Annotated in this window: 49 protein-coding genes, 1 tRNA gene and 1 pseudogene; 25 read left to right on the top strand and 26 right to left on the bottom strand. The window is 69.8% G+C overall.

What is annotated here, in order from left to right; translation table 11 throughout:
- From ACWICD_RS13660 to hutH, 3 genes are all read right to left on the bottom strand, one after another.
- Nucleotides 1–215, bottom strand: a 215-nt coding sequence (locus tag ACWICD_RS13660) for an imidazolonepropionase-like domain-containing protein (protein WP_454140482.1), incomplete at its 3' end; no start/stop codon positions are given.
- 31 nt (nt 216–246) lie between these two features.
- The gene (gene hutU, locus ACWICD_RS13655) at nt 247–1,902 is read right to left on the bottom strand and encodes a urocanate hydratase (RefSeq protein WP_454140481.1); all 1,656 of its coding nucleotides are present in this window, start codon (nt 1,900–1,902) and stop codon (nt 247–249) included.
- Between the two features lie 43 nt (nt 1,903–1,945).
- Nucleotides 1,946–3,514 (bottom strand): histidine ammonia-lyase, encoded by a 1,569-nt coding sequence (hutH, locus tag ACWICD_RS13650; RefSeq protein WP_454140480.1) that lies wholly within the window; start codon nt 3,512–3,514, stop codon nt 1,946–1,948.
- Here hutH and ACWICD_RS13645 point away from each other — a divergent pair.
- Nucleotides 3,513–4,382, top strand: a complete 870-nt coding sequence (locus ACWICD_RS13645) for an IclR family transcriptional regulator (RefSeq protein ID WP_454140479.1) — start codon at nt 3,513–3,515, stop codon at nt 4,380–4,382. The genes hutH and ACWICD_RS13645 overlap by 2 nt on opposite strands.
- A gap of 62 nt (nt 4,383–4,444) precedes the next feature.
- On the top strand, nt 4,445–5,557 hold the full coding sequence (locus ACWICD_RS13640; RefSeq protein WP_454140478.1) for a baeRF11 domain-containing protein: 1,113 nt from the start codon (nt 4,445–4,447) through the stop codon (nt 5,555–5,557).
- 84 nt (nt 5,558–5,641) lie between these two features.
- Here the strand turns inward: ACWICD_RS13640 and ACWICD_RS13635 are convergent, their stop codons facing one another.
- Nucleotides 5,642–6,118 carry a YbaK/EbsC family protein gene (locus ACWICD_RS13635; RefSeq protein ID WP_454140477.1) on the bottom strand — a complete coding sequence of 159 codons (477 nt, stop codon included), beginning with the start codon at nt 6,116–6,118 and terminating at the stop codon, nt 5,642–5,644.
- 196 nt (nt 6,119–6,314) lie between these two features.
- Between ACWICD_RS13635 and ACWICD_RS13630 the strand changes: the two genes are divergently transcribed.
- The 10 genes from ACWICD_RS13630 (at nt 6,315) to ACWICD_RS13585 (ending at nt 17,182) form a co-directional block, all read left to right on the top strand.
- The gene (locus ACWICD_RS13630; RefSeq protein WP_376129388.1) at nt 6,315–7,388 is read left to right on the top strand and encodes a Glu/Leu/Phe/Val dehydrogenase family protein; all 1,074 of its coding nucleotides are present in this window, start codon (nt 6,315–6,317) and stop codon (nt 7,386–7,388) included.
- A 353-nt stretch (nt 7,389–7,741) separates the two neighbouring features.
- Nucleotides 7,742–8,656, top strand: coding sequence for a metal ABC transporter substrate-binding protein (locus ACWICD_RS13625; protein WP_454140476.1), 915 nt, complete (start codon nt 7,742–7,744; stop codon nt 8,654–8,656).
- Complete coding sequence (locus tag ACWICD_RS13620) at nt 8,653–9,384, top strand: metal ABC transporter ATP-binding protein (RefSeq protein ID WP_454140475.1); 732 nt, start codon at nt 8,653–8,655, stop codon at nt 9,382–9,384. Before ACWICD_RS13625 ends, ACWICD_RS13620 begins: the two co-directional genes overlap by 4 nt.
- A gap of 35 nt (nt 9,385–9,419) precedes the next feature.
- A complete protein-coding gene (locus tag ACWICD_RS13615; protein WP_376129446.1) occupies nt 9,420–10,214 on the top strand; it encodes a metal ABC transporter permease in 795 nt (264 codons plus the stop codon).
- Nucleotides 10,215–10,344: 130 nt separating this feature from the next.
- Nucleotides 10,345–11,907, top strand: a complete 1,563-nt coding sequence (locus ACWICD_RS13610) for a hydantoinase/oxoprolinase N-terminal domain-containing protein (RefSeq protein WP_376129444.1) — start codon at nt 10,345–10,347, stop codon at nt 11,905–11,907.
- Nucleotides 11,900–12,964, top strand: a complete 1,065-nt coding sequence (locus ACWICD_RS13605) for a DUF917 domain-containing protein (protein ID WP_376129384.1) — start codon at nt 11,900–11,902, stop codon at nt 12,962–12,964. Before ACWICD_RS13610 ends, ACWICD_RS13605 begins: the two co-directional genes overlap by 8 nt.
- Before the next feature lie 31 nt (nt 12,965–12,995).
- Nucleotides 12,996–14,066, top strand: a complete 1,071-nt coding sequence (locus ACWICD_RS13600; protein WP_454140474.1) for a DUF917 domain-containing protein — start codon at nt 12,996–12,998, stop codon at nt 14,064–14,066.
- Entirely contained in the window at nt 14,063–15,616 is a 1,554-nt protein-coding gene (locus ACWICD_RS13595; RefSeq protein ID WP_454140473.1) for a PucR family transcriptional regulator, read from the top strand. Before ACWICD_RS13600 ends, ACWICD_RS13595 begins: the two co-directional genes overlap by 4 nt.
- Nucleotides 15,617–15,737: 121 nt before the next feature.
- Nucleotides 15,738–16,460, top strand: a complete 723-nt coding sequence (locus ACWICD_RS13590) for an aspartate/glutamate racemase family protein (RefSeq protein WP_454140472.1) — start codon at nt 15,738–15,740, stop codon at nt 16,458–16,460.
- 14 nt (nt 16,461–16,474) lie between these two features.
- Complete coding sequence (locus ACWICD_RS13585; RefSeq protein ID WP_376129376.1) at nt 16,475–17,182, top strand: HpcH/HpaI aldolase family protein; 708 nt, start codon at nt 16,475–16,477, stop codon at nt 17,180–17,182.
- Nucleotides 17,183–17,205: 23 nt separating this feature from the next.
- Here ACWICD_RS13585 and ACWICD_RS13580 read toward each other — a convergent pair whose 3' ends face one another.
- The 10 genes from ACWICD_RS13580 to ACWICD_RS13535 all read right to left on the bottom strand — a co-directional run bounded on the left by ACWICD_RS13580 (nt 17,206) and on the right by ACWICD_RS13535 (nt 27,504).
- The gene (locus ACWICD_RS13580; protein ID WP_376129375.1) at nt 17,206–18,204 is read right to left on the bottom strand and encodes an ABC transporter permease; all 999 of its coding nucleotides are present in this window, start codon (nt 18,202–18,204) and stop codon (nt 17,206–17,208) included.
- A gap of 14 nt (nt 18,205–18,218) precedes the next feature.
- Nucleotides 18,219–19,745 carry a sugar ABC transporter ATP-binding protein gene (locus ACWICD_RS13575; protein ID WP_376129374.1) on the bottom strand — a complete coding sequence of 509 codons (1,527 nt, stop codon included), beginning with the start codon at nt 19,743–19,745 and terminating at the stop codon, nt 18,219–18,221.
- Between the two features lie 66 nt (nt 19,746–19,811).
- A complete protein-coding gene (locus ACWICD_RS13570; RefSeq protein WP_376129372.1) occupies nt 19,812–20,843 on the bottom strand; it encodes a sugar ABC transporter substrate-binding protein in 1,032 nt (343 codons plus the stop codon).
- 294 nt (nt 20,844–21,137) lie between these two features.
- Nucleotides 21,138–21,210, bottom strand: a tRNA-Ala gene (locus ACWICD_RS13565).
- Nucleotides 21,211–21,257: 47 nt separating this feature from the next.
- Nucleotides 21,258–22,139: a large exoprotein gene (locus tag ACWICD_RS13560; RefSeq protein ID WP_376129370.1), complete on the bottom strand. Its 882-nt coding sequence runs from the start codon at nt 22,137–22,139 to the stop codon at nt 21,258–21,260.
- Nucleotides 22,140–22,368: 229 nt separating this feature from the next.
- Entirely contained in the window at nt 22,369–22,998 is a 630-nt protein-coding gene (locus ACWICD_RS13555; RefSeq protein WP_376131390.1) for a GNAT family N-acetyltransferase, read from the bottom strand.
- Nucleotides 22,999–23,022: 24 nt separating this feature from the next.
- Nucleotides 23,023–23,910, bottom strand: coding sequence for a UTP--glucose-1-phosphate uridylyltransferase GalU (galU, locus tag ACWICD_RS13550; RefSeq protein WP_376131393.1), 888 nt, complete (start codon nt 23,908–23,910; stop codon nt 23,023–23,025).
- A 40-nt stretch (nt 23,911–23,950) separates the two neighbouring features.
- Nucleotides 23,951–25,186 carry a helix-turn-helix domain-containing protein gene (locus ACWICD_RS13545; protein ID WP_454140471.1) on the bottom strand — a complete coding sequence of 412 codons (1,236 nt, stop codon included), beginning with the start codon at nt 25,184–25,186 and terminating at the stop codon, nt 23,951–23,953.
- A gap of 76 nt (nt 25,187–25,262) precedes the next feature.
- Nucleotides 25,263–26,417: a YkvI family membrane protein gene (locus tag ACWICD_RS13540; RefSeq protein WP_454140470.1), complete on the bottom strand. Its 1,155-nt coding sequence runs from the start codon at nt 26,415–26,417 to the stop codon at nt 25,263–25,265.
- Between the two features lie 4 nt (nt 26,418–26,421).
- Nucleotides 26,422–27,504, bottom strand: coding sequence for an NAD/NADP octopine/nopaline dehydrogenase family protein (locus ACWICD_RS13535; protein ID WP_454140469.1), 1,083 nt, complete (start codon nt 27,502–27,504; stop codon nt 26,422–26,424).
- A 238-nt stretch (nt 27,505–27,742) separates the two neighbouring features.
- Between ACWICD_RS13535 and ACWICD_RS13530 the strand changes: the two genes are divergently transcribed.
- The 3 genes from ACWICD_RS13530 to mscL are packed head-to-tail and all read left to right on the top strand — an operon-like array spanning nt 27,743 to nt 29,140.
- Nucleotides 27,743–28,339, top strand: coding sequence for a 5-formyltetrahydrofolate cyclo-ligase (locus ACWICD_RS13530; RefSeq protein WP_454140468.1), 597 nt, complete (start codon nt 27,743–27,745; stop codon nt 28,337–28,339).
- Between the two features lie 21 nt (nt 28,340–28,360).
- On the top strand, nt 28,361–28,657 hold the full coding sequence (locus ACWICD_RS13525) for an FmdB family zinc ribbon protein (protein WP_454140467.1): 297 nt from the start codon (nt 28,361–28,363) through the stop codon (nt 28,655–28,657).
- A 33-nt stretch (nt 28,658–28,690) separates the two neighbouring features.
- Entirely contained in the window at nt 28,691–29,140 is a 450-nt protein-coding gene (gene mscL / locus ACWICD_RS13520) for a large conductance mechanosensitive channel protein MscL (protein ID WP_376131409.1), read from the top strand.
- A gap of 454 nt (nt 29,141–29,594) precedes the next feature.
- On the opposite strand, the gene ACWICD_RS13515 is transcribed toward mscL, so the two are convergent.
- Together ACWICD_RS13515 and ACWICD_RS13510 are read right to left on the bottom strand one after the other, a co-directional pair.
- Nucleotides 29,595–29,780, bottom strand: coding sequence for a hypothetical protein (locus tag ACWICD_RS13515; protein WP_454136348.1), 186 nt, complete (start codon nt 29,778–29,780; stop codon nt 29,595–29,597).
- Complete coding sequence (locus ACWICD_RS13510) at nt 29,770–33,492, bottom strand: AAA family ATPase (RefSeq protein ID WP_376127969.1); 3,723 nt, start codon at nt 33,490–33,492, stop codon at nt 29,770–29,772. Before ACWICD_RS13510 ends, ACWICD_RS13515 begins: the two co-directional genes overlap by 11 nt.
- Before the next feature lie 161 nt (nt 33,493–33,653).
- Between ACWICD_RS13510 and ACWICD_RS13505 the strand changes: the two genes are divergently transcribed.
- From ACWICD_RS13505 to ACWICD_RS13495, 3 genes are all read left to right on the top strand, one after another.
- Entirely contained in the window at nt 33,654–34,202 is a 549-nt protein-coding gene (locus ACWICD_RS13505) for a methylated-DNA--[protein]-cysteine S-methyltransferase (RefSeq protein ID WP_376127971.1), read from the top strand.
- Nucleotides 34,203–34,370: 168 nt separating this feature from the next.
- On the top strand, nt 34,371–35,231 hold the full coding sequence (locus ACWICD_RS13500; protein ID WP_454140466.1) for a LuxR C-terminal-related transcriptional regulator: 861 nt from the start codon (nt 34,371–34,373) through the stop codon (nt 35,229–35,231).
- A gap of 125 nt (nt 35,232–35,356) precedes the next feature.
- The gene (locus ACWICD_RS13495; RefSeq protein WP_376127974.1) at nt 35,357–35,713 is read left to right on the top strand and encodes a histone-like nucleoid-structuring protein Lsr2; all 357 of its coding nucleotides are present in this window, start codon (nt 35,357–35,359) and stop codon (nt 35,711–35,713) included.
- Nucleotides 35,714–35,803: 90 nt separating this feature from the next.
- Here ACWICD_RS13495 and pntB read toward each other — a convergent pair whose 3' ends face one another.
- A complete protein-coding gene (pntB, locus tag ACWICD_RS13490; protein ID WP_454140465.1) occupies nt 35,804–37,198 on the bottom strand; it encodes a Re/Si-specific NAD(P)(+) transhydrogenase subunit beta in 1,395 nt (464 codons plus the stop codon).
- Nucleotides 37,195–38,730: a Re/Si-specific NAD(P)(+) transhydrogenase subunit alpha gene (locus ACWICD_RS13485; protein ID WP_454140464.1), complete on the bottom strand. Its 1,536-nt coding sequence runs from the start codon at nt 38,728–38,730 to the stop codon at nt 37,195–37,197. Before ACWICD_RS13485 ends, pntB begins: the two co-directional genes overlap by 4 nt.
- Before the next feature lie 330 nt (nt 38,731–39,060).
- Here ACWICD_RS13485 and ACWICD_RS13480 point away from each other — a divergent pair, with 330 nt between their 5' ends.
- Nucleotides 39,061–40,218 carry an AI-2E family transporter gene (locus tag ACWICD_RS13480; protein WP_454140463.1) on the top strand — a complete coding sequence of 386 codons (1,158 nt, stop codon included), beginning with the start codon at nt 39,061–39,063 and terminating at the stop codon, nt 40,216–40,218.
- Between the two features lie 218 nt (nt 40,219–40,436).
- Here ACWICD_RS13480 and ACWICD_RS13475 read toward each other — a convergent pair whose 3' ends face one another.
- On the bottom strand, nt 40,437–40,919 hold the full coding sequence (locus tag ACWICD_RS13475; RefSeq protein WP_454140462.1) for an SRPBCC family protein: 483 nt from the start codon (nt 40,917–40,919) through the stop codon (nt 40,437–40,439).
- A 62-nt stretch (nt 40,920–40,981) separates the two neighbouring features.
- Nucleotides 40,982–41,380, bottom strand: a complete 399-nt coding sequence (locus ACWICD_RS13470; protein WP_454140461.1) for a glucose-6-phosphate dehydrogenase — start codon at nt 41,378–41,380, stop codon at nt 40,982–40,984.
- Nucleotides 41,381–41,482: 102 nt separating this feature from the next.
- On the opposite strand from ACWICD_RS13470, the pseudogene ACWICD_RS13465 reads away from it, so the two are divergent.
- A pseudogene (locus ACWICD_RS13465) lies at nt 41,483–42,343 on the top strand (LLM class flavin-dependent oxidoreductase); the annotation flags it as partial.
- Nucleotides 42,344–42,444: 101 nt separating this feature from the next.
- Here ACWICD_RS13465 and ACWICD_RS13460 read toward each other — a convergent pair.
- Both ACWICD_RS13460 and ACWICD_RS13455 read right to left on the bottom strand, forming a co-directional pair.
- Nucleotides 42,445–42,831 carry an MmcQ/YjbR family DNA-binding protein gene (locus ACWICD_RS13460; RefSeq protein WP_454140460.1) on the bottom strand — a complete coding sequence of 129 codons (387 nt, stop codon included), beginning with the start codon at nt 42,829–42,831 and terminating at the stop codon, nt 42,445–42,447.
- Nucleotides 42,832–43,031: 200 nt separating this feature from the next.
- Nucleotides 43,032–44,141 (bottom strand): cystathionine gamma-lyase, encoded by a 1,110-nt coding sequence (locus ACWICD_RS13455; protein WP_454140459.1) that lies wholly within the window; start codon nt 44,139–44,141, stop codon nt 43,032–43,034.
- Nucleotides 44,142–44,378: 237 nt separating this feature from the next.
- Here ACWICD_RS13455 and ACWICD_RS13450 point away from each other — a divergent pair, with 237 nt between their 5' ends.
- Nucleotides 44,379–44,720 carry a DUF6804 family protein gene (locus tag ACWICD_RS13450; protein WP_454140458.1) on the top strand — a complete coding sequence of 114 codons (342 nt, stop codon included), beginning with the start codon at nt 44,379–44,381 and terminating at the stop codon, nt 44,718–44,720.
- Between the two features lie 42 nt (nt 44,721–44,762).
- On the opposite strand, the gene ACWICD_RS13445 is transcribed toward ACWICD_RS13450, so the two are convergent.
- Entirely contained in the window at nt 44,763–45,209 is a 447-nt protein-coding gene (locus ACWICD_RS13445; RefSeq protein WP_454140457.1) for an SRPBCC family protein, read from the bottom strand.
- Nucleotides 45,210–45,378: 169 nt separating this feature from the next.
- On the opposite strand from ACWICD_RS13445, the gene ACWICD_RS13440 reads away from it, so the two are divergent.
- A complete protein-coding gene (locus tag ACWICD_RS13440) occupies nt 45,379–46,065 on the top strand; it encodes a hypothetical protein (protein ID WP_376127995.1) in 687 nt (228 codons plus the stop codon).
- 4 nt (nt 46,066–46,069) lie between these two features.
- Here ACWICD_RS13440 and ACWICD_RS13435 read toward each other — a convergent pair whose 3' ends face one another.
- On the bottom strand, nt 46,070–46,465 hold the full coding sequence (locus tag ACWICD_RS13435) for a hypothetical protein (protein ID WP_454140456.1): 396 nt from the start codon (nt 46,463–46,465) through the stop codon (nt 46,070–46,072).
- Between the two features lie 208 nt (nt 46,466–46,673).
- On the opposite strand from ACWICD_RS13435, the gene ACWICD_RS13430 reads away from it, so the two are divergent.
- The 3 genes from ACWICD_RS13430 (at nt 46,674) to ACWICD_RS13420 (ending at nt 54,757) form a co-directional block, all read left to right on the top strand.
- On the top strand, nt 46,674–50,855 hold the full coding sequence (locus ACWICD_RS13430; RefSeq protein ID WP_454140455.1) for a DUF5979 domain-containing protein: 4,182 nt from the start codon (nt 46,674–46,676) through the stop codon (nt 50,853–50,855).
- 214 nt (nt 50,856–51,069) lie between these two features.
- Nucleotides 51,070–53,727: an OmpL47-type beta-barrel domain-containing protein gene (locus ACWICD_RS13425; protein WP_454140454.1), complete on the top strand. Its 2,658-nt coding sequence runs from the start codon at nt 51,070–51,072 to the stop codon at nt 53,725–53,727.
- 43 nt (nt 53,728–53,770) lie between these two features.
- Nucleotides 53,771–54,757, top strand: a complete 987-nt coding sequence (locus tag ACWICD_RS13420; RefSeq protein ID WP_454140453.1) for a hypothetical protein — start codon at nt 53,771–53,773, stop codon at nt 54,755–54,757.
- A 94-nt stretch (nt 54,758–54,851) separates the two neighbouring features.
- Here ACWICD_RS13420 and ACWICD_RS13415 read toward each other — a convergent pair whose 3' ends face one another.
- The gene (locus tag ACWICD_RS13415) at nt 54,852–55,196 is read right to left on the bottom strand and encodes a type II toxin-antitoxin system PemK/MazF family toxin (RefSeq protein ID WP_454140452.1); all 345 of its coding nucleotides are present in this window, start codon (nt 55,194–55,196) and stop codon (nt 54,852–54,854) included.
- Nucleotides 55,193–55,426 carry a hypothetical protein gene (locus ACWICD_RS13410; RefSeq protein ID WP_454140451.1) on the bottom strand — a complete coding sequence of 78 codons (234 nt, stop codon included), beginning with the start codon at nt 55,424–55,426 and terminating at the stop codon, nt 55,193–55,195. Before ACWICD_RS13410 ends, ACWICD_RS13415 begins: the two co-directional genes overlap by 4 nt.
- Nucleotides 55,427–55,556 lie beyond the last annotated feature (130 nt).

Raw genomic sequence — 55,556 nt, 5'->3', positions numbered from 1 at the left:
GCGGCGGGGCCGGGGCCGCGCCCGGCCGCGGAGCCGGAGCCGGCGCCGCCCCGGGCACCGTCGTCCAAGCGCGGAGCGTCGGCGGCGGAGCCGACCCAGGCGATGCGGCCGTCCTCGATCAGGACGGCGGCGTCGTGCATCGTGCCGTACGGGTCGCCGTCGGAGACGACGTTGGTCGTGAGCTCGCCGATGTTCGTGATGAGGGTCGTGGTCACGGCATCCGCTTTCCTTCAGAGTCCGCCGGCATCACAGCATCGGCACGTTCAGGCCGCGCTCCCGGGCGACCTCGGCGGCCCGATCGTACCCCGCGTCGACGTGGCGCATGACGCCCGTGCCGGGGTCGTTCACGAGCACGCGGGCGAGCTTCTCGGCGGCGAGCGGCGTGCCGTCGGCGACCGTGACCTGTCCCGCGTGGATCGAGCGGCCGATGCCGACGCCACCGCCGTGGTGGATCGAGACCCACGATGCGCCCGACGCCGTGTTGAGCAGGGCGTTGAGCAGCGGCCAGTCGGCGATCGCGTCCGACCCGTCGGCCATCGCTTCGGTCTCGCGGTAGGGCGAGGCGACCGAGCCCGAGTCGAGGTGGTCGCGTCCGATCACGATGGGCGCGGACAGCTCACCCGAGGCGACCATCTCGTTGAACTTCAGGCCCGCGAGGTGACGCTCCTGGTAGCCGAGCCAGCAGATGCGTGCCGGAAGCCCCTCGAAGTGCACGGCGTTGCCGGCCTTGTCGAGCCAGCGCACGAGCCCCGCATCGTCGGGGAAGAGCACCTTGACGGCCTCGTCGGTCTTGCGGATGTCTTCGGGATCGCCCGAGAGCGCGACCCAGCGGAAGGGTCCACGCCCCTCGGCGAACTGCGGACGGATGTACGCCGGCACGAACCCGGGGAACGCGAAGGCGTTCTCGAACCCGCCGAGTTTCGCCTCGGCCCGGATCGAGTTGCCGTAGTCGAACACCTCGGCGCCGGCATCCTGGAAGCCCACCATCGCGGCGACCTGCGCCGCCATCGACTCGCGGGCGCGCTCGGTGAAGCCCTCGGGGTCACGCTCGGCCTCGGCGCGCCACCGGTCGAACGCGACCCCGACCGGCAGGTACGCCAGCGGGTCGTGCGCGCTCGTCTGATCGGTGACGATGTCGATCGGGATGCCGCGGGCCAGAAGCTCGGGGAACACCTCGGCGGCGTTGCCCACGACACCGACAGAAAGTGCCTCGCCGGCGTCTTTGGCAGCGAGGACGCGTGCGACCGCCGCGTCGAGGTCGGTCGAGTACTCGTCGAGGTAGCCGTGCTCGACCCGGCGCGCGAGGCGCGACTCGTCGACGTCGACGATCAGCACGGCGCCGCCGTTGAGCGTGACGGCGAGCGGCTGCGCGCCGCCCATTCCGCCGCATCCGCCCGTCAGAGTGAGGGTGCCGTTGAGGTCGTCGCGGCCCAGAGACCGGGCGACGGCGGCGAACGTCTCATACGTGCCCTGCAGGATGCCCTGCGTGCCGATGTAGATCCACGACCCCGCCGTCATCTGGCCGTACATCGTCAGGCCGAGCTCTTCGAGCTTGCGGAACTCGGGCCACGTCGCCCAGTCCCCCACGAGGTTCGAGTTGGCGATGAGCACGCGCGGCGCCCACTCGTGCGTGCGGAAGACGCCGACGGGCTTGCCGGACTGCACGAGCAGCGTCTCGTCGGGCTCGAGCTCGTCGAGGGTGCGCACGATCGCGTCGTACGCCTCCCACGAGCGCGCGGCCTTGCCCGTGCCGCCGTAGACGACGAGGTCTTCCGGGTGCTCGGCGACCTCGGGATCGAGGTTGTTCATGAGCATGCGCTTGGCGGCTTCGGCGCCCCAGCTCTTGGCGGTGCGCTCGGCGCCGCGCGCGGCGCGGACGGTGCGTGCTTCAGGGGTGGTCATGGCGTGCTCCTCGGTCGGTTCGGTCGAGAACGGGTGTTCTGGCTCAGGACGCCGAGGCATCCTGTTCTGGGTGCGGGGATCCGGATGCCGCCGCGGCGACGGCGCCGGAGATGACGAGGGCGGCCGCGGTCTCGATGTCCGGCGAGAGGAAGCGGTCGGGTCCAGGGCCGTCGATGCCCGCCTCGCGGAGGAGACGGCGGACCGCGCCGGTCGCGGGACCGGGCTGCAGCGGTGCCCGCAGGTCCAGCGCCCGCGTCGCGGTGATGACCTCGATCGCCAGCACCCGCGCGAGCCCGTCGACGGCCCGGCGCAGCTTGCGCGCGGCAGCCCACCCCATCGAGACGTGGTCCTCCTGCATCGCCGACGAGGGGATCGAGTCGACGGATGCCGGCACGGCGAGGCGCTTCAGCTCGGAGACGATCCCCGCCGCGGCGTACTGCGCGATCATGAGCCCCGAATCGACGCCGACCTCGTCGGCGAGGAACGGCGGGAGCCCCTGGCTGCGGGCCGGATCGAGGGCGCGGTCGGTGCGGCGCTCCGAGATCGAGGCGACGTCGGCGACGGCGATCGCGAGGAAATCGAGCACGTACCCGACCGGCGCGCCGTGGAAGTTGCCGTTCGATTCGAGCCGACCGTCGAGGGTCACGACGGGGTTGTCCACGGCAGAGGCGAGCTCCCGCGACGCGACGAGTGCCGCGTGATCGGCCGTATCGCGCGCGGCGCCGTGCACCTGCGGCGAGCAGCGCAGCGAGTAGGCGTCCTGCACGCGCGTGCACTGCGCGGGGTCCTTGTGCGATGCGACGATCGGGGAATCGCGCAGGAAGCGGCGCAGCCGAGCGGCGGATTCCGCCTGCCCGTGCTGCGGACGCAGCGCCATCAGGTCGGCGGCGAAGACGGCGTCGGTGCCCAGCTGCGACTCGATCGAGGCGGCAGCGGCGACGTCGGCCGTGTCCAGCAGCATCCGGATGTCGTGCAGCGCGAGCAGCAGCATCCCGAGCATGCCGTCGGTGCCGTTGATGAGGGCCAGTCCCTCTTTCTCCTGCAGCTCGAGCGGCGCGATGCCCGCCGCGGCGAGCGCGGCGCCGGCGGGAGCGATCTCGCCGTCGACGCGCACCTCGCCCTCGCCGATCGCCGCGAGGGCGACGTGCGAGAGGGGCGCGAGGTCTCCCGAGCAGCCGAGCGAACCGTACTCCCGCACGACGGGCGTGATCCCGGCGTTCAGCATGGCGGCGTAGGTCTCGACGACGACGGGCCGCACACCCGTGCGTCCACTCGCGAGGGTCTGCAGACGCAGCAGCTGCAGGGCGCGCACGACCTCGGTCTCGACCTCGTCGCCGGTTCCCGCGGCGTGCGAGCGGATGAGGCTCAGCTGCAGCTGACGGCGCCGCTCGGGCGCGATGAAGGTCGTCGCGAGCGCGCCGAATCCTGTCGACACGCCGTAGTGCGGCTCGGGGTCGTCGGCGAGTCCCTCGACGAGAGCACGAGATGCCGCGACCCGCCGCATCGCTTCGGGATCGAGTTCGACGGGCGCACCGTGCCGTGCGACGGCGACGACGTCCTCGGGCTGCAGGGGCGCGGCACCGACGACGACGGCGAGGGCAGGAGTGGTCATGGCTCGATTCCACACGCTCGGCATGGTGCGCCGCGCCCGGCTCTGGCATCCTGTGTCTGAGATGCCAGACAACCCCTCCCCGCGCGCAGTACCGGCGCCTCGCCCGGAGCCTCAGCGCGCGCGGCCCCAAGTCCCGGCCGCCGACCAGACGCTGCGGATCCTCGCGCACCTCACGAAGCAGCGCGGTCCGGTTCCCGCCGCGACGATCGCGACGGCGCTCGATCTGCCGCGATCGACCGTCTACCACCTGCTCGCGACGCTGCAGGAGCACGCGTTCGTCGTGCACCTGCCCGAAGAGCGGCGCTGGGGTCTCGGGATCGCGGCGTTCGAGCTCGCCGGCGGCTATGCGCGCCAGGAGCCGCTCGCCCGCGTGGGGCGCCCCGTCCTGGCCGACCTCGTGGATCGCGCGCACGAGAGCGCGCACCTCGCCGTCATGCACGGGCGCGACGTGCTCTACATCGTCGAGGAGCGCGCGCCGCGCCGCCCGGCGCTCGTGACCGACGTCGGCGTGCGCCTTCCCGCCCACCTCACCGCGACAGGGCGCGCGATGCTCGCGGCGCTCCCGCGCGAACAGGTGCGAGCGCTGTATCCGGATGCCGCGGCCTTCGCCGACCGCACGGGTCGGGGTCCGCGACGGCCGGGCGAACTGCGCGACGTGCTGCGCGAAGCCCGCGAGCGCGGCTGGGCGACCGAGGACGGCGAGGTCACACTCGGCCTGCGGTCGATCGGGGTCGTCGTGCGCGACCACGGCGGATGGCCGGCCGCCGCGATCGCCGTCACCTGGCCGGCCGATGCCGCCGCGCCTGACCCGGCCCTCGCGGCCAACGCGGCGCGAGAGCTCGAGCGCCGCATCGGCCGCGTCGGTTAGCGCGCGCCTGCACGGCATGCAAGCCCCTGGGCGGGACCGGCGGCCGTGTCTACCGTCGGAGTATGACGCCCGAAGAGACCCCAGACCAGACCGGACTCCTCGCTCTCATGGACCACCGCGACGAGGTGTGCGTCACGATCGCACTCGCGTCGTCGCCGAGTCCGCGCGATCATGAGCGGATCCGGATCGCCCTGCGCGACGCGATCGATGAGGCGGAACGGCGGATGCACGAGCGCGAGGTCGCGGCCGGTACGCGCAACGCCGTGCTCGAGACGCTGCGCGCACTGCTCACCGACGACGAGTTCTGGGGCGCGCAGTCCGACGGCCTCGTCGTGCTCGCCTCGCCCGGACGCACCGCCGCCTATCGCCTGCCCTCGCACGTGCGCGACATCGTCGCGGTGGCCGACCGGTTCCAGGCGGCGCCGCTGCTGCGTGCGGCGACCGACGATGACGACGTGTACGTGCTGCAGCTCGCGGAGGGCCTGGCCCGCCTGACGCGCATCGGCGCCGACCGCCGCGTGGTCGAACAGCCCCTGTCCCTGCCCGACGACCACGAGTCGGTGCTCGAGCAGGCCGAGAACGACGGTCGGTTCGACATGCGGCGCGCACAGGGAGCGAAGGGCGACCGCATCGAGCATGAGCGGTACTGCCGCGTCGTGCAGGACGAAGTGGCGCGCATCGTGCCCGACGGCGCGTGCTTCGTACTCGCGGCGTCGTCGGATCTCGCCCCGGCGTACCGCGCCGTCAGCACGCAGGCCGGCCTCACCGATGACGGTATCGACGCTCACCCCGGGTCGCTCGACGACCGGGCGCTCGCCGATGCCGCGCGGAGCATCGTCGAGGACGCTCAGGCCCGCGCGACGAGCGCGTGGAAGGAGCGGTTCGGCACGCTGCGCGCGCAGGGCCTCGCCACGAGCCGCCTCGTCGAGGTCGCCGCGGCGGCGGCCGAGGCCGCGATCGATGAACTGCGCTTCGACCGAGAGGCCGACGCGACCGGCACGATCGACGAGTTCGGCCAGGTCGAGCGGGAAGCAGACGCCACGCCGCTCGTCGACGAGATCGCCGCCCGCGTGCTGCACAGCGGAGGGCGCGTTCGCGCCGTCCGGCGACGCGACCTCGTCGACGGCTCCCCCGTCGCCGCGACGCTGCGCTTTCCGGTGACCGTTCCGCGGTGAGGTGTCGCGTACTCAGGACGAATGGGCGTCACCGGCCTGACACCGGCAAAAAAGCCCATTCCATCCTGAGAAGTGGACGCCTTCTCAGTCGACCTTCGCGACGCGCCCGCCCGTGAGCGCGACAAGCTCGTCGTACGTCAGCGGGAAGACGGTGTGCGGCGTGCCGCCCGCGGCCCAGATCTCGGGGAACGCGGCGAGGTCCTCGTCGACGATCGTCGTGAGGGGCGCCGGATGCCCCGTCGGCGCGACGCCGCCGATCGCCTGACCGGTGGCATCCCTCACCTGCTGAGCCGTCGCCCGCACGATGCTCTCGCGGCCGAGCCGCTCGGCGAGCGCGGCCGTGTCGACGCGGTGGGCGCCGCTCGTCATGACGAGCAGGGGCTCTTCGTCCGACCAGAACACGAGGCTGTTGGCGATCGCGCCCACCTCGACGCCCAGGGCGGCGGCGGCCAGCGGAGCGGTCGAGGCGGCGTCGGGCAGAACGACGATCTCGCCGTCGATGCCGGCCGCGCGCAGGGCCTCGTGGACGAGTCGACTTCGGGGATGCAGGTGCTCGGTCACCACCCCAGCCTAGGCCCCGCCGCTCGCACACTGCCCACTCCGCGCGGGCGCGCCGCGCGCCGCGCTTGTCGATGTGCTGAACTCGGCGCGGCTCGGTTGAACGATCCGCACATCGGTGGTGCAATGGTCGCGGATGCCGCAAAGCTGCGGCGATCACCAGCGCACTGCCCACAAGGCCCGCCGAAAGAAGAACGCGATGACGCACACCCTGCCCCTGCCCGATTTCACGCACGAGCGCGTGGAGGTGACCACGGGGCGACGCAGCGGTCTTTTCATCGCCGTCGCGCTGCACTCGTCCGTGCTCGGCTCGGCGCTGGGCGGCGCGCGCCTGTGGACCTACCCGCACTGGAGCGACGCGCTCGGCGACGCGCTGCGCCTCTCCGCTGCGATGACGCTCAAGAACGCCGCGGCCGGTCTGGACTCGGGCGGCGGCAAGTCGGTCATCGCGCTTCCCGAAGGCGTCGTGCTCGACGCGGAGCGTCGCCGTGCGGCCTTCCTCGACCTCGGCGACGCCGTCGAGACGATGCAGGGCCTCTATCGCACGGCCGAGGACGTCGGGTCGACGACCGAGGACATGCTCGTCGTCAGCGAGCGCACGGCCCACGTCGTCGGTCTGCCCGAGGCGGGCGGCGGCTCGGGTGAGCCGGCCGGCCCCACGAGCCTCGGTGTGTACGAGTCGCTGCGGGCGACGCTCGAGCGCGTCACGGGCAGTGCGGATGTCTCGGGCCGCAGGATCACGATCTCGGGCCTCGGCCAGGTCGGCAGCCGTCTGGCGGTGCGTCTGGCCGCCGAGGGCGCGGTGCTCACCGTCACCGACGTGAACCCCGCCAAGCAGAACCTCGCGGGCGAGCTCGGTGCGCAGTGGATGGCCCCGGGCGAAGAGCACCACGTCGCATCGGACGTCTTCGTGCCGGCCGGCATCGGCGGCCTCCTCACCGACGAGGTCATCGACGCGCTCGACACGAAGGCCGTGTGCGGCCCCGCCAACAACCCGCTCGCGCGCCGCGAAGGCGCCGACCGGCTCGCCGCGCGCGGCATCCTCTATGCCCCCGACTTCGTCGTGAACGCCGGCGGTGTCATCTACCTCGACCTCGAGGCCAAGCAGGTGGGCACGCGCGCCGAGATCATGGACCGCGTCTCCGCGATCGGCGACAGCGTCCGCCGCATCTTCGACGAGGCCGAGAGCCGCGGCATCACGCCCCTCGCCGCCGCCGAGGCCCTCGCCGCCGAACGGCTCGCCGCCGGCCGCGTGGCCGCCGACGTGCACTGACCCTCCCCCGCCGCAGCCGACTTTCGCCCTGTGTCGGCGACACGCCGTCGCGCGCCGACATAAGGCGCAAGTCGGCGCCGGGGGGCGGCGGCAGGTCGACGGAATCGACCGCTCACCGCGCGAGGCCTCAAGTGCGCGCTGCCCCCGCGCCCGCTCCCCCGTACTTCGCTTGCGCCTTGTGTCGGCGACACGCCGTCGCGCCCCGACACAAGGCGCAAGTCGACGTGAGCGGCGCGAGCGGCGCGGGCGCGCGCACCGAGTCGGCGCGGAGGCCCGGCCCGGGGCGGCACGGGCCCGCACCCCGCCCCCGCCCCAGAGTTGTTTTCGGTGCGCCGAAGTTCTAGGTTTTCGGTATGCCGAAAACTCGCCGCGCGTCGTGGATCGCGACGATCGCCGCGCTCGGGGTCCTCACCGGCTGCACCTCCACGGTCGACCTGACCGATGACCGGCCCGTCGCCCTCACGACGTTCACCGTGCTCGCCGACATCGCGCAGAACGTCGCCGGCGACCACATCCGCGTCGAGTCGATCACGAAGCCGGGCGCCGAGGTGCACGGCTACGAGCCGACCCCGCGCGATGTCGCGAAGGCATCCGAGGCCGACCTCATCCTCGACAACGGCTTGAACCTCGAGGCCTGGTTCGCTCGGTTCGTGGAATCCGCCGAGGTCCCCCACGTCGTCGTGAGCGAGTTCGTCGACGTCATCGACATCACCGACGACGCCTATACCGGCACGCCGAACCCGCACGCGTGGATGAGTCCGCTCAACGCGCAGATCTACGTCGACGCGATCGTTCCGGCGTTCGCCGAGCTCGACCCCGAGCACGCCGACGAGTTCGCGGCGAACGCCGAGGCGTACAAGGCCGAGCTGCAGGCGGTGCACGACGAGCTCGTCGACACGCTGGGCGGCCTTCCCGAAGAGCACCGCGCGCTCGTCACGTGCGAGGGCGCGTTCTCGTACCTCGCGCGCGACGCGGGACTCACCGAGCAGTACATCTGGCCCGTCAACGCCGAGCAGCAGGCGACGCCGCAGCAGATCGCCGCGACGATCGAGTTCGTCCGCGACAACGACGTGCCCGCCGTCTTCTGCGAGTCGACCGTGTCGGATGCGCCGATGCAGCGCGTCGTCGAGGCGACCGACGCCGCGTTCGGCGGAACCCTCTATGTCGACTCGCTGTCCGAACCCGACGGCCCCGTGCCCACCTACCTCGACCTGCTGCGCCACGACACCCGCACGATCATCGACGGACTCACGGGCCGGCGGTCATGACGATCGACGTGCAGGGTGTCTCGGTGCGCTACGGCGACGTCCTCGCCCTCGACGATGTCTCGCTCGAGATCGAGCCGGGGCACGTGACGGGCCTCATCGGAACCAACGGATCGGGCAAGTCCACCCTCTTCAAGACGATCATGGGGATGCTGCACCCCGACCGGGGGCGCGTGCTCCTGGACGATGCCGATCCGGCCATCGCTCGGCGCCGCGGTGCTCTCGGGTACGTGCCGCAGACCGAGGACATCGACCCGGCCTTCCCGATCTCGGTGCGCGAGGTGGTCGTGATGGGCCGGTATCGGAACATGGGCCTCGCCCGCCGACCGCGCCGGGCGGATCGCGCCGCCGTCGAGGCGGCTCTCGCGCGGGTCGAGCTCACCGACCTCGCGGATCGGCAGATCGGGCGCCTGTCGGGCGGGCAGCGCAAGCGCGCGTTCGTCGCACGCGGAATCGCTCAGGATGCCGGCATCCTGCTGCTCGATGAGCCGTTCGCCGGCGTGGACCGACGCTCCGAGGCGCTCATCGTGCGACTGCTCACCGATCTCGCGCGCGAGGGGCGCACCGTGCTGGTGTCGACGCACGACCTCGCGGGGCTGGCGCGGCTGGCCGATGACGCGGTCCTGCTGCAGCGACGTGTGCTCGCGCACGGACCCGTCGCCGACGTGCTGACCCCGGAGAATCTCGCCTTGGCGTTCGGCGCGGATGTCCGAGACGAGGAGCAGCCGTGATCGACATCCTGCTCGAGCCGTTGCAGTACGACTTCATGGTGCGCGCGCTCGTCACGACGGTCATCGCCGCCGTCGTGTGCGGGCTGTTGTCGTGCTGGCTCGTGCTCGTCGGCTGGTCGCTCATGGGCGACGCCGTGTCGCACGCGGTGCTGCCGGGCGTCGTGATCGCCTATGTCGTCGGCGCGCCGTTCGCGATCGGGGCGCTCGTCTTCGGTTTTCTGGCGGTGGGACTCATCGGTGCGATCCGCGGCACGACTCGGGTGAAAGAGGATGCTGCGATCGGCATCGTCTTCACGACGCTCTTCGCGCTGGGGCTCGTGCTCATCTCGGTCACCCCCAGCCAGACCGATCTCAACCACATCATCTTCGGCAACATCCTCGGCGTGAGCGCCGCCGATCTGGCCCAGATCGGCATCCTCGCCGCCGTCGCACTGGCGATCCTGCTCGTCAAGCGCCGCGACCTGACGCTCTACGCCTTCGACGCGACGCACGCCTTCGCGATCGGGCTGAACCCCCGATTGCTCGGCGCACTGCTGCTCGGCCTGATCGCGCTCACCTCGGTCGTCGCTCTCCAGGTCGTCGGGGTGATCCTCGTCGTCGCGATGCTCATCATCCCCGGCGCGACGGCCTACCTGCTCACCGACCGCTTCAGCCGGATGCTGCTGCTCGCGCCCCTGCTGTCGGCGGCAAGCGCCGTCATCGGCATCTACCTGAGCTACTGGATGGATGCCGCATCGGGCGGCCTCGTCGTGCTCGTACAGGGCGCCGTCTTCGGCCTCGTCTGGATCTTCAGCCCGCGGCACGGCCTGGTGTCGCAACTGCGGCGTTGAGCACGGCCGGGCATGACGCCCGCACGGGACAAGGCTGTTGGGCAGATCGCCCACTTCCTCTCGCGGCACCGCGATCTACTCTCTCACTGTCGCTGCACCTCCCGTGCGGCGCTGGGAAGGAGACCCCGTGCTGAGGCTAGGAATCGATGTCGGCGGGACGAACACCGACGCCGTGCTCATCGACGGCACCCGTGTGCTCGGCGCCGCGAAGGCGTCCACGAGCGCCGACGTCACAACCGGCATCGTGCAGGCGTTCGCGGGCATCGAACGCGAGACCAAGGTCGACCCCGGCGCCATCGCGGGCGTCATGATCGGCACAACGCACTTCATCAACGCCCTCATCGAGGCGGATCGCCTCGCACCGACCGCCGCAATCCGGTTCGCGCTGCCGGCGACCAGTTCGCTGCCGCCGCTCATCGGCTGGCCCGACCGTCTCATCGCGGCACTGCAGGGACGCAGCTATCTCTGCCACGGCGGCCACGAGTACGACGGGTCCGAACTGTCGCCGTTCGACGAAGATGAGTTCATGCGCGCGCTCGACGATGCACATACCGCCGGAATCCGGTCGTTCGCCATCTCGTCGGTGTTCTCGCCCGTCAACGCCGAGTTCGAACAGCGCGCCGCGCAGATCATCGGCGAGCAGCTTCCGGATGCCGCCGTCAGCCTGTCGCACGAGATCGGGCGCATGGGCATCCTCGGCCGCGAGAACGCCACCATCATCAACGCCTCGCTTCGCGAACTCGCCGAGCAGGTCACGACGGGTCTGCGTCGCACCGTCGATGAAGCGGGGATCACGGCGTCCGTGTTCCTGAGCCAGAACGATGGCACGCTCATGGATATCGACTACGCCCGCCGGTACCCCGTCGCAACGTTCGCGTCGGGACCGACGAACTCGATGCGCGGCGCTGCCTTCCTCTCCGACGTGCAGGACTGCGTCGTCGTGGACGTCGGTGGCACAACGACCGACGTCGGGATGCTGCAGAACGGCTTCCCGCGCGAAGCGACGACCGACGTCGCAGTGGCGGGCGTCCAGACGAACTTCCGCATGCCCGATGTCCTGTCGGTCGGAATCGGTGGCGGATCGCTCGTCCTGGACGACCACGACGGAGTCCGCGTCGGCCCGCAGAGCGTGGGGCACCGGCTCACGAGCGAAGCGCTCGTGTTCGGCGGCACGCGCCTCACGGCGTCGGACATCGCGGTGGCGCACGGCACCGTCGCGTTCGGCGACAGCGCCCAGGTGAGCGGCCTCGATCGTGCGCTCGTCGCGGCGACGCTCGACCGCATCGCGCGAGACGTCAACGATGTCGTCGACCGCATGAAGGTGTCGTCGGCCGCCGTGCCCGTCGTCGCCGTTGGCGGTGGCAGCTTCCTCGTGCCGGATGCGATGCCCGCGGCTTCCGCGGTCCACCGCCCCGAGCACTACGCCGTCGCGAACGCGATCGGCGCGGCGATCGCCGAGATCGGCGGCGAAGTCGATCGCGTCTTCAGCGTCACGTCGGCGACTCGCCAGGGCGTTCTCGACGACGCACGCCAAGAGGCCGTCGACCGCGCGGTGGCCGCCGGAGCCGACCCGTCGAGCGTTCGCGTCGTCGACGTCGAAGAGGTGCCGTTGGCCTACCTGCCGGGCAATGCGGCGCGCATCCGCGTCAAGGCAGTCGGAACACTGACCCTCGGAGGTGCGGGCAATGCGTGAGATCAACGTCGACAATCTGGCCGATATGGCGCGTGGCGCCGCGATCCTCGGGACGGGCGGTGGTGGCGACCCGTACGTCGGGATGCTGCTCGCCGAGCAGGCGATCAAGAAACATGGTCCCGTCACGCTGCTGTCCGTCGACGAGGTCGATGACGACGCGACGATCGTCCCAACCGCGTTCATGGGCGCGCCCACAGTCATGCTCGAGAAGATGCCCTCGGGCTCTGAGATGGTCACGTCGCTCCGCGCGATCGAAGGAGTGATCGGCCGGCCCGCGACCCACACCGTCTCGCTCGAAGCCGGCGGTCTGAACTCGATGATCCCGTTCGTCGCCGCCGCCGAGCTCGGGATTCCCCTCGTCGACGCCGACGGGATGGGACGCGCCTACCCCGAGCTGCAGATGCTGCTGCCGACGCTGGGCGGCATCACCGCCAGCCCCATGGCCATGGCAGACGAACGTGGGAACGCCGTCGCCTTCGACACGATCGACAACGCGTGGGCGGAACGGCTAGCTCGTTCGGTCGTCACCGACATGGGATGCAGCGGCGGGATGAGCCTCTACGTGCTCACGGGACGACAGCTCAAAGACCACATGGTGCGCGACACTCTCACGCTCTGCGAGGAGATCGGCCGTGCTGTGCGCGAAGCCCGCGAGTCGCACGTCGATCCGGTTCTCGCCGCCGTCGATTCCCTCAATGGACGACTGCTCTTCCGCGGCAAGCTGACGGACGTCGAGCGGACGACCGTCGGAGGATTCAACCGAGGTCTGGCTCGCGTGGAAGGCACGGGCACTGACGCCGACACGACGCTCGAGGTCGATTTCCAGAATGAGAACCTCGTGGCGCGACGCGGCGACGAAGTGCTCGCGAGCGTGCCGGACCTGATCTCCATCCTGGACACCGAGAGCGGCGAGGCCGTGACGACCGAGAGGCTCCGCTACGGACTGCGGGTGAGCGTCATCGCGTCGCCGTGCGATCCCCGCTGGCGCTCTCCCGAGGGCCTGGCTCTGGCAGGCCCCGAGTACTTCGGCTACTCGCACGCGTACCAGCCCATCTGACGCGACGCCTCGTGCCTGGGATCATGGGCTCGTGACCAGTGACGCCTTCGGCCCTGCCGATGCCGCCGACCTCGCCGCCGGAGCGCAATTGCTCGCTTCCGGCGGCGGGGGCGAGGTGGCGACCGCTGAACTCCTGCTGACGAGCACCCTCGCCGCCGCCGCTCACGACGGGCGCGGACTGACGGTCGTCGCCGCGAAAGACCTCGCACCCGACGATCTCATCGTCCACGTGGGCATCGCCGGTTCACCGGATGTGTTCGCTGAGCGACTGATCGACCCCCGCGACGTCGCCGCGGCGGTTCGAATGATGGAGCGCCGCCTCCAGCGCCGTGTCGCGGCTATCGGCGTGATCGAGATCGGCGGCCTGAACGCGCTCCTGGCCCCTATCAGTGCGATCACGATGGACCTGCCCCTTATCGACGGCGACATCATGGGCCGTGCCTTCCCCTTCATCGAGCAGACGACTCTCGCCCGTGCCGGGCATCGCCCTGACCCGCTCGTGCTGACCTCGCCGTCCGGCGACGTCGCCGTGTACGAGGGACGGACCCCCGCTGCCCGGCAGCGGCTTCTTCTTAGCGGCATCGCAGCGATGGGAGGACTGGCTGCCGTCGCGATGTACCCGGTCACCGCCTCCCAGCTGTCGGCAGATGGGATCAGCGGCTCGGTGACGGCCGCTCGATCGTACGGGCGTCGCTACCGAGAGCACATCGCCACGGATCGCAGCGGCGACCTCGATGCCATCGCGCTAGCCATCGGCGCCCACTCGATCGGGCGGGCGCGTATTGACGAAGTCATCGCCCGTAACGGTCCGGACATCGGCAGCGCGTCCCTGCACGACGTCACTGACGGGTCGATCCTGCGCCTGGACTATCTCGAGGAGTATGTCCTCGTCTCGTCAGACGGCGTCGCCGTGGCGGCCGCTCCCAATGTCATCATCGCGATCGATCACACGACGTTCCGCCCGCTCCTTTCACACGAGCTGCGAACGGGCAACACCGTGCTTCTGATGAGCCTGCCTGCTCTGCACGAGTGGGGCGACACAACCGCAGATCTCGTCGGCCCTGGAGCTTACGGTATCCATTTCGAGGAGACTCGCCGATGACAACCATCGCGGAACTGGTCGCCGATCCCCTGCTCGCTGGCACCACGGTCGTCGCGGGAGAGAGCGGCGTCATGCGGTCCGTGGATGACGTCCGCCCGTATGCGGCGACCCGCGAACTGCGCGCGCCCGACAGCGCCTCGCACGCGGTACTCGTGTGCGATGAAGCGGACGTGACACCCGCGTATCGGATCGATGCTCTCGTGCGCCGCGCGGATCACCTCGGCGCAGCCGCGATCCTCGTCGTCTCCGCACAGGGACAGCCGTTGCTATCCGGTGTGCGGCTCGCCGACCGCTTGGGCATTCCTATCCTGTGGATCACCCGTGCGGACCCGTTCGCGCTCACGGTGGAGCTCGCCATCCGTCTTCGCACACCTCACATCGCGCGCGCACAGGCGGCACTCCGCGCGCCCGCGGTGCTCGCCGGCGCGCACGATCCAGCCACCATCGCGGCCCGCGCAACCACGCTGTGCGAAGCCGTCGTCGTCCTACTCACGTCCGATGGCAGCCTCATCGCGGGCGATTCCGGCACAGTGGATGCTCCAGCGATCCGTTTCGACCTGGCTGTCGCGCAGCGCACCGAGACCGCTGTCGCCCAGCCCGTCGTGCTGCCGGACATGACGCACTCCAGCGCGTGGATCATCGCCGATGTGCGGGGCACCGACGACGTCCGCAAGGGCGTCGTCACCGACATCCTCACGCTCGTCGAGCCGTATGTGCGCGCTTGGCTCGTCGGTGAGGCCGCACGACTCGACCGCGATGCCGTGTTCCTCGCGCATCTGCTGAGCTCGGTGCTGCACGAAGCCGACGATCCCGGTCGCGAAGTCATCGAGAAGGCGGCGAGCGTCGGCTGGCGACTGCAGGACTGGCACACCGGGATCTACGTCGTCGCCGACGACCCGCGCGCCCCGTCGGATCGCGACACGATCGCCGCCGCCCTGCGCCGCGAACTCGCCGAGCAGGGCATCGTGACGAGCGGGATCGCGGATCACGCCGGCGGGTGGGCCCTGTGGAAGTCGGAGCCGTCGGAGCCGTCGATCGATCAAGGCCGGGGCGTCGTCCGCGCCCTGCGGCTCGCTCTCGCATCGCTCCCTCGGGACTGGGGTCTCGTCGCCGGGGTCGGCCGCACTCATCACGGTGCGGTGGGGCTGCGAGAGACCCTCGGCGAGGCCCGCAACGCGGCGTACCTCGCGCGCAGCCGGGACTTCCGTCCATCCGTAGATCATTCCGACGAACTGGGTGTGGCGCAGCTGCTGGCGACGCTTCAGCAATCGGATGTGACGCGCGCCTTTGCGGAATCCGCGCTCGCCCCGATCAGCGATCCCGCGAGCAGCCACCTGCTCGCAACCCTCACGGCTTATCTGCAGAACGGCGGATCCGTCGTGTTCACGGCGCAAGCGCTCAACGTGCACAGGAACACGGTGACAGCGCGCCTACAGCAGCTGAGGGAGCGGCTGGGCGTCGACCTCGACGACTCCAGCCTGCGGCTCGCGCTGCAGATGGCGGTACGTGCGGTGCACAGCAGTCCGGCCACTCCGCTCCCGGAGGCGTGACTGAGCGGGTGCACGCCGCACAGCTGTTCGCGCGCGGTGTGCATACGGCCCATCCTCTGCGCGCCGAGCGCGGCATAGGTTCTGAGCACGACAGTGTCCGCCACCCAATGAAGGAGCAATCATGCACCTGCGCGTCATCCTCCCCGTCATCGGAGAGTCCCTCCTCGACCACGTCCGCACCGAGGCGGAAGCGTGGGCGCTTCCGACGACGACGATCTCGGTCGTCGCCCTCGAACGTGGCACCGCGAGCATCGAGTCCGAGTACGACGAGGCGCTCTCGGCTCCCGGCATCCTGGACCGCATCGAAGAGTGCGTGACGGACGGCGTCGACGGAGTCTTCATCACCTGTTTCGGAGATCCCGGGGTCCACGCCGCACGCGAGATCATCGACGCGCCGGTCGTGGGCGGATTCGAACCCGCTGTCCTCACCGCCATGAGCCTCGGCGAGCGCATCAGCATCGTCACGGTGCTGCCCAACGTGCTCCCGATGCTCCGAGGGATCGCGCGTCGCTACGGCGTCGACAACCGCATCGGCGCGATCCGCGTCGTCGACATCCCCGTTCTGGGACTCGAGGAGGACAACAGCCTGCTCGTCGACCGCCTCGAAGAGCAGGCGGCGGCCGTCATCGAGAGCGACGCGGCGGATGTCATCATCCTCGGCTGCACCGGCATGCTCGGCGTCGCCGACGAGCTCGAGCGACGCCTGGCCGCACGCGGACTCGCCGCGCCCGTCGTCGACCCCACGGGCGCGGCGATCACGTGGCTGGAGAGCTCGGTCCGCATGGGACTGACGCCGAGTCGCCGCACGTACATGGCGCCGCCCGCCAAGGCACGCCAGCTGTGACACAGCCTTCGTCGATGCGCGTCGATCCGGCTCATGCCGGGCCGGCGCGCATCGGTCTGTGGGTCACGATGCTGCGCCCATTCGGACTCGAGATCGCTGCGGCTGCTCGGCCGGACTGGATCGGCATCGATCTGCAGCACGGCGACATCGCCCTCGCCGATCTCGCCGACATGGTGCGTGCGTGCGAGCGACATGCGATCCCGGTGGCCGTGCGTGCCGGGGGGCACGACCCCGCAGCACTCGGCCGGATCATCGACACCGGGGCGGACGCGGTCATCGTGCCGGCCGTCGAATCCGCCGCGCAGACCGAGGCAATCGTGCGCGCCACCCGCGTGCCTCCGCGGGGTGCGCGCAGCACCGGCATCGCGCGACGCGGTCTCGTCGCGGCATCCATCGCGGAACCGCTCGTTCTGCCGATGATCGAGACGGCGGAAGGCCTCGAGAACGTCGACGCGATCCTCGACGTGGACGGGATCGACGGCGTCTTCGTCGGGCCGTACGACCTGAGTCTGTCCATGCGAGCTGCGTCGCCCACGGCTGCGCCGGTCGTCGACGCCATCCGGCACGTCTTGGAAGCGGCCCGCACGCGCGGGCTCACGAACGGAATCTACAGCGGCGATCCCGAGCTCACGTCACGGATGGGCGACGTCGATCTGCTCGCCGCCGGCAGCGACGTCGACGCCCTGCGTCACGGACTGATGACGGTGATGCCCCGCGGCTGACCGCGGGACATCGCCTTCGCCATTCAGGACCGACGTGACCTCGACCAGGCGTCGAGGCCCACCGCGATCAGAAGGATCGCACCCTGCACGATCTGCTGGATCGTCGTGTTGACATTGAGCAACGCGAATCCGTTGCCGATCATGGCGTAGAGGATCAGGCCGAACGCGGTGCGCCACATCGCGCCCTCACCGCCGAAGATACTCGTGCCGCCGACAACGACGACGGCGATCACCATGAGCGGGATGCTCGCACCGACATCGGCCTGCCCCGCGCCGATCTTGCTCGCGGCGAGAACCCCGGCGATCGACGCGGCGAGGCCCGAGAGAACGAACACGCTCGTGTGCACGAGGCGCACGTGGATGCCCGACAGACGCGCCGCCTCGGGGCCTCCGCCCACAGCGTAAACCCGTCGACCGTAAACCGTGCGCGAGAGCACGAACCACGCGATGAGGAAGACCGCGATGAGCGCGATCCCGGGGAGCGTGAGTCCCAGCAGCATCCCCTGCCCGAGAGCAGTGAACCCCGGAACAGACACGCTCACCAGCACTCCTCCGGAAACGGCCACGGCGACACCACCCAGCATGAGCGAGGTGGCGAGCGTCGCGATGAAGGGATTAATGTTGATGAACGCGACGGCGATGCCGTTGACGAGTCCCACGAGCACTCCCGTGGCGAGGCCGGCGATGAAGCCGAACCCGACCGATTCCGTCGCGTTCGTGACGGTCGCCGCGATCACCCCGGACAGGGCGAACGTCGCTCCGACCGACAGGTCGAACATGCGGCTGATGAGCACGAAGGTTCCGGCACACGCGATGATGCCCACCGTCGCCCACTGATCGAGCAGGTTCGACATGTTGATCGGCGAGAGGAAGACGGGCGACGACACCGCCATATAGACGAAGAGGATCGCGCAGATAACGACGATCACGTTGTGCGTCAGGAAGCGGCGAAGGTGGTGCAGCGGCCCCGCGGGCGTCGCCACCGTGTTGGTACTTGTCGTCGGTTCGTGTGTGACAGTCATTGTCTTCTCCTCGCTCATGCGGCGGAATCCTCTTCGCGGGCGAAGGCGGCGCCCATGATGGCGGCTTCGGTCATCTGGTCGCTTTCGAGACGAGCGGTGATGCGACCGCGGCTCATGACGACGATGCGATGCGAGAGCCCGATCACTTCCTCCATCTCGCTCGAGATGAGCAGAACGGCGACACCGGATGCCGCAAGGTCGACGATCAGCTGATAGATGGCCTGCTTCGCGCCGACGTCGACGCCGCGCGTGGGCTCGTCGACGATGAGGATGCGCGGACCGGTCATGAGCCACTTGCCGAACAGGACCTTCTGCTGATTGCCGCCGGACAGTCGCGCGACCGACACACCCTGCTTCTTGAGCCGGATGTCGAGTCTGCGGACCATCTCGGCGGCCGCGCGAGCGACTTTGCGGGTGCGCACGATTCCGGCGACCTGATCGCGTTCGATTGTCGCCATCGTGAGGTTCTCTTCGACCGGAAGCGAGAGCACCAGTCCCTGGTCGCGGCGGGATTCCGGCACCATCGCGATGCCGAGCGACGTGGCGCGGCGTGGCGAGCGCGGACGCCCCGGCCGGCCGTGCACGACGACCTCCCCGCTGTCGACCGGATCCGCACCGAAGACAGCGCGCGCGACCTCCGACCTGCCCGCACCGACAAGACCCGCCAGTCCGACGATCTCGCCCGGACGCACCTCGAGATCGATGTCGTCGAAGACACCGGAACGGCTGAGACCCGTGACGGACAGCGCCGGTGCAGCAGCCGTCATCACGATCTGCTTGGCGGGGAAGACCGACGTGAGCGGGCGACCGAGCATCGACTGGATGAGCGATTCGCGTGTCTCGTCCGCCGTCGTCGCCGTGCGCACGATCCTGCCGTCGCGCAGCACCGTGACGCGGTCGGATATCGCGAGCACCTCTTCGAGGTGGTGCGAGATGAAGACGATTGTCGCGCCGTGCGCCCGCAGGTCGCGCATGGCGTCGAAGAGCAGAGCGGCGTCACTCGGCCCGAGCGCGGCGGTCGGTTCATCCAGGATGATGACGCGCGATTCGCGGGCCAGTGCGCGGAGGATCTCCACCTTCTGCTGGCTGCTGAACGGCAGAGACCCGACGCGCGCTCGGGGCGGGATGCCGAAGCCGATCCGATCATCGAGTTCGGCGTAGCGGCGGTCGAGCTCCGTCCCGCGCAGCACACCGCCGAGATGCGGTTCCTGACCGAGGAAGACGTTCTCGCGAACGGTCAGGGCGGGCACGAGAGCGACTTCCTGCGCGATGAGGCTGATGCCCGCGGCGAGCGCAGCGGCGGGTGTGTTGAACACGACCCGCGCCCCGTCGACCGCGATGTCGCCGTCGTCCGGAGCGAGCGCACCCGCGATGATCGAGCACAGCGTCGACTTTCCGGCGCCGTTCTCGCCGACAAGCGCGTGGATCTCGCCGGGGCGGAACGCGATGTCGACGTCGGCGAGTGCCGCCTGACCGCCGAACCTCTTCGTGACGCCCGTGAGAGAGACGATGTCCGCAATCGCGGTATCAGTGTTCGACATGGTTCCTCATCCTCGAGAAGCGGCACGGCCGCGGGAGCAGGGCTCTCCTCCCGCGGCCGCCCCGGATCATCCGGCTGTCCACTCCGCAGTGAACGACTTACCGGCGTCGGTCCCGAGCGTCTCGCGGGTGGCGATCGGCCCGATGGGCGAGTTCTCGCGCACATCGACGGCTGTCTCCACCGTCTCGCCGTTCATCGCGGCGACGGCGAGCATGATTCCTTCATAGCCCTCCGTGAACGGAAGGGCGAGGGGAGCCGCGAAGACCGCCCCATCGCGGATGCCTTCGATGTCCTCTTCCGTGCCGCCGTTGCTCACGACGATGACCTCGCCCGTGCGACCCGCCTGCTCGATCGCCTGCAGGGCACCCGCGATCGGCTGACCTGAGGCCGCCGAGATGACGTTCAGGTCAGGGTTCGCCGTGAGGATGTTCTGGGTCGTCGCGAGGCCCGCGGCCTGGTCGAAACCGCCGGGCTGCTCGGACACGAGCTCGACCGAGGCGGCCTTGGCCAGCGCTTCCTTGACCGCTGCGGTGCGCAGCTGATCCGTGGCCTGCGCGGCATCGCCCGGCATGTACGCGACCTTGCAGGGGTCGGTGTCGCCGCATGCCTCGACCATGAGCTCACCGATCTCGGTGCCCATCGTCGGCAGGTTGACGCCCACCGTGATGAGGCCGTCGACGGATGACTGCAGCGTCGTGAGGTCGGTCCCGATCGTCGTCATGAGAGACACTACCTGGACACCCTGATCGATCGCCTGCGTCGCGACGGGCACAAGCGCGGCGGGGTTGAGCGGGTTGATCACGAAGATGTCGTAGCCGCCCTTCGTGAGCGCGTCCTGGATCTGGCCGACCTGCGTCGTGGAATCGAATGCCGCGTCGAACATGGTGACCGTTCCGCCGAGCTCCTCCGCCGCGGCCTCGACGCCGCGCAGGTTCGCTGCCGTATAGGTGTTCGTGGCGACCGGGCTGAAGAAGGCGATCGATAGACCGTCGTCGTCCGCCGGTCCGTTTGCGTCCGGTGAGGCGCTGTTCGCGCATCCGCCGAGGAGCATCATTCCCGCGAGGAGGACGGCCGGGGCCGCCAGCAGCTTTCGGTTCATGCGGATACCTTCCCTAGAGGGCTCGGGTGATGTGCGCCAACGCTAAGCCGCACTCCCCTGCACGTCATTGGGCCGCATGTCCGCGTGGCGCCGGGTGTGCTGTGCACGGTGCACAGTGGCGCGCGGCTGCGGACGTCACCCGGCCGACGCCCGTCGATTCGATACCCCGCGATCGGATCGACACACTATGTGCGCACGTCGCGTTTGGACTGGATCACCGACTAGCAATTCGGCAGGAGACTGCGATTCGAGAAAGCAGAAAAACCCCCGGCTAACCGGGGGTTTTTCGATCGGTGGACCTGAGGGGATTCGAACCCCTGACCTCTTCATTGCGAACGAAGCGCGCTACCAACTGCGCCACAGGCCCGTGAACCCCAGCAAGATTATCACGCTGAGAAGTCGTGATCGAACGCGCTACTGACCGGATGCGCGACGCAGGAGCACGTCGCGCACGTGCGCTTCGATCTCGGCGTCGTCGACGTATCCCATGCGCGAGAAGTCCGCGGATGCCGCGCGCTGCGGTCGTGCCGTCTCGATCGACGTCGGGCGCTGCGCCTCGGCACGCCGCCGGATCGCCTCGTCGACGGCGGCCAGACGAAGGGCCTCACGGGCGTCTTCGGCGTCGAGCACGGCGGCGGCGCGGGAACCGGCCGACGCGGTGAGGGGCCGGGGAAGCTCGCGCGGAGCCCATTCACGGCGGGTCTGCTCGAGTTCGACGTCCTGCATGTGCACGGCGACGCGCTCACCCGCGTCCTGCGCGGTGCGTGTGACGGCTCGGGCGCCGACCCGCGCCATGCGCTGCAGCACGAGGCCGGCCACGATGGTCGCGGCGAGCCCGGCCCACAGCAGCAGCTGCGCACCGGTGGACACGATCGTCCACACGCCCCACCCCGCGATTCCGAGCCCGGCGACACCGAGCGTCATCGCGGTCAGCCGCACGCGGCGGCGCGCGCGGGCGCGTCGGGCTTCGGGGCTGAGTCGCGCGGCGGCGCGCTCGTCACGCGCACGCTCGAGTTCGATGCGCGCTTCTTCGAGGGCGACCTGCTCGCGCTCGGCGAGCGCGCGGCGGGCGAGCTTCTGCTGCGCGAGCGCCGTGCGTGCGGTGAGTTCGAGCCGCACCTCTTCGGGCGTTTCGCTCGTCTCGGCGAGCACGCGGAGGGCCTGATTGAGGCGCACGGCGTTACGCTCGGACGCGTCGTACTGCCGCCGGCTGTGCCAGCTGGGCAAGAGGTACACGAGCCACAGCAGCGCCGCGACCAACACGATCACGCCGCCGCCCAGCACCTGCCCACCCATGGCGTCCACGGTAAGCGACGCGGGCCGCGCGCCCCGGCATCCCCTCGCGTGTCTCCCCAACCCCACACCCGCGAGACTGCAACCGCGCGCCGAGACTGCGGGTGGACCCCACGGTCTCGGCGCGCCGTTGCAGTCTCGCGGTCAAGAAGAGCGGATGCCGCAGCCTCGAGCCGCCGCCTCGGCGAACGCGTCCGAGCGCCGCGCAGCGACGCGGCGGCGGGCGGGCGGGTCAGGCGTGCAGGCGGTCGGCGGGCGGGACGGTCGCGGCGTCGGCGGGAGCACGGCCGGACACCCAGCGGCGGAGCACGCCCTCGGGCACCTCTTCACGCACGAGCGCGAAGGCGTAGTGGTCGCGCCAGTCGCCGTCGATGTGGATGTACCGGCGTCGCAGACCCTCGTAGCGGAAGCCCAGCTTCTCGACGACGCGCAGACTCGCCCGATTCTCGGGACGGATGCAGATCTCCATGCGGTGCAGCGCCAGGTCGGTGAAGCACACGTCCGTGGCCAAAGCCACCGACGTCGGCGTGATGTCCAGACCGGCGAAGCGCTCGCTCACCCAGTAGCCGATCGTCGAGGTCGCGAGTGAGCCGCGCGCGATCCCCCACACGTTCAGCTGCCCCGCGATCTCACCGTCGTACTCCATGACGAAAGGCACACCGGCGCCGTCGCGATACTGCTGCAGCAGCCGGCGGATTCCGAGCCGCATGTCGAACGACACGGCGCCGTCGGGGTTCGTGGCCTCCCACGGGCGCAGCCACGACCGGTTGCTCAGCAGCTCGTGCTGCAGCGTGCGCGCGTCGCGCTGGCGGATGAGCCGGATCGAGATCGGTCCGTGGGCTCGTGGAGTCGTGAGATCCATCCGACTCCTTCTACCCGGCGGCGATCAGAGTGTCGCCGCGAAGTCCTTGATCCACGGACGCAGCTCGGGACCGAGATCCTCGCGGTCGGCCGCGAGCTGCACGATGGCCTTGATGTAATCCAGCCTATCCCCGGTGTCGTACCGGCGACCGCGGAACACGACCCCGTACACGCCGGGCCCGTCCGGGTCGGCCGCGAGCTCCTGCAGCGCGTCGGTGAGCTGGATCTCGCCGCCCTTGCCCGGCTCGGTGCGCTCGAGGATGTCGAACACCGACGGAGCGAGCACGTACCGCCCGATGACGGCGAGGTTCGAGGGCGCATCTTCGCGCGGAGGCTTTTCGACCAGGCCCGTCACACGCACGACATCGTCGTCGTCGGTGTGCTCGACGGCCGCGGCACCGTACATGTGGATGCTGTCGGGATCGACCTCCATGAGCGCGATGATCGCGGCGCCCGTGCGCTCGTGCTCGGCGAGCATGCGCGTCAGCAGCTCGTCTCGCTCGTCGATGAGGTCGTCGCCGAGCAGCACGGCGAACGGCGCATCGCCGACGTGGGCGCGGGCACGCAGCACGGCGTGGCCGAGCCCCTTGGGCTCGCCCTGCCGCACGAAGTGGATGTCGGCGAGGTCGCTCGACTCGAGCACGCGGCGCAGGCGCTCGTCGTCGCCCTTGTCCTTGAGCTTGACCTCGAGCTCGGGCACCGAGTCGAAGTGGTTCGAGATCGCGTTCTTGTTGCGCCCGATGATCACGAGGATGTCGTCGATGCCGGCACCGGCGGCCTCTTCGACGACGTACTGGATCGCCGGCTTGTCGACGACGGGCAGCATCTCTTTCGGCATCGCCTTCGTGGCGGGGAGGAAACGCGTCCCCAGCCCGGCGGCGGGAATGACGGCCTTGAAGGTCTTCTGCGACATGCCCGCTACTCTACCGGCGCCTCCGACATCGCCCCGGCCCCTACCGCTGCGCGAGCAGGTGTGCAAGCTTCGACCGCTCCGCCGCGACTCTCAGCCACACGCCGGCGGCGAGGAACATGTCCGCCGGCACCTGCACGTCCAGCCCCGTGCGCGCTTCGATCTGCGCCGTCCGGTAGTGCAGCGTCGTCCGGTGGATCCGCAGCTGCTCCACGACGTCGGCCAGAGTTCCGTCGGAGTGCAGGAACGCGCCGATCGTGTCGAACGCGAACCCGTCCCGGTCCAGCAGCAGCGTCTTGAGTGCTTCGACCGCCGGCGATTCTCGCACGCTGAGCGGGGTGCACAGGGCGGCGAGGTCGCTCTGCATCGTCTCGGCCTGACTGACCGGCGTCCGCCGGTGCAGATGCCGCGTCACAAAGGCCGTGAGCGCCGCCTCGACATACAGACGACGGATGCCGGGAAGCTCGCCGACGCCCGCGAGCCCGATGCCGCGGGGCCCGGGCGGTATCGCCCGCCCGGCGTGCGCGATCAGCTCGGCAGCATCCCGCTCCGCCTCATCGGGATCGGCGTAGCTGCCGCCGTAGACGGCGACGTCGAGGCCGTCGAGCCGTGTCAGGCACGCGATCGACAGACGTCCGCTCGCGATCCCGCGGGGCAGCCGCTCGATCACCCGGCGTGAGGCGGCGGAAGCCCGTCGGTCGTCGAGGCTCGCGAGCACGAAGAATCCCGTCCCCGCGTCGGTGAGCCACGAGGTGATGTCATCGAGCGCGCTCTCCTGACCGGTCAGCAGGCGGCGCACGCTCTCGCTCGACGCGCTCAGCGCGGGCGGCATCCCGCGGCGGTGTCTCTGGGCGAGCAGGTCGGCGAAGACGGCGCAGTAGTCGTGGATCGTGGCGTGCGGCAGGTCGACTCCGCGATCGATGAACCAGAGGATGGCGATGACGCGATCGTTCGCCCGGATCGGGTAGCCGATCCGCCCCACCACCATGAGCTCGGGGGCGGCGGGAACCCGCACGGGCGACGGCTTCGTGCCGTCGACGAGACCGCGCACGTACGGTGCGAAGAAGTCGCGGTACTCCGGGAGCACTTCGCGTTCCAGGACGAGCTTGAGGCGGTAGCCGTCCTCGTCGCCGTAGTGCCGGCTGAACGCGATGATGTGGCCGTCGGGGTCATCGATCGCGACGGACTGCGCCGTGCTCGCGGCGAGCCGGTCCACGAGAACCTGGACTTCGTCCTTCAGCCGACCCTGCACGCCGTCCTCCTCCTGACACCGGTGCATCCATCGTCCCTCACCAACGACGATCAGGGCGCCGCACCGGTGGGTGCAGCGCCCTGATCTCGGCGTCGGTGGTCCGCTACGCGCGCTCGTCGGCGGGGTACCGCGCGTAGGGCACGTCGTACACGTCGATGCCCTTCTTCCGGGCCCGCGCGTTGCGGATCTGCCGCACGACGATGCACACGAGGAGGATGAGCGTCAGGTAGCCGGCGATCGGGTAGAGCAGGTTCACGAGGTTCGCGAACGGCACCTGCGCGAGCAGCACCGCGACGACCGTGCCGATGAGGGCGAGGATGCGCGCACGCGTGCTCTTGTCGTTGCTCTCGATGCGGTTGACGGCGACCCACAGCAGCGGCACGGCCGTCGTGTAGATCCCGGCGAACAGCACGATCGAGAAGATCAGCCCGGAGCCCGCGAACACCTGGTCGGCGATCCACAGCATCGGGATCTGCTGGTCGTACACCTCGCCGATGTTGGCGAGCAGGCCGAAGGCGACGATCGCGACGGCGATCACGAAGGTCAGCGCGCCGACGAATCCGCTGACGGCGGCCTCCCGGTCGTTGCGCGCCTTACGGCCGATGCCCGCGAGGAACGGCACGAGCATGAGCAGGCCGATGCCCGGGAAGATGAAGCCCGAGATCGCCCAGTTCGGTGCGGCCTGCAGCACGTCGATGTCGGCGAGGGTCTCGTTCGAATCCGCGATGCCGCCGGGGTTCATCACGATGCCGATGATGCCGACGATGATCGCCAGCGCGACGATGACCGGGCCGAGCTTCGACACGATCGAGACGAGCCCGTCGAGTCCGAGCATGACCGTGAGCAGTGTCGCGATCGCCATCGCGAAGATGCCGATCTGCACGTTCCAGCCGAAGTGCTGCTCGAGTGCCGCACCGGCGCCCGAGAGCATGACGGCGTACATGCAGAAGAAGAAGGCCGGCGCGAAGATGCCGAAGAACTTGCCGAGGTACTTGCCGCAGTAGTACTCGAAGATCTCGTTGGTGGACTTCAGACGCAGGTTGCGCCCGTCGCGCAGCGCGACGATGGTGAAATACGCGTACAGGGCGAGCGTGATGATCAGCGCACCCGTCGCGCCGGCGGCGCCGAACGACGAGAAGTACTGCATCGATTCCTGGCCCGTGGCGAAGCCCGAGCCGATCAGGTACGCCACGATCGCGCCCATGAAGGTCACGACCGTGCCGACGCGCACGCGGCGCGAGGTCTTTCTGGTGTTCACCGGGTCACCTCTCACACGTCGTGACGTAGCGGCGAATCGCCGCGGCATCCATACCGTCCAGGCCCAGCTCTTCCAAGCCGAGCCCGTCCGCGAACCAATCGGTCTCGTGGATGACGTTGTACACCGCGAGGATCGACGCGGTCAGTGGCATGTCGACTCCGAACACGCCGGCGATCGCGACCCACGGAACGAGTCCATAGGGGGCGTCCTCGGTGAGGTATCGATTGTGGATGCTGTTGGGCCCGGAGATCGGCGTCAGCGCGATCTCGCCGTGCAGAGCCTTGTACAGATCCTGCCAGGTGTAATCCTCCTGCAGGCCGCTGAAGTCCTCGACCGGTCGCAGGTGGTAGCCCAGCGCCGCGCCCAGCGACTTGCGTTCGCGGTCCAGCTGCACGTTGACCTTCATCGACGACGGCGTGACGCCGTGCTCGTAGAGGAAGAACTCGCGCGTGGGCGATTCGATGTGGCTGACGTTGAGCAGGCACGGCCCCGTGTGCACCGTGGGGTTGACGATGCTCAGGCCGCACTCGAGCACATCGTCGTAGAGCCGCGTGAAGGGGAAGAGGTCCTCGCGCACCTGGTCGAACAGCTCGGGACCCTTGCTGGCCGGCAGGAACGCGATGTTGATGTCGTTGTAGCCGTGCAGGGCGACCGAGGCCGGTCCGCTCAGCCGCACGTCGTAGGGCAGGTTGTTGGCGTCGGCGATGACGGGGCAGTCCTCGCCCTCGAGCGCCTTGCGGAACTCCAGCGCCGCGAAGGCGCCGGGGAACGACACGAGGATCTGGTCGCGGTTCACCCGACCCTTCAGCAGCTGGGCGTATGCGGCGTGCGCGAACGCGGGGGTCACGACGAGGATGTAGTCGGCTCCCGACACGGCCTCGTCGATGTCAGAGGTGACGACGTCCAGGAGCACGTCCTCGTTGAGGACGGACGTGACCTTGACCGTTCGGGTCGCGAAGAGCTGCTCGAGACGGCCGGCGAACTCCGGCATCTCGAACATGCGGACCTCGTGTCCGCGAAGCTTCATGTCTGCGGCCATCATGTGGGCGCCGTTTCCGCCGCCCAGCACCGCTACGCGCTTGTTCATCGGTCTCTCCTCCTTGAAAGAGTCTCGGTATGCCATCGGGGGCTCGCACGAGCCGGACGCCGACGGGATCGATCTCGGGTATCGCGCCCATCCTTCCGACTTCGACCCGCCGTGCCATCGGGGAAAGGATGGAAGTCCCGCGAGGGGTCGTCCGACAAACCGAGCAGAGTATGCACCTCCGAACTGGGCGTCATACGGCTCCGGCCGGTGCACGACACACCGCGATTAGACTCTGGGCATGGCCCCCGACCTCGTCGACGCGAAGCGCGCTCTGCGCGCCGACTTGCGCGAGCGCCGCCAACTGCTCTCGGACGGTGCACGGGATGCCGCGGCGAAGGGCATCAGCGAACAGCTCGACGCCCTCGTGGCCGAGCTCGGCGCCACGAGCCTGTCGTGCTTCCTGTCGACGACGACCGAGCCGGGAACCCGTGAGTTCGTCGACGCGGCTGTGGCCCGCGGCATCCGGGTTCTGCTGCCCATCACGCGCGCCGATGGCCTGCTCGACTGGTCGGTCGCCGCGGCTGACGGCGACATCGCCGAGGGGCTGTTCGGCATGCCGGAGCCGGTCGGCGAAGTGCTGGGGCCGATCGCCGTCAACGACGTCGACCTCATGATCATCCCGGCCGCGGCGGTCGCCCGCGACGGGATGCGGCTGGGCTGGGGCCGCGGATACTTCGACAAGACGCTCGGCTCGATGGAGCGGCGTCCTCCCGTCTACGCCGTCGTGTACGACTCCGAAGTGCTCGACGAGGTTCCCTTCGACGAGCTGGACCAACCCGTCTCCGGCATCGTGACGCCCACCCGTACCCTGACCCTGTCGCCCGAGCGACGCTGAGATCCCACCCGAGAGCAGCCCATGCCGACCTACGCTTATGCCTGCAAGCAGTGCAGCCACCGCTTCGACGCCGTCCAGTCCTTCGCCGACCCCACGCTCACCGAATGCCCCGAGTGCGGCGGCGCGCTGCGCAAGGAGTACGGCTCGATCGGCGTGACCTTCAACGGCTCCGGTTTCTACCGCACCGACTCGCGGGCCGGCGGCGGAAGCTCGTCGGGCAATTCCGGTGACTCCGGCTCGTCTTCTGGCACCGCGTCGTCGTCTTCGGCATCATCGAAGCCGGAGGCGAAATCCTCCCCCGCATCGACGGGTTCATAACCGGCGGAAGTCGGCGACACCAAGGGGGACCCTGTGATCAAGGGCTTCAAAGACTTCATCATGCGGGGCAATGTCATCGACCTTGCCGTCGCCGTCGTCATCGGAGCGGCGTTCACCGCGGTCGTCACCGCGATCGTCGACAGCATCATCACGCCGCTCATCTCGATCTTCTGGAAGCCGCAGGAGGACGGCGCGATCGGATTCCCCGTGCCCGACCTCTACGGCGGCACCGTCACGTTCCCGGTCGGCGGCCTGATCAATGCGCTCATCAGCTTCCTCGCGGTCGCGATCGTCGTCTACTTCGTGTTCGTCTTCCCGATGAACAAGTGGAAAGAGATCCAGGCGGCCAAGGCCGGCGTCGTCGAAGAGCCGCCCGCACCCACCGAGACCGAGCTCCTCATCCAGATCCGCGACCTTCTCGAGCGCCAGACCGGCGTCCAGGTCTCGTCGACCCCTCCCGCCGGCGACGCCCCGCGTCCCTGACCCCGCGGGCGCGCCCGTTGAGGGCGCGCCTGCGTTGAGGTCGCGCCCGCGTTGAGGTCGCGCCCCCTCTGTCGACTTGCGCCTAATGCGCGTCGCCCCCGGCGTGTCCCCCGCACAAGCCGCAAGTCAACTCACGCGGACGGCGCCCCGGCGCCCTGCCGCCCCGCCGCAGCGCGCCCCGCCCATCGTCGACTTGCGGCTAATGCGCGCCGCACCCGGCGTGTCCCCCGCACAAGGCGCAAGTCAACGCACGGCGAAGCCGGAGCCGCGCCGCCACGCCGCCGCGCCGCAGCGCGCCCCGCCCATCATCGACTTGCGGCTAATGCGCGCCGCACCCGGCGTGTCCCCCGCACAAGGCGCAAGTCAACGCACGGCGAAGCCGGAGCCGCGCCGCCGCGCCGCCGCGCCGCCGCGCCGCGCGCCCCCGCGCGCCCCCGCGCGGCCACGCGTCGCGTCAGTAGTGCGGGGGGACGTCCTGGCGCATGCGCTCGTCGTTCGGGCCTGACGACGAACCGGATGCCGCGGCATCCGGTTCGTCCTCCGCCAGGGGTTCGTCCGTGGCCCCGGCGACGGGCGTGAGCCTCACCCGGCGAGAACCGGGCACCCGCACGAGCTTCTGCCGGTCGTCGTCAGTCGACATCGATGGGCTGCGTCTGCTGCTCTGCCCGCGGCGCTTCGGGCCCCACGCCGAGCAGTTCGGCGATGCGGGTCGCGACGGCGCGCGGGTCGCTGTACAGGTCGAACGAGTGCACGCGCACGTAGTGCCAGCCCAGGCGCCGCAGGATCTGGGGTCGCAGGCGCAGCGCTTCGCGCAGCGACTCGCCGATCGTCTCGGGGTCGCTCTCGGCGACGACCGCCTTGCCCTTGAACTGCGCGACGAGCGGCAGCGTGCCGCGGTAGTGCACGTCGACGGCGACCCCGAGGCTGCGCAGCTCGCGGGCGAGCGCGAGGGTGAGCGGGTCGGCGAGGTCTTCGAGGCGGGCGTCGCGCGAGCGCGCGGCGATCCCCCCGAGGATCCCCATCAGCGTCGCGGCGCCGTGCTCGAGCCGTCCGTCGTCGAAGGACGAGGGCCGGATCGACGACACGATCACCATCGAGCGGCGCGCGCGGGTCATGCCGACCGTGAGCAGGCGCTCGCCGTCGGGGGTCGACAGGTCGCCGAAGTCGCTGAGCACGCGGCCGTGCTTGGTGAGCCCGAACCCGAGCGAGAAGACGACGCGGTCGCGGCTCTCGGCCACCGATTCCTCGAGGGTCAGCACGGCGAACGGCTCGGCGGTGTCGCGCGAGACGAAGTCGGCGACGTCGGAGCGTCCCGCGAAGGCCCGTTCGACCGCGGCGCGCACCCGCTCGGCGTGCTTGGCGCTGGCGGTCACGACCATGAGCGACTCGCTGCCGCGGTTGACGGCGTGCTCGACGACGAGGGTGACGACGCGCGCGACCTCGGCGTCGGGGCTCTCGACGGCGCCGCTCACGGGATCGGGCGCGCCCGTGCCGCCTTCGACGTAGTCGACGCTCAAGCTGCCGCGACCGAGATACGACCCGGCCCACGGGTACGACACGATCTCGCCGCCGTAGAACGCTGCGTTGACGAGCTCGGCGAGGTCTTCTCCGCCGGCGCGGTAGCTGCGGGTGAGGGTCTCGACGGGCACGATGTCGGCGAAGCGCTCGAACAGGCTCGTGTCGTCGAAGGGAACCTCGGGTTCGTCGTCGGCGGGCGGCCCGACGACCGCGGCGACGCCGAACGGCGTGGGCTTCTGCGTCACGGGGTCGCCGAACACGACGACCTGCCGTGCGCGGCGCAGCGCCGGTGCCGCTTCGGCGACGCAGAGCGCACCGGCATCCGCGATGATGACGACGTCGAAGCCGAACGCGTCGGGGATCGAGGGCACGTCGTAGGGCGACGAGAGCCAGACGGGCGCGAGGGTGCGCAGCAGGGTCGGAGCGGCCGCGAAGAGCTGCGACGGGGTCGCCTTGCCGTCCTTCAGCAGACGCTTGAGCGCCGTCGCCTCGCCGGCTTCATCGACGATCCCGATGCGCCACTGCGTCGCGAGCTGCGCGGCCAGCAGCGGACCGGATGCCGCGGCATGCGCTTCGTCGACGAGCCGGAAGTCGCGCTCCAGCCGGTCGACGACGGCCGTGTTCGCCCCGAGCAGGCCGCGGTCGTTGCGCAGCAGGTGCTCGAGCGCCGACTGCCACCACGCGTACTCGAGCTCGGGTCCGACGAGGTCTTCGGGCACGTGGCGCACCGACAGTTCGGACAGGAGCGGCTCGAGACCGAGCTGCGACAGCTCGGTGCGCAGCGTCGCGCGCTCGACGAGGTTGTCGAAGACGTCGGACTCGGCGGCCAGGCCGGCGACGGTGCGCACGAGCTCGGCGACGGGCAGGGTCGCCAGGCGGTCCGCTTCGGAGCGGCCCAGCGTGCGATCGAGCTCGGCCAGTTCGGCGTCGACGCGCTGCCATGCGACCTGCACGTCGCCGAGGCCCAGCGGCACTTCGGGCGCGACGCCCGCTTCGACGAGCCGCTGCCACTCGGTGCGCTGCTGCTGGATGCGCAGGAGCGCCTCGTGCATGTCCGCGATGTGCACGCCCGGACGGATGTACTCCTTCGACAGCCGGCGCAGGCGTCGCCGGTTCGCCCCCGTCATGGTGGGGGCGTCGCGCCGCGGCCCGTGCGCCTGGATCAGTTCGCCCAGCGGACGCTCGAACACCGTCAGGCTGAACCGGTCGAGCGAATCGCGGATCCCCTGCAGCAGTCGCAGATAGACGCCGAGCTCGGCGATCGTGCGGAAGGGGCGCATCCGCGTCTGCGCGATGAGCTCGTAGCCGCGCTCGAGCAGTGCGGGCAGGTCCTGCCGGTGCAGGCGCGACGCGAGCCCGTGGGCGTTGCGGGCTTCCTCGGTCGTCTCGAACGAGACGCCGTACCAGGGCGAGTCGTCGGGTCCGAAGCGGAATTCGCCCAGCCGCGCGGCGGCGGCGAGCTTCGCGGCGGCCTCGGCGCGCACGGGAGCGAGCCGCTGCAGGGCTCCGATGTCGAAGCGCGCCGTCGTCGCCGGCGCGGGTTCGCGCGCCGTGAGCTCGGCGAGGGTGCGCAGGATGTCGAGGACCGACACCGAAAGAGTCGGATGCTGCGACGTGACGGCGCCGCGATAGTCGCGCAGCACGCCGCGCAGCCGCACGAGCGCGTCGTCGATGTCGGACACCTTGGGCGGCTCGGCCTTCTCGTTGCGGCCGATCGCGCGGATGAGGTCGCGCTGCACGTGCCGCGGCGACACGGCGAGCCCGGGCAGCCCGACGCCGCTGAGGCGGTGACGCACGCCCTCGAGCGTCGAGCGGCGAGCGCTCACGACGAGCACGCGCTTGCCGTCTTTCACGAGCTGGCCGACGGCGTTGATGACGGTCTGCGTGCCGCCCGTGCCGGGCAGCGTGTGCACGACGAGCGACTGCCCCGCCGCGATCTTCTCGAGCACGCGCTCCTGCTCGGCGTCGGCATCGAGCAGCAGCGTGTCGGATGCCGGGGGTCGCTCATCGGGGTTCGTCCGCGTCGGCACGGTGACGCGCGTCGCGAGCCGCTCGCGATCGCCCGGGTGACCGGCGAGCGCATTCAGTACGGGGTGGTCGAGGTTCGCAGCATCCGTCGCCATCGCCGCGCCCACGTCGCCGAAGCTCGACACGACGAGCCGCGGATGCACCGTGAACGAGGCGATGTCGCGCGTGATGGCGCGCAGGTGGTCGATGACCGGCTGCGGCTTGAAGACGCCCTCGTCGTAGGCGAGCGCGGCGAGCGCGGTGGCGTCGATCTCGATGCCGAAGTGCGTGCGCAGGGCGCGGGCGAGCTCGGGGTTCAGCGTGATGGGGCCGTGCAGCTTGACCTCGAAGTCCGCCTGGTGGCGCCGGATCGCGAGGGGACGCAGCAGCACGGGGGCGGTGCAGACGAGGCCGGCGATGCGCCACGATGCGAGACCGACGGCGAGGTGCACGGTGTCGAGCCCGCGGGTCGTGCGCAGCTCGACGCTCTTGGCGGTGATGCGCTCGGCGGCCAGGCGCGCATTGCGCAGCGCGACCTCGTCGCGGAAGAGGTTGGACAGCAGCGTCGACCGGCCGGTCAGGAACTGCGGGAGGCTGCTCGGGTGGGCCTGCGTGATCTCGATGCCGGCGTCGTCCCGGTCCGTGTAGTGCAGCAGCGTGGAGCGTCCGCCGAGCTGGGCGGCTTCGCGGCGCAGTCGCTCGCGTTCGGGGTCGGCGATGTGCGCCACCTCGACGCCGGGATCGGACAGCCCGAGGTCTGCCGGAGTCACCGTCGCGCCCTCCGAGTCCTCGTCACCGATCACGGTGTTGCCATTCGATCGCCACACGACAGCCACATTAGGTGCCCCCTGCCCGCGGTGCTTGCATCCGCGCCGGGTTTCACGGTATTAGGAGCACCCGTTCCTCCCCATCGTGCATCGACGATCCGCATTCCCCCGCTCGTCGCTTCCCGCGCCGCGGCACGCTCGGGCGCGTCAGGATGGTCCCCATGACCGCTCCGACGCCGCGCTTCCTCGTCCATCCCTCTCCCGTCGGCGACATCCTCATCGTGGCCGAGGGCGAGCGCATCGTGTCGCTCGCGCCCTTCGACGCGCCTCTCGGCGTCGAGCTCGAGCAGCTGTCGCGACGACTGGGCGCGGTTCCCGAGCCCGAGACGACGGATGCCGCGGTGACGGCCGCCGCGCAGCTCGACGAGTACTTCGCGGGCGAGCGCCGCCAGTTCACCGTCGACCTCGAGTGGCGGCTCGTGCGCGGATTCCGGCGCGACGCGCTCGAGGCGGCCTGCGAGGTCCCCTACGGCGAGACGGCCAGCTACGGAGAAGTCGCCATCATGGCCGGGCGCCCCGGGGCCGCGCGCGCGGTCGGAACGGCGTGCGCGACGACGCCGTTCTCGATCGTCGTGCCCGCGCACCGCGTCGTGCGCGCCGACGGTTCGCTCGGTCAGTACGGGCGCCACCCCGCCCTCAAGAGGTACCTCATCGACATGGAGCACGCGGCACTCGCCGGCCGCACCGGCAGCCGGGGCGCGAGCGTGTAGGCCGTTCGCGCCCCGGCTGCGCCTCGGCTGCACCCCGGCTGCACCCCGGCTGCGTCTCTCGGGGGCGCAGGATGTGGGCGGGTTCGGGGCCGGGAGGCGGCATCGGCCCGGTGGTATCGTCGTCGCTACGAAAGCGGCGGCGTCGCCGCACCCGGAAGCAGGTAGGCGGTGGGAGCAGCTCCGACGACCCTCGAGGTCGATGCGCAGCTCGTCGCACGCGCCGTCGACCAATTGACCCGGCGCACCCGGTTCCCGGTCGCGTTCGGTGGTTTCGAGCGCGACGGCGCCGTGCACATCTCCGCGATCGCGGGAGCGCGCACGCGCCACCTCGAGGGCCTCGTCGTGCAGGCCGGTCGGGGTCTCGGCGGTCGCGCCCTCGTCGAGCGGCGCCCGCGGCTCGCCCTGGACTACCGGTCGTCGCGCGTCATCACGCACGACTACGACCGGGCTGTGCTCGGTGAGGGGATCGCGACGCTCTTCGCGGTCCCCGTGCTCGTCGGCGGTCGCGCCCGCGGCGTGCTGTATTGCGGGTCGTGGTCCGAGTCCCCCGTGGGCGATGTCGTCACCGGTCCCGCATTCGACATCGCGAGCGACCTCGCCACCGAGCTGCGCGTGCGCGACGAGGTCGAGCGCCGCCTCGCCGCGGCCATGCCTCCGACGTCGGCGGGGTCGCTGAGCGGCTCGGCGAGAGAAGAGCTGCGGCAGAGCTATGTCGAGCTGCGCACGATCGCCTCGTCGGTGAGCGACTCGGCGCTGCGCGGGCGGCTCGAGCACGTCGAGCGGCGCCTGGCCGCCCTGTCGGCCGAGACCGCGGACACCCCGGCTGAACCGGACGTGCGACTCTCGCGCCGTGAGACCGACGTTCTCGCGTGCGCCGCGGTGGGTTCGCGCAATGCCGAGATCGCCGTCATCCTCGGCCTCAAAGAAGTCACCGTCAAGTCGTATCTGCAATCGGCGATGGCGAAACTCGATGTCTCGAGTCGGCACGCCGCGGTCGTGAAGGCGCGACGCGCGGGAATTCTTCCTTGAGCAGCAGATGCCGCGCATCAGAAATGCGCATTTCGTTCTGCGGATCGAGGGAATGACTATCACCTGAATTGTGGTGTCGAAATAATCGAATAGTCACGGGAGCGATATAGGCGTATTGTGCTTCCATGGCTCGCAGAATTGTGCATCAACTCGTCGACGATCTGGACGGCACCGTCCTCGAAGTGGGTGAAGGTGAAACGGTGCTCTTCTCGCTCGACGGCGTCGCGTATGAGATCGACGTGAGCGCCGAGAACGCACGGTCCCTGCGCGATTCCCTCGAGCGTTTCGTGGCGGCCGGCCGCCGCATCTCCGCTTCGCGGGGCACGACGACCACGGGCGGCAACGCCACCCGCACGCGCCGCCGCTCGGGGCAGAGCGATTACAGCGGCATCCGCGCCTGGGCGAAAGACAACGGATTCCGGATCTCGGATCGTGGCCGAGTTCCGGCGTCGGTCATCGAGGCCTACGAGGCGGCCCACTGACCCGTCGACAACTCCGGAAGACAGCGACTCCCGACGGCTTCACGCCGTCGGGAGTCGCTTTTGTCCGGAGTTGTCGACACCCCGGCGCGGTCAGAAGTCGCGGAGGATGTCCTCCACGCGGTCCTTCGCGTCACCGAAGAGCATCTGCGCGTTCTCGCGGAAGAACAGCGGGTTCTGCACGCCGGCGTAACCCGACGCCATCGATCGCTTGAACACGATGACGTTCTCGGCCTCCCACGCGCGCACGACGGGCATGCCGGCGATCGGTGAACCCGGGTCCTCGGCGGCGGCGGGGTTGACGGTGTCGTTCGCGCCGATCACGAGCACGACGTCGGTGCGCGCGAGGTCGTCGTTGATCTCGTCCATCTCGAGGACGATGTCGTACGGCACCTTCGCTTCGGCCAGGAGCACGTTCATGTGCCCGGGCAGGCGTCCCGCGACGGGGTGGATGCCGAACTTCACGTCGACACCGCGTTCGCGCAGGCGATGGGCGAGGTCGGCGACGGGGTACTGCGCCTGCGCGACGGCCATGCCGTAGCCGGGCACGATGACCACCGACGACGCCCCCGCGAGCATGTCCGCGACCGACGCCGCGTCGATCTCGCGGTGCTCGCCGTGGTCCTCGTCGCCCGAGCTGGGCGCCTCGATACCGAAACCGCCGGCGATGACCGAGAAGAACGACCGGTTCATCGCCTTGCACATGATGTAGCTGAGGTAGGCACCCGAGGATCCGACGAGCGCACCGGTGACGATGAGCAGGTCGTTGTTGAGCAGGAAGCCCGCCGCGGCCGCCGCCCAGCCGGAGTAGCTGTTGAGCATCGACACGACCACGGGCATGTCGCCGCCGCCGATCGAGGCGACCAGGTGCCAGCCCAGGGCGAGGGCGAGGATCGTGACGACGACGAGCATCCACATCTCGGGCGAGATGACGTACCAGACGGTCAGCCCGGCGAAGACGACGAGAGCGCCGAGGTTGAGGATGTTCTTGCCCGGCAGCACGAGCGGCTTCGACGAGATGCGGCCCGACAGCTTCAGGAACGCGACGATCGACCCGGTGAAGGTGATGCCACCGATGAACACCCCGATGAACACCTCGGCGTGGTGGATGTCGCGCAGCGCCCCGGTGAGGCCCCCGTCATACAGTGCGCCGTTCCAGCCGACGAGCACGGCGGCGGCACCGACGAACGAATGCAGCAGCGCGATGAGCTCGGGCATGCCGGTCATCTCGACCACGCGTGCCCGCCACAGGCCGATCGCGGCGCCGATGACGATCGCGATGAGCATGATGACGAGGCCCGTCATCATCCCCTCGCTGGGCGACTGCGACATCAGCCAGATCGTCGCGACGAGCGCGATGGTCATGCCGACGATGCCGTAGGACACTCCCGCGCGGGACGTCTCGTGCTTGGACAGCCCCGCGAGGCTCAGGATGAACAGCAGCGCCGCGACGAGATACGCGGCGGTGGCGATCGCTTCCGGGTTCATCGGGCGTCCCCCTTCGAGAACATGCGCAGCATGCGTCTGGTCACGGCGAACCCGCCGAAGATGTTGATGCTGGCCACCAGCACGCCCACGCCGGCGAGGATCTGCACGACCAGGTCATCCGTGGTCAGCTGCAGCATCGCGCCGACGATGATGATGCCCGAGATCGCGTTCGTGACACTCATGAGCGGGGTGTGCAGCGCGTGCGCGACCTTGCCGATCACATAGAAACCGACGACGACCGCGAGGGCGAACACCGTCAGGTGCTGCGGCAGCGGCTGCGGCGCGAAAGCGGCGGCGAGGAACAGCAGCACAGCCGCAGCGGCGAACCCGATGATCTTCGGGGCCTTGCGCGCGGGTCCCGCCACGGGCGCGACCACGGCGGCGGGCTTCGCAGCCGGCGGCGCGGCGGAGACCTGCACCGGCGGCGGCGGCCACGTCTCGACACCGTCGCGCACCACGGTCACCGACCGCTGCACGATGTCCTCGAAATCCAGCGTGAGCTGACCGTCCTTGCCCGGAGTGAGCAGCGTCAGCAGGTTCACGAGGTTCGTGCCGTACAGCTGCGACGCCTGAGCGGCGAGCCGACCCGCGAGGTCGGTGTATCCGAGGATGATCACGCCGTTGGCGGTGACGACCCGCTCCCCCGCGACCGAGCCCTCGACATTGCCGCCCGACGATGCCGCCATGTCGACGATGACCGAGCCCGGCTTCATCGTCGCGACATCGGCCGCCGTGATCAGACGCGGCGCGGCGCGCCCCGGGATCTGCGCCGTCGTGATGATGATGTCGACATCGGCCGCCTGCTCGGAGTACATCTCCGCCGCACGCCGGTCGTACGCCTCGCTCGTCGCTTTCGCATAGCCGTCGGTGGACTGCTCGACCGCGACCTCGACCTTGAGGTACTCCCCGCCGATCGACTTGACCTGGTCGGCGACCTCCGGACGCGGGTCGGTCGCGCGCACGATCGCACCGAGACTGGATGCCGCACCCACGGCCGCCAACCCCGCGACACCGGCCCCGGCCACAAGCACCTTGGCCGGAGGCACCTTGCCCGCCGCCGTCACCTGCCCCGTGAAGAACCGGCCGAACTCGTTCGCCGCCTCGACAACGGCCCGGTAGCCGGCGATGTTCGCCATCGAGGACAGCACATCCATCGACTGGGCCCGCGAGATGCGCGGCACGGCGTCCATCGCGATCGCCGTGATCCCGCGCACCGCGAGCGCAGCCCGCAGCTCCGGCCGCAGCGCCGGACTCAGCAGACCCACGATCGTCGCGCCGTCAGAGAGCCGACCGATCTCCTCATCGGTCGGCGCGTCGACCTTCAAGACGATGGGCGCGGCCCACGCCGCCGCCGCGTCGACGACGTCGGCGCCGGCCTCGGCGAACGCGGAATCCGGGAACGACGACGCGGTTCCCGCCCCCGATTCGACCGAAACGTCGTAACCCAATTGGCGCAGCTTCACCACCGTCGCCGGCGTCGCGGCGACCCGGGCTTCCCCCGGACGCTCGGCGACTATGCCGATACGAGACATGCACAGCTCCTTCGCTCACGTGTGCACGCCGGAAAGGCAGCACATTTCCAGACTCTAATGGTCATCATGACCAGAACGCACATCGACGCCTCGAAAGGACGTAACATTCTCGCGGCGCCGGCGGGGACGCACCGCGAGATCAGGAGTTCCGGCCGGACGGGGCATCCTGCGGCAGATCCGCCTGTCCTCACCAGATCTCCCGATCTCCCGATCTGAGATAACCGAGTCCCGATCTGACACGGCCTAGAGCAGAGCGTCGATCCGCGCAACCCCAAGCCTCATCTGGGCGGAGTGTTTCCGTGCCGAGCCTTCAGCGCGTACCGTCTCGGTATGGGACTGTTCTTCCGCAGAGAACCACGAACCATCCGCCTCGAGGATGCATCGATCGAGCTCGAGGCCACACGCCAGCCGTGGAGCCTGTGGGCCGACGGCTTTGGCAAGCTCGCGATCCGGGCGCTGCAGGTGATCCTCGTCGTCGCGGTCGCCGCCGGCATCATCTTCGTCATCCAGACGCTGACGCTCGTGACCATCCCCCTCGTGATCGCGCTCATCCTCGCCTCGGCGTTCTCGCCCGTCATGCGGCTCATGCGGCGACGCGGCTTCCCTCCGCTGCTCGCGACGGTGCTGACCCTGCTGGCGATCGTCGTGATCCTGACACTCCTCGGCTGGCTCATCGTCTGGGCCGTGCGCGACCAGTGGGACGAGCTCTACGCGCAAGCGGAAGACGGCGTCCAGAGCCTGCTCGCCTGGATCAACACCTTGCCGTTCGATTTCCTCTCCGCCGACCAGATCGATGAGTGGCTCGCCGCTCTCGGCGACTTCGTCACGAGCGCGCAGTTCGGATCGGGCGCGATCGCCGGCATCGGCGCCGTCGCGAGCTTCGTCACGGGCCTCGTGCTGATGGTCGTGATCCTGTTCTTCTTCCTGAAGGACGGTCCGCGCATGTGGGAGTTCCTGCTGCGCCCCTTCCGCGGCGCGAACTACGCCCGCGCCCGCCGCATCGGCGACAAGACGGTGTCGGTGCTCGGGTCTTACGTGCGAGGAACAGCGACCGTCGCGGCCGTCGATGCCATCGGCATCCTGATCGGTTTGCTCATCTTGCAAGTGCCGCTGGCGATCCCGCTGGCCGTGCTGGTCTTTTTGCTCGCGTTCATCCCGATCGTCGGAGCCACGCTCGCCGGCATCCTCGCGGCCCTCGTCGCCCTCGTTGCGAACGACTGGGTGAACGCCCTCTTCGTCGTCGGTGTCGTCGTGCTCGTGAACCAGCTCGAGGGCAACTTCCTGCAGCCGGTGCTCATGGGCCGGTCGATGAAGCTGCACGCCTTCGTGATCTTGGTCGCCTTGACCGTCGGCACCGCGCTGGGCGGCATCGTGGGGGCCGTGCTCGCCGTGCCGATCGCCGCGGCCGTCTGGGGCGTCGTGCAGGTGTGGGATGGCCCCGACCTTCCGGCGCGCTGGGCTCGCCCGAAGCATCCGTTGCAAGCCTGACCTCGCTTGGTTTATTTGCCTCGAACTGCGCTGCGCGCTGACCACGCGCAGCAAAGTGAGTCAACTGAACCAGCCACCCCCGAGTTCACTTGCCTCAAAGTGCTCAAAGAGCACCGCTCGGCCAGCAAAGTGAGGCAAACGAAGGGATGCCGCGCACCCAACGCCTCCGCTGGCCCACCCCGCCCGGCTCCACCCCGCTGGCCCCAGCCCGCCCGGCCTCAGTCCTGCGTGCCCTCGCGCTCGGCGGTCGAGGGCTCGGCCGTGATCGCGCGACCCTCGGCGAGGTAGGCGAGGCGGTGCAGGGTTTCGCGGTTGCGCCAGTACAGCGGCACATCGAGCACGGGCGCCGGCACGAAGCGCCCGGGGCCCGAGACGGCCTCCTCGTGCATGCGCACGAGGCACCGCCCGGCGGAGTGCGCCTTCACGTCGATCACGACGCGGGCTTCGCCCAGCGGCCAGCCGCGTGCCCGCAGCACGGCGCGCCGCGGAGGGTCCCACTCGAGGCTCACGGTTGTGTCGTCGATGAGCGCGGGCCACACCCCGAACGAGTGATGCAACTCAGCGCCGGGTTGCGGCCACGTCGCGTCGACGTCGCGCATGCGCGAGGCGCCGACGACCCACGAGGGGTAGAGCCATCCGTTCGAGAGCACGTCGAAGACGTGCTCGGGTTCACAGCGCAGCATCCGGACGTTGGTCGACATGGTTCGACTCTGTCACCCGGCACGGCGCGGACGCACGGGGTTTTCCCCGCGCGCCATGTGGGCTATACGACCGACGCGCCGCACATGCCGCACTCGCCCTTCGCCGACACCTCGACGAAGCACGACGGGCACATCGCGCGCGGCTTCGGGTCCGCCGCGGGGGTGCGGCGCGGTGCGCTGGTGCGCTCGGGTCGGGATGCCGCACGGGCGCGAGCCGGCGCAGCGACAGGCTCCGGGCGGGCGACGACGGGAGCATGCGGCTGGCAGTAGAAGCGCACGAAACCGTCGTGATGACGTGGATGCCGGTGCTTGAACGCCCACAGCTCGGTGCGCTCACGGGGCTCCGACGACATGCCGCAGGTGAAGCAGCGCGTCGGCTCGCCGGGCACGAGATCGGCGACCAGCATCGGCGTCTCGAATGGAATGGACTGTCGCCAGTCCGCTGATGCGGCAACCTTCATGCGGTGAGCCTCGCTTTCCCCGCCATCAACGTTACGCGACGGCGACGACCTCGCGGGCCGCCCCCGCGGAAGCATTCGCGCGCATGCGATGTTGCGCCCTGTATGGACTATGGGCATCCGATCCGCTTCGGCACGTTCCTCACCCCTGTCGCGGGCGATCCGCAGCGTCCCGTGCAGCTCGCGCAGATGAGCGAGCATCTCGGCTTCGACCTCGTCACGTTCCAGGACCACCCGTATCAGCCGGCGTTCCTCGACACGTGGACGCTGCTGTCCTACGTCGCCGCTTCGACCTCGACGATCCACCTCGCGCCGAACGTGCTGAACCTGCCGATGCGACCGGCGCCGGTCACGGCGCGAGCCGCGGCATCCCTCGATCTGCTCTCGGGCGGTCGGTTCGCACTCGGTCTCGGCGCCGGCGGATTCTGGGATGCGATCGAGGCGATGGGCGCGCGCCGCTTGACCCCCGGCGAGGCCGTCGATGCGCTGGCCGAAGGCATCGGCGTGATCCGCGAACTGTGGGACACCGACACGCGCGGCGGGGTGCGCGGCGGCGAGTACTACCCCATGAAGGGCGCCAAGCGCGGGCCCGCACCCGCGCACCGCGTGCCGATCTGGATCGGCGCCTACAAACCCCGGATGCTGCGCCTCACCGGCCGCCTCGGCGACGGGTGGCTGCCCTCTCTCGGCTACATGAAGCCGGGTGACCTCGCCGCCGGAAACGCTCGCATCGACGATGCCGCGACGAGCGCCGGCCGGCGCCCCGACGAGGTCGTGCGCCTGCTCAACATCTCGGGGCGGGAGACCGCCGATCAGCTCGCGGCGCTCGCCCTCGAAGACGGTGTCTCGACGTTCATCGTCGGCAGCGACGACCCCGGCATGCTCGAACGGTTCTCGTCCGAGGTCGCCCCTGTCGTGCGTGACGCCGTCGCCGCCGAGCGGGCGTCTGCCACACCCTCGGCCCCGGCCCACCCCGGTCCCTGACCCTGCCGAACCGCCCCCTGAGCCCACCGAAGGGTCGCCCACTCCCCCACCCGGTCCCTGAGCCTGCCGAAGGGTCGGCCGCTCTACGCCGCCTCGTCCACCTGCCGCCGCAAGTACTTCGGGGCCTGCGAGTACCACGCCTCGGTGACGAGCTCGACGAAGTGCTCGGGGTCGATGCGGCTCATGCGGAACGCGACCTTCGGCTCGCTCCATCGCGTCGTCTCGCGCAGGAAGACATCGGGCGCCATCTCCTTCAACGCGAGGGCGTCGACCGGATCGGCGACTTTGACTCCGACGACGAGCTCGCGCCCGATGATCTCGCGCATGTCGGCGGGAATGCTCGGCCACGGGTGGCATGCCCACGCGAAAAGCTTGCCGCGCACGAACCACGCGGGCCCGCCCGTCGTCGCGCGCTCCTCGACGCCCGGCAAACGCGCCGTGACGGTGCGCAGTTCATCCAGATCGACCACGCGGCGACCCTACTCCTGGCCTCGGACACCCTTCGGCAGGCTCAGGGACCGTGGGTGGGGACGACCCTTCGGCAGGCTCAGGGACCGGAGTTCGGGACGACCCTTCGGCAGGCTCAGGGACCAGGGGGTGTGAGGAAGCGACCCTTCGGCGGGCTCAGGGACCGGGGTCGGATGGGCTCAGGGAGCCGGGGCCGACGGAGTCAGGTGGAGAGCGCCTGCGCGATGTCCGCCCACAGCTCTTCGGTCGGCTCGCAGCCGACCGACAGCCGTACGAACCCGTCGGGCACGTCGTCCCCCCAGCGCGCGCGCCGCTCGGCCGATGAGTGCACCCCGCCGAAACTCGTCGAGGGCACGATGAACTTCGCACGCTCGATGAAGCGATCAGCGGCATCCGCGTTCTCGAGCGTGATGCCGACGAGGCTGCCGAACCGCAGCATCTGCCGCTCGGCGACCTCGCGCTGCGGGTGCGACGCGAGCCCGGGGTACGCCACCGCACCGACCGCCGGATGCTCGGCCAGGCGCTCCGCGATCACCGCCGCACTCGTGCACATGCGATCGAACCGCACCTCGAGCGTCTCGAGTCCGCGGTGCACGATCCACGTTTCGAACGGACCGGGAATCCCGCCCGTGATCTTGCGCCAGTCGCGCACCCGTTCCATGACGCCGGTGTCGCGACTCGCGACGTGGCCGAGGAGCGCGTCGGAGTGCCCGTTCACCGCCTTCGTGTCGGATGCCACCACGACATCGGCGCCGAGATCCAGCGGCCGTTGACCGAGAGGCGTCATGGTCGTGTTGTCGACGACGAGCAGCCCGCCGGCCTCGCGCACGCGTCGCGCCATGTCGGCGATGTCGCAGACGTCCAGCGCCGGGTTCGACGGGGTCTCGAGGAACACGAGCCGCACGCCGGTCACATCGCGATCGGCGTAGTCGCGCGTCGCGCACAGTTCGACCTCGACGTCGATCGTCTTGAGGTAGTCGTCGGCGATCAGGCGCGTCGTGTAATAGCCGTCGCTCGGCAGCAGCACGCGATCGCCGGGGCGCAGGTGGGTCAGCAGCACGGCGGCGATGGCGGCCATCCCTGATGGGAAGATCGCCGTCTCGGCGCGCTCGAGCACCTGCAGGGCGTCTTCGAGCGCCGTCCACGTCGGCGAGCCCATCCGCCCGTACTGGTACGGCACACCCGCGGGGTCGCCCGGCAGCGCGAACGTGCTCGCCGAGACGAGCGGTGGCGCGAGCGGTTCACCCGGGCGCAGCGTCTGCGCGCGGTGGTGCAGCACTTCTGCGAACGATAGTTCGGCCGATGTATCCATTCGTTCACTCCTCCCCCGCCCGGCGCGGCGTCGCCGGACGCTTCAGGGTTTCACACCGCAGCCCCGCACGCCCACACCCCGGTCCCTGAGCCCGCCGAAGGGTCGCCTCGAACTCCACCGCCTGAGCACCCACCCCGCCCCCTGAGCCCGCCGAAGGATCGCCCCCGCCGAATCGCCCACCCGCAGCATCCCGTCGTACAGTCGACTGACCCTCCCCGCACACGAACGGAGCCCCCGGTGTCCTCACGGCCGACGCCATCACCCGCCTTCCAGCGCAACGCTCTGGCACCGGGGATCCTGGCCGCCATCGTCTGCATCGCCGGGATCGCGCTCGTCGACCAGGAGCTGTACCTCGTGGCGCGGTTCATCATCGCGATCCTCGCCGTGATCATCGGATGGTTCGCCGCCCAGGCACGTCAGTGGTGGTGGATCGTGCCGATGCTCGCGATCGCCGTCGTGTGGAATCCGCTCTACCCGATCGTCTTCGACGGCCCGTGGTGGATCGGCGCGAACATCGCCGCGACCGCGACGTTCCTCTCTGCCGGCGCGATGATCAAGACGCCGCGGCCGATGCCCTGACCGGGGTGCCGCTCCCTCAGTGAACGGGGAGCCCCCGAACCGTCAGCGCTCGAGCCCATCGACCAGGTGCCGGTTCCGCGCCGTGATCAGCCGGCGCAGGTACGGCACGAGCACCAGCCGCTCCGCAAGACGCCCGAAGATCGGCGACGCGATCGTCAGCGTGTCGATCATGGTCGTGCCGGCGGCATCCTGTTCGAACACGTGCTCGTGGCGGAACGCGCGGAACGGCCCGCGCACCTGCTCGTCGACGAACCGGTGTGGGCGATCGAGACTCGTGATGCGCGAGGTCATCGTGAACCAGATCCCGAAGTGCCGCGCCCGCCAGGTCACCGTCTCGCCCAGGCCGATCGCACCACTGGTCACGCCCGCGATCGCCGTCTCGCCCGACGCCGCCATCGAGGCCTGGTGCTCGTCGATGCTGAGCGAGATGTCGAAGAGCCGCTCCGCGGGCGCAGTCGAGCGGGTCACGATCGAGACGACGGATGCCACGGCTCGATCATCGCAGTCCTGCGCGGATCACCGTCGTGAGCGCGCCGCACCCCGTCGCGCAGGATCGACGCCACCGCGGCGAAAGTCAACCGCCTTGGCGGAAGCGGCGCGCAGGGGCAGAGTGGCGCATGTCCGAACACCGCCGCGGATGCTCTGGAGGGCGAGGAACATGAAGCGAAACGTCGTGTCGGCTGCAGGCGGCCTGCTGGTCGTGGGGCTTTTGGTGGCCGGGTGCGCCGGGCAGGCGGATGCCCCGGCGAGCACGCCGCCGCCGGCGACCACCGGCTCGACCGCGACGCAGGATCCGGCGCCGAGCCCGACGCCGGAATCGACCGGCACGTCGTCGACCGCCGGCGCCGTGGACGAACTGCGCGACGGCACGTGGCAGGTGGGTGACGCCGGTGAGGTCGAGTTCTCGCTGCAGAACGGCTCGCTCGCCCTGGTCGAGGTCCGCCCCGCCGACGGGTGGCAGCAGCGGATCAGCGACGAGGATTCCGACGAGATCGAGGTCTACTTCACGCGCGACAACACGAGGTGGAAGTTCGAGGTCGAGCTCGAGCGAGGCACCATGGAGATCTCCCAGGAGCTGAAGATCACGCGGGGCGCAGGCGGCACCTATCCGGTGGGCAGCGCCGCCGTGGTCGCCTTCGACACCGACGGTTCGACACTCACCCTCGGCAGCGTCGATGTCAGCGATGGCTGGGCCATCGTCAAGCAGGACGAAAGCGCCGACGACATCGAGCTCGACTTCCGCAATGACGGCACCAACGGCAGCGCGGAGTTCGAGGCCGAACTCGAAGACGGCGGCGTCGACATCGAGATCAGCCAGAAGCTCACCGGGCCGATCCCCGGGTGACGGCTCAGATCGCCATCGCGAGCACGCCGTAGCCCATCGCGATGAGGAACGACAGCACGGCCAGCACGAGCGACAGCGGCGCCATCGTGTAGCGCTCCGGTTTGCTGCGTGAGATGGCGTTGACCGCGATGCCGAGCACGAAGTAGACGAAGATCACCCACATCGCGATCTCGGAGAACGGCGCGGGGAACACATCGATCGCGCCGACCCGATCCCACGCGATGAGGGCGATCAGCGCATAGACGACGATCGACACGGCGCTGCCGATGCGCAGGCGCGCGGGCAAGACCTCGTGCTGTCCGCCCCACGCGAAGCGGCCGATCGGCGCCCCGAGGATGAGCGCGATCTGCAGCACGGCGAGCACCGCGAGGGCGACGGTGAGCACGAGCACGAAAGGCACGGGTCCACGGTAGCGGGGGCAGCCGACGACGGCGGGGTCGTATCAGTCCGGAACGCGGAATGCCAAATTTTTTCGCGCTCCCGCGCACTGCTTTTATTAGGACGTTTGCGATGTCTCCACGTCGCATCGCGTGGGGGCGCAACAACTGGGGCTATCACGCGCACGATTCGATCGGCTGATGCGTGACAGCACCGCCTGGAGGAGAGCTATGTCTTCGTCCCCGTCGTCTCCTTTGCGTTCGCGCGGTGTGCGCGCGTTGCTGCACCGCGTGCTCGCCGCACTCGGTGTCTTCGGTTTGGCACTCGTGTCGGTCGTCGCGCTGCCGAGCGCGGCACACGCTGCGCCGAACGCCGACATCACGGTCAGCAACATCACGATCGCGCCGGCCGGCGAGCAGGCGACGGTCGGTGACACGCTGACGGTATCCGGTGAGTGGGATGCCACGACGGCGAACCCGCACGCCGGGGATGTCTTCACGATCGGTCTGCCGCCCGAGTTCTCGTTCCCGCAGAGCGTGCCCTTCCCGCTCATGGGCACGGACGACAGCGGCGCCGCGGTCGTGTGGGGCAACTGCCTCACGGATCCGGCCACAGGCACGGCGACGTGCGTGCTGACCGACGCCGTGACCGAGGCTCCCGAGCTCGTGAAGGGCACGTGGCAGTTCGAGGTCCAGGCGGTGCGGGCAACGACCGAGGAGAAGGTCGTGTTCGACCTCAACGGCGCGCCCGTCTCGGTCGACCTGCCCGGCGGGGGCGGCATCGATGACGGCATCGACCTGCCCGGCGAGGTCTCGAAGTCCGGCGTGATGAACCAGAACAACTGGTCGATGACCTGGACCGTCAACATCCCCGGCGCCAACCTCGTGGCTGCTGGCGACGAGGTCGCCCACCTGACCGACACCCTCGGCGCGGGGCACGTGCTCTGCACGCCCACCGGGCTGAAGGTCGAGACGGTGCGCGGCGGCACGGTCGTCGATGTGACGAGCATCGCGACCCTCGACGGCGAACCCGGCGACGCGCAGTTCGGCCTCGCCCTCGCGGGCCCGTTCGACGCGAACGTCACCTACCGCGTGACCTACCGCACCTGCACGCCCGACGGGCAGATCGACCCGGCCGGCACGACGTACGACAACTCGGCGCAGATCGAGGGCTGGGGACAAGCCGGCATCGGGATCGGCGAGGTCGCCAACCTGCCCTGGCAGCAGTCGCTCACCAAGTCCGGAAACGTGCAGAACGGCACCGCGCGCAACAGCACGATCGCGTGGACGGTCGTCATCCCGGGTGACCAGCTCGTCGGCAAAAACGGCTTCACCCTGACCGAGACCCTCGGCGCCGGGCACGAGCTCTGCGCCGGCACGATCAGCGGCATCCAGATCACCGAGCGTTACGGTCCGAGCAGCCAGCTGCAGCGAAACATCACCGACCTGCTCACCGCGACGACGATCTCGTCGTCGGCGCAGGCCTTCCAGGTGCGGTTCGACATCGCGGGCGACCTCGAGTTCCGCGCATCCGATTACCGCTACATCCTCACCTACACGACCTGCGTCACGAGCGATGAGCTGCCCGAGGGCGGCACCGCGTACGCGAACCGGGTCGACGTCGACGGGCAGGCCACCGGCACCGAGGCGACCGTGCCGGCCCGCAGCCAGGGCAAGAGCGGCCGCATCAACACCTCCGCCGTGACGATCGACGGCGTGCAGCACATGCCGCAGACGACGCTCGACTGGTCGGTCACGATTCCGGGCGAGATGATCGAAGACCTCGGCGGCTACCTCACCCTGACCGACACGCTCGCCGCGTCGCACACGATCTGCCCCGCCGGCGATCCCTCAGCGGGCCTGGCCACGCGTCTCAACCTGCGCGTCGAGGCCCGTGACCAGATCCAGAACGGCGGTCTCGCCACCGCCAACCTGACCGGCGTCACCGCGCTGTCGGTCGACGGCAACGAGCTCACGCTCGACATCAAGGCCGTCAACCTGCCGATCCCGACCGGCACGAGCGACGGGTTCAGCCGCGAATACCAGTACGTCATCACCTACACGACGTGCACCGCCAGCGGGGGCATGGATGCACCGGGCACGAGGTACGACAACGCGGTGTCGGGTTCGGGCATCCAGTTCTCGACCAGCACGACCCAGAGCAATTCCGGCAGCGGCACGGGCCAGGGCGTGACCCGCGGCTCCGTCGCCATCGACAAGGCCCTCGCCGAAACCCCGGGCGCCGCGCTCATCCCGCGCGACGCGACCTTCACCGTGCACGTCAAGGAGATCGACCCCACCGGCACGGTGCAGAACGCGTACGACCTGCGGGTTCCGCTCGATGGTGCACCGGTGAGCGGCCTGAACGCCCGCGGCACCGGGTGGACGGTCGAGCTCACCGAGCCCACGTTCCCGACGATCTCGGGCGTCGTCTTCGGTGACCCGGTGTTCGCCGAGGCGCCCGGCGTCACGGTGAGCCCCGACGGCAAGACCGCGATCGCGACGATCGCGCCGCGCACCAACGTCTCGGTCGCCCTGACCAACGAGGCGCTGCTCGGTTCGGTGAGCATCGTCAAGGCGCTGAACGGCGGCGCGGCGGATCTCGTCGACGCCGGCCGCACCTATCGCGTCACCGCGTCGATCGACACCAGCACGCTCGGCGCGAACGTTCCCGCCCAGCCCGACCGCATCCTCGACCTGACCGTCGGCGAGCCGGTCGTGCTCGAGAACCTGCCGATCGGCGCGACGGTCACGTTCACCGAGGCACGCCCCACCGACGACGACACCCTGACGTGGTCCGCGCCCGTGTTCAGCCCGGAGAGCGTCACCGTGACGCCCGCGCACGCCACCGAAGCGGCATCCGTCACCCTCACCAACACCGTCGAGCGCACGGTGGGCACGTTCTCGCTCGTGAAGACGGTCACCGGCGACCAGGCCGACAACCCGGCCGTGCCGGACTCGGTGCGGGTCATCGCCACGTGGACGGAAGAGGGCGCGCTCCGCGCCAAGACGCTGACCCTCCCCACCGACGGCACCCCCGTGCCGTTCGGCACGAACCTCCTGATCGGCACCGTGGTGAAGCTCACCGAGGTACCGCTCACCGACGGCTCCAGCATCGCCTGGGGCGCACCGGTGTGGTCCGGAACCGGCGTGACCGTGGCCGGGAGTTCCGCGACCGTGACCATCGGGCGTGACGCCGACGCCACGGTGACGCTCGAGAACCACGCCGCGACCTCGACGGCGGGCATCAGCCTGCTCAAGGGCATCGCCGGTGAAGCGGCGGGCGAAGTCGACCCGACGACCGAGTTCCCGGTCATCGCGACCTGGACCGGCGCCGACGGCGTCGAGGAGTCCCGCGAGCTGACCATCAACGCCGTCGAGCCGACCGAGCTGGGGGTGGTTCTTCCCGCCGGCACCGTCGTGACGATCACCGAGCAGACCCGTCCCGGCATCGACACGGTCGTGTGGGGCAGCATCACCATCTCGGGCGATGCGGTCGAAGACGCCGGCGATGGGTCTGCCACGGTGACCGTGTCCGGCCAGCAGAACGACGTCACGCTCGTGACGGTCGTCAACGAGGCCACGTGGGCCCCCGGAACGTTCTCGCTCGCGAAGAGCGTCGCCGGTGTCCTCCTCGAAGACGCCGACGTGCCCGACGCCGTCACGGTCGTCGCGACGTGGGTCGACGGCGAGGGCGCCCAGTCCGCCGAGATCTCGGTGCCCACCGACGGCACGGTCGCGCAGTTCCCGCGGCAGCTCGCGTACGGCACCGAGGTGTCGCTGACCGAGGTCGCTCTGCCCGGCAGCGCACGCTTCACGTGGGCGGATGCCGCGTGGAGTGGCGAGCGCGTCGCCGTCGGCGACGATGGCAGCGTCGTCGTGACGATCGGCGCGGCCGATGTCGCCGAGGTCTCGCTCGTCAACACCGCCGTGGCCTCGCTCGGCAGCGTCACGCTGACCAAGTCGCTGACCGGTGACGGCGCGAGCGCCTCGACCGGCACGGCGTTCCCCGTGACGCTGACCTGGACCGACCTGCTCGGCGAGGAGCAGTCGCGCGACATCGAGCTGGTGTCGGATCAGCCCGTCGTCGTCGCCGACCTGCCGCTGGGCACCGAGGTGCGCGCCGAAGAGCGGACGACGGGCCTCGCGGACCGCGTCCGCTGGGTCGGTGCCGACTGGGCGGCAGACGGCGAGAACGTCACGGTGAGCACGGAGGACGGCAGTGCCGTCGCCGTCATCACGGTGACCGGCGAACCGGGGGCGACGGCGGCACTCACCCTCACGAACGACCTCGCCTTCGACGCCGAGCTGCCCATGACCGGCTCGCAGGGAGTCGCGGTCTGGACGATCGCCGCGGCGTTCGCCGCGATCCTCGCGGGCGCCGCGCTGATGTGGCGGCGACGCCGCGCGTAAACGCATCGGGCGGCGACGGTGCATGTCGCCGCCCGCGTGAGCGCCGCCGGTGGTCCGGTCCCTGAGCCTGCCGAAGGGTCGCCCTCGAGCCCGGGCCGGTCCCTGAGCCTGCCGAAGGGTCGCGGTCCCCGAGCCCGCCGAAGGGCGTATCACCACCCCGCATCCCTCCTCTTCCTTGACGACGGCGTTCGCGCCGCAAGCACGAGGAGGAGTCATGGCTGCACGCAGCGTGACCATCAAGGTCCAGAACGATTTCGATACCGCTCTCGTGTTCGATCATGAGAGCCTGCAGCACGGCATCTGGGGCTCCCCACCCCCGCCGCGGATCGAGGCCGGCACGACGGCGCAGTGGGTCGCCGAGTCCGACGGCGTCGCGACGGGAACCGAGGGCACAGTCTGGTACCGGCTCGACATTCCGGGCACGACCGGTCTCGTGCGCCTGCACTGGGACAACCCCTACATCGGCAGCAACAACTTCGATCAGTCCGGTCCCGACGTGCTGACCGTGGCGCGCACCGGCAGCGGCTCAGGCAACGACGCGACAGCCCACTGGGTCGTCGCCGACGCGTCGACGACGGGTGACGGCATCCCTGATTCGTGGAAGACCTCCGGCGCCACGATCGATCCGGGCGACGGGTCGGGTCCGCAGTTCGTCGACCTGCCGGCGATGGGGGCGACGGTCGGCAAGCCCGACATCTTCGTGCACCTCGACTGGATGGATGACGCCACCCACTCGCACCGCCCGAGCGATGCCGCGATCCGGCTTGTGATCGACGCGTTCGCCAACGCGCCCTACATCGCGCGCAATGGGGCGGTCGGCATCAACCTGCACGTCGATGCCGGGCCCACCAGCATTCTGAATCCGACGAACGGTGCGACGTGGGGCTCGCTCAGCCGGGCGGCGTCGGTGGGGCACGTCACGCAGCTGGGCACGACGAGTCCGGATGCCGCGGGCAACATCAACTACGACTGGACCGACTTCGACAAGCTCAAGGCCCGCGCCGGCGGGCATCTGACCTCGGGTCGTGGCCCGATCTTCCGCTACGCCGTCGCATGCCACCAGATCGGCTCGGTCGGCAACAGCGGCGTCGCCCGCCACACCCCCGGGTCGGACTTCATCGTGAGCCTCGGCACGTTCGCGCCGCCGATCACCGACCTGAATGTGGCCGGCACGTTCATGCACGAGCTCGGTCACGCGCTCGGTCTCGATCACGGCGGCAGCGACGGGGTGAACAACAAGGCGAACTACCCGAGCGTCATGAACTACCTCTGGCAGATGTCGGGCATCCGCCGGGGTGGCGCGTTCGTCATCGACTTCTCGAGCGTCGCGCTCGCGATCCTCAACGAGGTCGCGCTCAACGAGACCGTCGGTCTCGGGCCCGGTTCCGCCGGATACGGCACGTCGCGCTGGCTTCCGGCGGCGGGTGCGACACCGGCGGGGTTCGTGCAGGTGGCGGATGCTGCCGCCCCGATCGACTGGGACGGTGACGGCCTCACCACCAACATCAACCTGTCGATGGACACCAACAACGACGGCTCGCAGACGTCGCTCGAGCCGTGCAACGACTGGCAGATCCTGCGGTTGCGCGGCGGGGCGATCGGCTCGGGTGGGTACGCACCGCCGACCGTCTCGGTGCTGCAGCCCGAGCTCACCCCGCAGCTGCAGGCACGGATCCTGCCGCCCGACACGACTCCCCCGTCGACGACCGCGAGCGTCTCTCCCCCGCCGAACGGGGCGGGCTGGAACCGCACGCCCGTCGCCGTGCAGCTCACCGCGACCGATGACATCTCGGGCGTCGCGCGCACGGAGTATCGCGTCGACGGCGTCGGACCGATGACCTACTCCTCCCCCATCGCCCTTCCGAGCGAGGGCAGACACCGCGTTTCGTTCAACTCGATCGACCGGTCGCAGAACGTCGAGCCCGAGCAGCGGTTCGCGGTCGACATCGACCTGACGGCGCCCGAGGTCGATATCTTCTACGATCCCGACCTCGATGACATCCTCGTGCACGGCCGCGACGCCCTGTCCGGTGTGCCGGCGGGACCGATCGCCCCGACATCGCGCGTCGACACCGAATGGACGCCGTTCGGCTCGGACACCGCCGAGCTGCGCGTCTACGAGGTGCGCGATCGCGCCGACAACACCACGACGCTGTATCTGAAGGTGCGGTGCTCGCCGTTCGCGTACGAGGCGAGCGTGCTCGCGCTCGTGTACGACGACTACCGCCGGGCGGGGCGACGGGAGCAGCAGGTCGGGCGTATGGTCTCGCCGGACGGCGGAAGCGACGAGCCGCGCCCCCGCAGCGAGCGCAACACGATGGTCTTCGAGCGTCTCGTCGGCCGCAATGCCGCCCATGCGCTGCTCGGCGTGCGTCAACTCGTCGCGATCGGCGACGGCGCCTCGCGCCGCGTTGTGAAGGCGCGCTGGGATGCCCTCGACGACTACTCCATCGTCGTGCACGAGTCCGGCACCGGCTCCTGCGCCCCCTGCTCCCCGCTCCCTGAGCACCACCCACCGGTCCCTGATCCCGCCGAAGGGCCGCCCGCACACTCAACCCCGGTCCCTGAGCCCGCCGAAGGGCCGCCCGCACACCGAATCACGGCCCCTGAACCCGCCGAAGGGTCGCGCGCGCACCGAACCCCGGTCCCTGAGCCTGCCGAAGGGTCGCAACTGCATTCTGCCGAAACAGCCGCCTCATCCCGCCCCCGCACCGACGACTGCGGTTTCGACGACCAACCCGCAACGGATGCTGCCGAGGAAAAGCCCGACCCCATCTCATGCGGCCCCGACAAGATCTCAGAGCGCGACGTCCGCGGTTACGTCACCTTGCATATCCGCAGCGACGACGGTCACCTCCACGTCGACGATTGAGCAGGTTCCGCAGTCCATCCGCGAGACGCTGTAGCATTCGGCGGTGGCGAAGAATGCGGCATTCATCGGACTCGCGGGTCCGTTCGGTTACGACTATCGCAATCCGGCACCGCGGGTGGATGAGCGCGACGGCAGCAGCCCCAACCCTGTTCTCGAGAACGTGCTGGGGCTGCTCCTCTGCTATGACGAACTCGTCTTTCTCGCGCCGCAGTTCTGCCCTGCGGACATGCGCGACCTGCCCTATGTCCGCTTCCTCACCGACGACCCATCGTCGATCGAAGCCGCCGTCGCCGCGCTCACCGAGTTCGATGCGGCAGATCAGGACGGGTGGATGGACGGCCCGAGCTTCGAGCTCTTCAGCGACATCTCGGCCGAGATGTGCGGGCCTGCCACCGGCGAATTCGCGATCGACAACCACACGCACAACCTGCATGTCGGACGAACCGAGGTGGTGGGAAATGGGATGCGGCTCGACAACGCGCTGCGCGACCTGTGGGTCGTGGCCGAGTTGGGCCTCAGCCACACCGACGTCATTTTCGGGTCGCCCGCTCAGGAAGCGCTGAACAAGGAACTCGAGCGCGAGCTCGCCGACAGCCAGTACTTCAGCACGACGAAGCGCTCAGCGGCGACGCAGCTCGCGGCGCTGCAGGTGCCCAATGTCCTCGGTCCGTCCGGTTCCTACCACGAGGGCCTCGAGACCATCCGGGATCGCCGTGATGTCGCCGAGTTCCGGCAGTACCTGCTCGCCATCGATGCCCCGGTCGCCGACGGGATCAGCCTCGCGAAGGAGATCTCGCAGGCTGCGTTCGCCACGGTCGATGAGCTGTCCGAGCGGTATCTGAAGGATCCGCACGTCTTCCGGTCGCTCGGCGTCCCCGCCGTCCAGGGAGCGCTGGATACCGTGGTTCCGGGGGCTGGCAGCGCGGTGGCCTATGCGGCGGAAGCGCCGTTCCAGATCGGAGACCGCCGGTTCAACAACGCGAGCAAGTGGGCGCCGTTTGTGGTGGCGCTGAATCGGCCGGCGCTGTGATGCCGGCGCACGGCGCAGCTCACACTCAAGGTAGAGAAGCGCCATGATCGAGCGAAGTCGCTCATGCGGCATCCGTATTGTGATGACGCGCTAGTCAGAGATCTAGGAAGTCGCCCAGCCAGGTGCGTACTGCTCTCAGACAGTCGATCGACACTTCGCCGGCTACCCTCGTAAGTCGATCCCGCGACAGCGTCCGGGGCTGCTCGGTCATGACCCACGATGGCCGGTCCAGCCCGCTCGACCCATCCACGCGAACGTGGTTCGGCCATCCGCGGTCGATGGTCGTGATCGGCAACACGATGACGAGTGTCGTCACGGCATCCAAGTATCCCGCGGACGCAACGACCAGAACCGGGCGATGACCACCTTGCTCTCTGCCGCGGACGGGCTCGAGTGCCGCCCAGGCTACGACCCCCGGGGCGAGGTCGGCGGTCGTCACGAAGCGTCGGCCAGTTCGGTGCGCTCCCAGTCTTCCGTCTCAGCCGAGTACGACTCTGCATCCTCGCTCGTAGACGCGTCGATCGAGGACTTCAGCAAGTGGAGACGCCATCGCCTGTCCTCGGCATCTGCGAGATGCGCGAGGTGCGCCCCGAGCGTGCGCCCGTCACGGGCGGCTTGCTCCTTGAGCCGGTCGCGGAGTTCGCCGCTGACTTTGATGGTCGTGGTCATACTCGGAGTATACCGACCAGCGAGGACGCATACCTGGGACTGCTGCACGGTGAGGTGACAGTTCCTAGTCACGCCGCCAGTGCGACGGTCGTGTTCATGATGGTCTCGAACTCGATGGGGGTCAACCGTC

This window comes from Microbacterium sp. NPDC055357 (assembly GCF_053644835.1).
The sequence above is the reverse complement of the archived record's forward strand: the minus strand, read 5'-3'. Positions and strand labels throughout refer to the sequence as shown.

Coding starts and splice junctions, on each gene's coding strand:
- ACWICD_RS13410 (WP_454140451.1), bottom strand. CDS start 55,426: ATGACCACGACCATCAAAGTCAGCGGCGAACTCCGCGACCGGCTCAAG.
- ACWICD_RS13480 (WP_454140463.1), top strand. CDS start 39,061: ATGGGACTGTTCTTCCGCAGAGAACCACGAACCATCCGCCTCGAGGAT.
- ACWICD_RS13560 (WP_376129370.1), bottom strand. CDS start 22,139: ATGGGTGGGCAGGTGCTGGGCGGCGGCGTGATCGTGTTGGTCGCGGCG.
- ACWICD_RS13575 (WP_376129374.1), bottom strand. CDS start 19,745: ATGTCGAACACTGATACCGCGATTGCGGACATCGTCTCTCTCACGGGC.
- ACWICD_RS13640 (WP_454140478.1), top strand. CDS start 4,445: ATGACGCCCGAAGAGACCCCAGACCAGACCGGACTCCTCGCTCTCATG.
- ACWICD_RS13615 (WP_376129446.1), top strand. CDS start 9,420: ATGGTGCGCGCGCTCGTCACGACGGTCATCGCCGCCGTCGTGTGCGGG.
- ACWICD_RS13580 (WP_376129375.1), bottom strand. CDS start 18,204: ATGACTGTCACACACGAACCGACGACAAGTACCAACACGGTGGCGACG.
- ACWICD_RS13620 (WP_454140475.1), top strand. CDS start 8,653: ATGACGATCGACGTGCAGGGTGTCTCGGTGCGCTACGGCGACGTCCTC.
- ACWICD_RS13430 (WP_454140455.1), top strand. CDS start 46,674: ATGTCTTCGTCCCCGTCGTCTCCTTTGCGTTCGCGCGGTGTGCGCGCG.
- ACWICD_RS13645 (WP_454140479.1), top strand. CDS start 3,513: ATGGCTCGATTCCACACGCTCGGCATGGTGCGCCGCGCCCGGCTCTGG.
- ACWICD_RS13475 (WP_454140462.1), bottom strand. CDS start 40,919: ATGTCGACCAACGTCCGGATGCTGCGCTGTGAACCCGAGCACGTCTTC.
- ACWICD_RS13585 (WP_376129376.1), top strand. CDS start 16,475: ATGCGCGTCGATCCGGCTCATGCCGGGCCGGCGCGCATCGGTCTGTGG.
- ACWICD_RS13590 (WP_454140472.1), top strand. CDS start 15,738: ATGCACCTGCGCGTCATCCTCCCCGTCATCGGAGAGTCCCTCCTCGAC.
- ACWICD_RS13535 (WP_454140469.1), bottom strand. CDS start 27,504: ATGAACAAGCGCGTAGCGGTGCTGGGCGGCGGAAACGGCGCCCACATG.
- ACWICD_RS13485 (WP_454140464.1), bottom strand. CDS start 38,730: ATGTCTCGTATCGGCATAGTCGCCGAGCGTCCGGGGGAAGCCCGGGTC.
- ACWICD_RS13625 (WP_454140476.1), top strand. CDS start 7,742: ATGCCGAAAACTCGCCGCGCGTCGTGGATCGCGACGATCGCCGCGCTC.
- ACWICD_RS13425 (WP_454140454.1), top strand. CDS start 51,070: ATGGCTGCACGCAGCGTGACCATCAAGGTCCAGAACGATTTCGATACC.
- ACWICD_RS13595 (WP_454140473.1), top strand. CDS start 14,063: ATGACAACCATCGCGGAACTGGTCGCCGATCCCCTGCTCGCTGGCACC.
- ACWICD_RS13515 (WP_454136348.1), bottom strand. CDS start 29,780: ATGTCGACTGACGACGACCGGCAGAAGCTCGTGCGGGTGCCCGGTTCT.
- hutU (WP_454140481.1), bottom strand. CDS start 1,902: ATGACCACCCCTGAAGCACGCACCGTCCGCGCCGCGCGCGGCGCCGAG.
- ACWICD_RS13470 (WP_454140461.1), bottom strand. CDS start 41,380: ATGAAGGTTGCCGCATCAGCGGACTGGCGACAGTCCATTCCATTCGAG.
- ACWICD_RS13605 (WP_376129384.1), top strand. CDS start 11,900: ATGCGTGAGATCAACGTCGACAATCTGGCCGATATGGCGCGTGGCGCC.
- hutH (WP_454140480.1), bottom strand. CDS start 3,514: ATGACCACTCCTGCCCTCGCCGTCGTCGTCGGTGCCGCGCCCCTGCAG.
- ACWICD_RS13455 (WP_454140459.1), bottom strand. CDS start 44,141: ATGGATACATCGGCCGAACTATCGTTCGCAGAAGTGCTGCACCACCGC.
- galU (WP_376131393.1), bottom strand. CDS start 23,910: ATGTCGCAGAAGACCTTCAAGGCCGTCATTCCCGCCGCCGGGCTGGGG.
- ACWICD_RS13440 (WP_376127995.1), top strand. CDS start 45,379: ATGAAGCGAAACGTCGTGTCGGCTGCAGGCGGCCTGCTGGTCGTGGGG.
- ACWICD_RS13505 (WP_376127971.1), top strand. CDS start 33,654: ATGACCGCTCCGACGCCGCGCTTCCTCGTCCATCCCTCTCCCGTCGGC.
- ACWICD_RS13530 (WP_454140468.1), top strand. CDS start 27,743: ATGGCCCCCGACCTCGTCGACGCGAAGCGCGCTCTGCGCGCCGACTTG.
- ACWICD_RS13525 (WP_454140467.1), top strand. CDS start 28,361: ATGCCGACCTACGCTTATGCCTGCAAGCAGTGCAGCCACCGCTTCGAC.
- ACWICD_RS13555 (WP_376131390.1), bottom strand. CDS start 22,998: ATGGATCTCACGACTCCACGAGCCCACGGACCGATCTCGATCCGGCTC.
- ACWICD_RS13545 (WP_454140471.1), bottom strand. CDS start 25,186: ATGCACCGGTGTCAGGAGGAGGACGGCGTGCAGGGTCGGCTGAAGGAC.
- ACWICD_RS13570 (WP_376129372.1), bottom strand. CDS start 20,843: ATGAACCGAAAGCTGCTGGCGGCCCCGGCCGTCCTCCTCGCGGGAATG.
- ACWICD_RS13630 (WP_376129388.1), top strand. CDS start 6,315: ATGACGCACACCCTGCCCCTGCCCGATTTCACGCACGAGCGCGTGGAG.
- pntB (WP_454140465.1), bottom strand. CDS start 37,198: ATGAACCCGGAAGCGATCGCCACCGCCGCGTATCTCGTCGCGGCGCTG.
- ACWICD_RS13495 (WP_376127974.1), top strand. CDS start 35,357: ATGGCTCGCAGAATTGTGCATCAACTCGTCGACGATCTGGACGGCACC.